General features: G+C 70.3%; 52 protein-coding genes (2 of these 52 running past the window's edge). 30 read left to right on the top strand and 22 right to left on the bottom strand.

All coding sequences use genetic code 11. The features are described 5' to 3' along the window. From lepB to FHT38_RS17805, 13 genes are all read left to right on the top strand, one after another. Positions 1 to 433, top strand: the 3' portion of a protein-coding gene (lepB, locus tag FHT38_RS17865; protein ID WP_183492752.1) for a signal peptidase I. Its footprint begins 548 nt before the window's first position; the window shows 433 of its 981 coding nt (coding positions 549-981); its start codon lies off the left edge, out of view; it ends in the stop codon at positions 431 to 433. A gap of 59 nt (positions 434 to 492) precedes the next feature. After that, complete coding sequence (locus tag FHT38_RS17860) at positions 493 to 849, top strand: DUF4845 domain-containing protein (protein ID WP_183492751.1); 357 nt, start codon at positions 493 to 495, stop codon at positions 847 to 849. A 26-nt stretch (positions 850 to 875) separates the two neighbouring features. Further along, the gene (gene rnc, locus FHT38_RS17855) at positions 876 to 1583 is read left to right on the top strand and encodes a ribonuclease III (RefSeq protein ID WP_091726622.1); all 708 of its coding nucleotides are present in this window, start codon (positions 876 to 878) and stop codon (positions 1581 to 1583) included. A gap of 196 nt (positions 1584 to 1779) precedes the next feature. Then, positions 1780 to 2784, top strand: coding sequence for a GTPase Era (gene era, locus FHT38_RS17850; protein ID WP_404935391.1), 1005 nt, complete (start codon positions 1780 to 1782; stop codon positions 2782 to 2784). 32 nt (positions 2785 to 2816) lie between these two features. Then, positions 2817 to 3593 (top strand): DNA repair protein RecO, encoded by a 777-nt coding sequence (gene recO / locus FHT38_RS17845; protein ID WP_091726612.1) that lies wholly within the window; start codon positions 2817 to 2819, stop codon positions 3591 to 3593. Then, complete coding sequence (locus FHT38_RS17840; protein WP_183482296.1) at positions 3590 to 4372, top strand: pyridoxine 5'-phosphate synthase; 783 nt, start codon at positions 3590 to 3592, stop codon at positions 4370 to 4372. Before recO ends, FHT38_RS17840 begins: the two co-directional genes overlap by 4 nt. A gap of 70 nt (positions 4373 to 4442) precedes the next feature. After that, positions 4443 to 4838, top strand: coding sequence for a holo-ACP synthase (gene acpS, locus FHT38_RS17835; RefSeq protein WP_091726604.1), 396 nt, complete (start codon positions 4443 to 4445; stop codon positions 4836 to 4838). Positions 4839 to 4941: 103 nt separating this feature from the next. After that, a complete protein-coding gene (gene nagZ / locus FHT38_RS17830; protein ID WP_091726601.1) occupies positions 4942 to 6027 on the top strand; it encodes a beta-N-acetylhexosaminidase in 1086 nt (361 codons plus the stop codon). Positions 6028 to 6118: 91 nt separating this feature from the next. Beyond that, positions 6119 to 7528: an SWIM zinc finger domain-containing protein gene (locus FHT38_RS17825; protein WP_183492749.1), complete on the top strand. Its 1410-nt coding sequence runs from the start codon at positions 6119 to 6121 to the stop codon at positions 7526 to 7528. Next, on the top strand, positions 7525 to 9093 hold the full coding sequence (locus FHT38_RS17820) for a DUF5691 domain-containing protein (protein WP_183492748.1): 1569 nt from the start codon (positions 7525 to 7527) through the stop codon (positions 9091 to 9093). The genes FHT38_RS17825 and FHT38_RS17820 overlap by 4 nt, the downstream gene beginning before the upstream one ends. Beyond that, a complete protein-coding gene (locus FHT38_RS17815) occupies positions 9093 to 10196 on the top strand; it encodes an AAA family ATPase (protein ID WP_183492747.1) in 1104 nt (367 codons plus the stop codon). The genes FHT38_RS17820 and FHT38_RS17815 overlap by 1 nt, the downstream gene beginning before the upstream one ends. A 20-nt stretch (positions 10197 to 10216) precedes the next feature. Next, complete coding sequence (locus tag FHT38_RS17810; RefSeq protein ID WP_183492746.1) at positions 10217 to 12583, top strand: DUF5682 family protein; 2367 nt, start codon at positions 10217 to 10219, stop codon at positions 12581 to 12583. Further along, complete coding sequence (locus tag FHT38_RS17805; RefSeq protein WP_183492745.1) at positions 12580 to 13764, top strand: VWA domain-containing protein; 1185 nt, start codon at positions 12580 to 12582, stop codon at positions 13762 to 13764. Before FHT38_RS17810 ends, FHT38_RS17805 begins: the two co-directional genes overlap by 4 nt. A gap of 60 nt (positions 13765 to 13824) precedes the next feature. Here FHT38_RS17805 and FHT38_RS17800 read toward each other — a convergent pair whose 3' ends face one another. The 3 genes from FHT38_RS17800 to FHT38_RS17790 are packed head-to-tail and all read right to left on the bottom strand — an operon-like array spanning position 13825 to position 15567. Beyond that, on the bottom strand, positions 13825 to 14460 hold the full coding sequence (locus FHT38_RS17800; RefSeq protein ID WP_147241042.1) for a DJ-1/PfpI family protein: 636 nt from the start codon (positions 14458 to 14460) through the stop codon (positions 13825 to 13827). Between the two features lie 49 nt (positions 14461 to 14509). Beyond that, a complete protein-coding gene (locus tag FHT38_RS17795) occupies positions 14510 to 14950 on the bottom strand; it encodes a GNAT family N-acetyltransferase (RefSeq protein ID WP_183492744.1) in 441 nt (146 codons plus the stop codon). After that, positions 14947 to 15567: a GNAT family N-acetyltransferase gene (locus tag FHT38_RS17790; protein ID WP_183492743.1), complete on the bottom strand. Its 621-nt coding sequence runs from the start codon at positions 15565 to 15567 to the stop codon at positions 14947 to 14949. The genes FHT38_RS17795 and FHT38_RS17790 overlap by 4 nt, the downstream gene beginning before the upstream one ends. On the opposite strand from FHT38_RS17790, the gene FHT38_RS17785 reads away from it, so the two are divergent. Further along, a complete protein-coding gene (locus tag FHT38_RS17785; RefSeq protein WP_183492742.1) occupies positions 15566 to 16108 on the top strand; it encodes a demethoxyubiquinone hydroxylase family protein in 543 nt (180 codons plus the stop codon). The genes FHT38_RS17790 and FHT38_RS17785 overlap by 2 nt on opposite strands. Before the next feature lie 145 nt (positions 16109 to 16253). Here FHT38_RS17785 and FHT38_RS17780 read toward each other — a convergent pair whose 3' ends face one another. Together FHT38_RS17780 and FHT38_RS17775 are read right to left on the bottom strand one after the other, a co-directional pair. After that, positions 16254 to 17057: a TlpA disulfide reductase family protein gene (locus FHT38_RS17780; protein ID WP_183492741.1), complete on the bottom strand. Its 804-nt coding sequence runs from the start codon at positions 17055 to 17057 to the stop codon at positions 16254 to 16256. A gap of 35 nt (positions 17058 to 17092) precedes the next feature. Then, positions 17093 to 17506 carry a VOC family protein gene (locus FHT38_RS17775; RefSeq protein WP_183492740.1) on the bottom strand — a complete coding sequence of 138 codons (414 nt, stop codon included), beginning with the start codon at positions 17504 to 17506 and terminating at the stop codon, positions 17093 to 17095. Positions 17507 to 17602: 96 nt separating this feature from the next. On the opposite strand from FHT38_RS17775, the gene FHT38_RS17770 reads away from it, so the two are divergent. The 4 genes from FHT38_RS17770 (at position 17603) to FHT38_RS17755 (ending at position 19715) form a co-directional block, all read left to right on the top strand. Further along, positions 17603 to 18250, top strand: coding sequence for a LysE family translocator (locus tag FHT38_RS17770; RefSeq protein WP_183492739.1), 648 nt, complete (start codon positions 17603 to 17605; stop codon positions 18248 to 18250). 13 nt (positions 18251 to 18263) lie between these two features. Continuing rightward, positions 18264 to 18668, top strand: coding sequence for a VOC family protein (locus FHT38_RS17765; protein ID WP_183492738.1), 405 nt, complete (start codon positions 18264 to 18266; stop codon positions 18666 to 18668). Between the two features lie 49 nt (positions 18669 to 18717). Beyond that, the gene (locus tag FHT38_RS17760; protein ID WP_183492737.1) at positions 18718 to 19293 is read left to right on the top strand and encodes a putative glycolipid-binding domain-containing protein; all 576 of its coding nucleotides are present in this window, start codon (positions 18718 to 18720) and stop codon (positions 19291 to 19293) included. Between the two features lie 83 nt (positions 19294 to 19376). Continuing rightward, positions 19377 to 19715, top strand: coding sequence for a nuclear transport factor 2 family protein (locus FHT38_RS17755; protein ID WP_183492736.1), 339 nt, complete (start codon positions 19377 to 19379; stop codon positions 19713 to 19715). Positions 19716 to 19761: 46 nt separating this feature from the next. Here FHT38_RS17755 and FHT38_RS17750 read toward each other — a convergent pair whose 3' ends face one another. Beyond that, a complete protein-coding gene (locus FHT38_RS17750; RefSeq protein ID WP_183492735.1) occupies positions 19762 to 21003 on the bottom strand; it encodes an MFS transporter in 1242 nt (413 codons plus the stop codon). 148 nt (positions 21004 to 21151) lie between these two features. On the opposite strand from FHT38_RS17750, the gene FHT38_RS17745 reads away from it, so the two are divergent. Together FHT38_RS17745 and FHT38_RS17740 are read left to right on the top strand one after the other, a co-directional pair. Next, positions 21152 to 22114, top strand: coding sequence for a LysR family transcriptional regulator (locus tag FHT38_RS17745; protein WP_091726541.1), 963 nt, complete (start codon positions 21152 to 21154; stop codon positions 22112 to 22114). A gap of 127 nt (positions 22115 to 22241) precedes the next feature. Beyond that, entirely contained in the window at positions 22242 to 22448 is a 207-nt protein-coding gene (locus tag FHT38_RS17740) for a hypothetical protein (RefSeq protein ID WP_091726538.1), read from the top strand. A gap of 75 nt (positions 22449 to 22523) precedes the next feature. Here the strand turns inward: FHT38_RS17740 and FHT38_RS17735 are convergent, their stop codons facing one another. The 3 genes from FHT38_RS17735 to FHT38_RS17725 form a co-directional block, all read right to left on the bottom strand. Beyond that, the gene (locus FHT38_RS17735; protein ID WP_183492734.1) at positions 22524 to 23549 is read right to left on the bottom strand and encodes a hypothetical protein; all 1026 of its coding nucleotides are present in this window, start codon (positions 23547 to 23549) and stop codon (positions 22524 to 22526) included. 28 nt (positions 23550 to 23577) lie between these two features. Beyond that, positions 23578 to 25101 carry an oligopeptide:H+ symporter gene (locus FHT38_RS17730; RefSeq protein WP_183493585.1) on the bottom strand — a complete coding sequence of 508 codons (1524 nt, stop codon included), beginning with the start codon at positions 25099 to 25101 and terminating at the stop codon, positions 23578 to 23580. A 287-nt stretch (positions 25102 to 25388) separates the two neighbouring features. Next, positions 25389 to 28487, bottom strand: a complete 3099-nt coding sequence (locus tag FHT38_RS17725) for an Rne/Rng family ribonuclease (protein WP_183492733.1) — start codon at positions 28485 to 28487, stop codon at positions 25389 to 25391. A gap of 770 nt (positions 28488 to 29257) precedes the next feature. Between FHT38_RS17725 and FHT38_RS17720 the strand changes: the two genes are divergently transcribed. From FHT38_RS17720 to FHT38_RS17700, 5 genes are all read left to right on the top strand, one after another. Next, a complete protein-coding gene (locus FHT38_RS17720; RefSeq protein ID WP_183493584.1) occupies positions 29258 to 30226 on the top strand; it encodes an RluA family pseudouridine synthase in 969 nt (322 codons plus the stop codon). 33 nt (positions 30227 to 30259) lie between these two features. Beyond that, on the top strand, positions 30260 to 30916 hold the full coding sequence (locus FHT38_RS17715; protein WP_091726530.1) for an HAD family hydrolase: 657 nt from the start codon (positions 30260 to 30262) through the stop codon (positions 30914 to 30916). A 50-nt stretch (positions 30917 to 30966) separates the two neighbouring features. Then, positions 30967 to 31353: a Rieske 2Fe-2S domain-containing protein gene (locus FHT38_RS17710; protein WP_091726528.1), complete on the top strand. Its 387-nt coding sequence runs from the start codon at positions 30967 to 30969 to the stop codon at positions 31351 to 31353. 66 nt (positions 31354 to 31419) lie between these two features. Further along, positions 31420 to 32433, top strand: a complete 1014-nt coding sequence (locus tag FHT38_RS17705) for a S49 family peptidase (protein ID WP_183493583.1) — start codon at positions 31420 to 31422, stop codon at positions 32431 to 32433. Positions 32434 to 32580: 147 nt separating this feature from the next. Continuing rightward, positions 32581 to 33504, top strand: coding sequence for a ChaN family lipoprotein (locus FHT38_RS17700; RefSeq protein WP_183492732.1), 924 nt, complete (start codon positions 32581 to 32583; stop codon positions 33502 to 33504). A gap of 30 nt (positions 33505 to 33534) precedes the next feature. On the opposite strand, the gene FHT38_RS17695 is transcribed toward FHT38_RS17700, so the two are convergent. The 5 genes from FHT38_RS17695 to FHT38_RS17675 form a co-directional block, all read right to left on the bottom strand. Beyond that, the gene (locus tag FHT38_RS17695; RefSeq protein ID WP_183492731.1) at positions 33535 to 34353 is read right to left on the bottom strand and encodes a DeoR/GlpR family DNA-binding transcription regulator; all 819 of its coding nucleotides are present in this window, start codon (positions 34351 to 34353) and stop codon (positions 33535 to 33537) included. Positions 34354 to 34449: 96 nt separating this feature from the next. Then, positions 34450 to 35451 (bottom strand): BadF/BadG/BcrA/BcrD ATPase family protein, encoded by a 1002-nt coding sequence (locus tag FHT38_RS17690; protein WP_183492730.1) that lies wholly within the window; start codon positions 35449 to 35451, stop codon positions 34450 to 34452. 15 nt (positions 35452 to 35466) lie between these two features. Beyond that, the gene (locus tag FHT38_RS17685; RefSeq protein WP_183492729.1) at positions 35467 to 36636 is read right to left on the bottom strand and encodes an SIS domain-containing protein; all 1170 of its coding nucleotides are present in this window, start codon (positions 36634 to 36636) and stop codon (positions 35467 to 35469) included. Positions 36637 to 36673: 37 nt separating this feature from the next. Next, positions 36674 to 38014: a D-tagatose-bisphosphate aldolase, class II, non-catalytic subunit gene (locus FHT38_RS17680; protein WP_183482999.1), complete on the bottom strand. Its 1341-nt coding sequence runs from the start codon at positions 38012 to 38014 to the stop codon at positions 36674 to 36676. Between the two features lie 86 nt (positions 38015 to 38100). Next, entirely contained in the window at positions 38101 to 38982 is an 882-nt protein-coding gene (locus FHT38_RS17675) for a DMT family transporter (RefSeq protein WP_091726514.1), read from the bottom strand. Positions 38983 to 39271: 289 nt separating this feature from the next. Here FHT38_RS17675 and FHT38_RS17670 point away from each other — a divergent pair, with 289 nt between their 5' ends. From FHT38_RS17670 to FHT38_RS17655, 4 genes are all read left to right on the top strand, one after another. Then, a complete protein-coding gene (locus FHT38_RS17670; RefSeq protein ID WP_221213852.1) occupies positions 39272 to 42136 on the top strand; it encodes a TonB-dependent receptor in 2865 nt (954 codons plus the stop codon). Between the two features lie 76 nt (positions 42137 to 42212). Then, positions 42213 to 43028 carry an endo alpha-1,4 polygalactosaminidase gene (locus FHT38_RS17665; protein WP_255488844.1) on the top strand — a complete coding sequence of 272 codons (816 nt, stop codon included), beginning with the start codon at positions 42213 to 42215 and terminating at the stop codon, positions 43026 to 43028. A gap of 24 nt (positions 43029 to 43052) precedes the next feature. Beyond that, the gene (locus FHT38_RS17660; protein WP_183492728.1) at positions 43053 to 44207 is read left to right on the top strand and encodes an amidohydrolase family protein; all 1155 of its coding nucleotides are present in this window, start codon (positions 43053 to 43055) and stop codon (positions 44205 to 44207) included. Continuing rightward, positions 44204 to 47038, top strand: a complete 2835-nt coding sequence (locus FHT38_RS17655; RefSeq protein WP_183492727.1) for an alpha-galactosidase — start codon at positions 44204 to 44206, stop codon at positions 47036 to 47038. Before FHT38_RS17660 ends, FHT38_RS17655 begins: the two co-directional genes overlap by 4 nt. A 34-nt stretch (positions 47039 to 47072) precedes the next feature. Here the strand turns inward: FHT38_RS17655 and FHT38_RS17650 are convergent, their stop codons facing one another. The 3 genes from FHT38_RS17650 to FHT38_RS17640 all read right to left on the bottom strand — a co-directional run bounded on the left by FHT38_RS17650 (position 47073) and on the right by FHT38_RS17640 (position 49770). Next, positions 47073 to 47792 (bottom strand): SH3 domain-containing protein, encoded by a 720-nt coding sequence (locus tag FHT38_RS17650; protein ID WP_183492726.1) that lies wholly within the window; start codon positions 47790 to 47792, stop codon positions 47073 to 47075. Next, entirely contained in the window at positions 47782 to 48729 is a 948-nt protein-coding gene (locus FHT38_RS17645) for a hypothetical protein (RefSeq protein WP_183492725.1), read from the bottom strand. The genes FHT38_RS17650 and FHT38_RS17645 overlap by 11 nt, the downstream gene beginning before the upstream one ends. A 174-nt stretch (positions 48730 to 48903) precedes the next feature. Beyond that, the gene (locus FHT38_RS17640; protein WP_091726501.1) at positions 48904 to 49770 is read right to left on the bottom strand and encodes a CsgG/HfaB family protein; all 867 of its coding nucleotides are present in this window, start codon (positions 49768 to 49770) and stop codon (positions 48904 to 48906) included. Between the two features lie 195 nt (positions 49771 to 49965). On the opposite strand from FHT38_RS17640, the gene FHT38_RS17635 reads away from it, so the two are divergent. Next, positions 49966 to 51228: an MFS transporter gene (locus FHT38_RS17635; RefSeq protein WP_183492724.1), complete on the top strand. Its 1263-nt coding sequence runs from the start codon at positions 49966 to 49968 to the stop codon at positions 51226 to 51228. 11 nt (positions 51229 to 51239) lie between these two features. On the opposite strand, the gene FHT38_RS17630 is transcribed toward FHT38_RS17635, so the two are convergent. The 5 genes from FHT38_RS17630 to FHT38_RS17610 all read right to left on the bottom strand — a co-directional run. Continuing rightward, positions 51240 to 52091, bottom strand: coding sequence for a class I SAM-dependent methyltransferase (locus FHT38_RS17630; RefSeq protein WP_183492723.1), 852 nt, complete (start codon positions 52089 to 52091; stop codon positions 51240 to 51242). A 102-nt stretch (positions 52092 to 52193) separates the two neighbouring features. Then, entirely contained in the window at positions 52194 to 52739 is a 546-nt protein-coding gene (locus FHT38_RS17625; protein ID WP_183492722.1) for a DUF2867 domain-containing protein, read from the bottom strand. Between the two features lie 41 nt (positions 52740 to 52780). After that, positions 52781 to 53932, bottom strand: a complete 1152-nt coding sequence (locus FHT38_RS17620; protein ID WP_183492721.1) for a carbohydrate-binding protein — start codon at positions 53930 to 53932, stop codon at positions 52781 to 52783. Between the two features lie 254 nt (positions 53933 to 54186). Next, positions 54187 to 55305, bottom strand: coding sequence for an ABC transporter substrate-binding protein (locus tag FHT38_RS17615; protein ID WP_091726485.1), 1119 nt, complete (start codon positions 55303 to 55305; stop codon positions 54187 to 54189). A gap of 125 nt (positions 55306 to 55430) precedes the next feature. After that, positions 55431 to 56209, bottom strand: the 3' portion of a protein-coding gene (locus FHT38_RS17610) for a bifunctional diguanylate cyclase/phosphodiesterase (protein ID WP_183492720.1). It continues 1072 nt past the right edge of the window; only the last 779 of its 1851 coding nucleotides appear in the window; the start codon falls outside the window, past its right edge; its stop codon occupies positions 55431 to 55433.

The following is a 56209-nucleotide window of genomic DNA, read 5'->3' as shown; positions in this document are numbered from 1 at the left end:
CTACATCAAGCGCGCCGTCGGCCTGCCCGGCGACGAGATCGCCTACCTCAACCAGAAGCTGTACCTCAACGGCAAGCTGGTGGAGACCGTCTCGCAGGGCGAGTACTTCGACGAGGATCCGGGCTCGATGCGTTTCCGTCCGCGCTTCACCGAGAAGCTGGGCGCGGTCGAGCACCAGATCCTGGTCGCCCCGGAGTCGCAGGGCGTCATCCGCAAGCAGTGGGACTTCCCGTACAGCGAGAACTGCACCTACACGGCCGAGGGCGTGACCTGCAAGGTGCCGGCCGGTCATTACTTCATGATGGGCGACAACCGCGACAACTCCCAGGATTCCCGCTTCTGGGGATTCGTGCCGGATGAGAACATCGTCGGCCGCGCCTTCGTGGTGTGGATGAATTTCGGCAACCTGAAGCGCATCGGCAGCATCCACTGAGGCGGCGCCGGCGACGATCGACTACTCTGTTCCAACGACTATTTGCGGAGCGACGCGTGATGAGGGCACGGAAGATTCAACGGGGCATCAGCCTGCTGGGACTGCTGTTCTGGGCGGTGATCATTGGCGGCGGATCGGTGATCCTGCTGCGGGTGGTGCCGACCGTGATGGAGTACTACACGATCCAGCGTGCGATCGACAAGATCGCCAAGGACGGCCCCTCCACGGTGGCGGCGGCGCGTGACTCGTTCGAGCGCACCAAGCAGATCGAATACTCGATCGTCAGCATCGAGCCCAAGGACCTGACCATCACCAAGGTCGACGACAAGGTGAAGATCAGCTTCGCGTACGACAAGGAAGTGCCCCTGTTCGGCCCGGCCTTCCTGCTGATCAAGTACAAAGGCGAGTCGCACTGACCCGCCCCCACGGCACATCCCCGCCCATGACTCCGCAAGCGCTCGACGCCCTCCAGCAACGCCTTGGCTACCGCTTCACGCAAGCGGGACTGCTGCAGCGCGCGTTGACGCACCGCAGCTTCGGCCAGCAGCACAACGAGCGCCTGGAATTCCTCGGCGACGCGGTGCTGAACCTGGCGGTGTCGGCGCTCTTGTACGAGCGTTTCGCCGGGTCGGATGAAGGCGACTTGACCCGCATCCGCGCGCACCTGGTGCGCGAGGACAGCCTGCATCGCCTGGCGCTGCAGCTGCAGATGCCGGAGGCGCTGCGGATGAGCGAGGGCGAGGCCCGCGGCGGTGGCGGCCAGCGGCCGTCCATCCTGGCCGACGCGCTGGAAGCGGTCATCGGCGCCGCCTTCCAGGACGGCGGCTACGAGGCCGCCCGCGAGATCGTCCGCCGCCTGCTGGGCGAGACGATCGCCGCCAGCGGCATCGACCAATGGGCCAAGGACGCGAAAACCGCGCTGCAGGAATGGCTGCAGGCCCGCAAGCTGGCGGTGCCGGCCTACCGCATCGTCGAGACGCGGGGCCAGGCGCATGCGCAGACCTTCACCGTCGAGTGCGAAGTGGCCGCGCTGACGCTGTCGCGCCGCGGCGAGGGCCGCTCGCGCCGGATCGCCGAGCAGGAGGCGGCCCGGCAGGTGCTCGATGAACTGCTGGCCGGCGACCGGCCCGGCACCGGCCTGCGCGACTGACGCGGAGCCCGCGATGAACGCACCGAGACCCCCGAGGACGCCGCCGACGGCGTCCTCGTCCGATTCCCTTTCTGTTTCCGAATCCGTTTCCGATTCGCCGCCCGAATCGACGCCCGAATCGCCGTCCGCCTCCCCGGCCGGCGCCCCCCTTCCCAAGGACCCCGCTCTGAACGCCCCGCACGCCCCCGACACCCCGCTGGACCCCAACGCCGCCGCCGCTCCCGAAGGCGGCGATGACCGGGACGAGGACCTCGATGAGGACCTCGACGACGACGGGTTGCCCGAGGTGCAGGGCGGCATCGGCGCGCCGCCGTACGAAGGCGACCAGCGCTGCGGCCTGATCGCGATCGTCGGCCGGCCCAACGTCGGCAAGTCCACGCTGCTGAACGCGCTGGTCGGGCAGAAGGTCTCGATCACCTCGAAGAAGGCGCAGACCACGCGCCATCGCATCACCGGCGTGCGCACGGTCGACGAGGCGCAGTTCGTCTTCGTCGACACCCCCGGCTTCCAGACCAAGCACAGCACCGCGCTGAACCGCAACCTGAACCGCACGGTGCAGGGCGTGCTGGCGGACGTGGACCTGGTGCTGTTCGTCGTCGAGGCGGGACGCTTTGGCCTGGACGATGCCAAGGTGCTGTCGCTGCTGCCGCAGGACAAGCCGGTGGTGCTGATCGCCAACAAGCTGGACGCGGTCCATCGCCGCGCCGAGCTGATGCCCTGGCTCAAGAGCATGCAGGAGCGCCGCAACTTCAGCGAGTTCGTGCCGCTGTCGGCGAAGAAGGACTCGGACGTCCAGCGCCTGTTCCAGATCCTGAAGCCCTACCTCCCGAACCAGGAATGGTTCTACGAGGAGGACGCGCTGACCGACCGCAGCGAGAAGTTCCTGGCCGCCGAGATGATCCGCGAGAAGCTCTTCCGCCTGACCGGCGACGAGCTGCCCTACGAGGCGACGGTGATCATCGACCGCTGGGAGGAAGAGGGCAACCTGCGCCGCATTGCCGCGACCATCGTGGTCGAGCGCGACGCCCAGAAGGGCATGGTCATCGGCCAGGGCGGCGAGCGCCTCAAGCGCATCGGCTCCGAGGCCCGTCAGGAGCTCGAGACGCTGATGGACGCGCGCGTGTTCCTGGAGCTGTGGGTGAAGGTCCGCTCCGGCTGGGCCGACAGCGAAGAGCACCTCAGAAGCTACGGCTACGAGTGAGCGCGCCGCGCGCTCGCTGACGATCAGCGCCCATGGCCACCCGCGCGCCGAAGCCGCCCGCCACGCAGGCGGCTTTTGTCCTGCACCACTACGACTGGAGCGAGACCAGCCTGGTGCTGGACCTGTTCAGCCGCGAGCACGGCCGGCTGGCGGTGGTGGCCAAGGGGGCCAAGCGGCCGTATTCGCAGCTGCGATCGGTGCTGCTGCCGTTCCTGCGTCTGCAGGTGACGCTGTCCAAGCCCTCGAAGATGAACGAGGACGGCGCGGCCGAGGTGCAGTCGCTGCGCGGCGCGGAATGGGTCGGCGGACAGACGCTGCCCAGCGGTGCGGCGCTGTTCAGCGGCTACTACGTCAACGAGCTGCTGCTGAAATTCCTGCCGCGGCAGGATCCGCAGCCTGGCCTGTTCGACGCCTACGCGGCGCTGCTGCCCCGCCTGGCCTCGGTGGACGATGCGCAGGCGGCGCTGCGCGCCTTCGAGCTGACGCTGCTGGCCACCTGCGGCCTGCTGCCCGACCTGAGCGTGCTGGCCACGACGCAGGCGCCGCTCGATCCGGAGCGGCCCTACATGCTGGCGCCGGAGTCCGGCGTGATCGTGCCCACGCACGACGCGCCGCAGCTCACCGGCATGGCCTTCATCCAGATCCAGGCGGCGCTGCTGCATGGCAGCCAGGCGGCGCTGCAGCAGGCCTGCGAACTCGCCGGGCCGACCCTGAAGCCGCTGCTGCGCGGCCTGCTTCACTATCATCTGGGCCATCGTCCTCTGCGGACGCGGCAGGTGCTGCTCGACGTCCAGAAGCTGCTCACATGAATCCGCTGATCGCTCCCGAATCCGGTCGCCATGACGCGCGCTGCGCGCTCTCGGTCAACGTCAACAAGGTCGCGCTGCTGCGCAACACGCGGCACCTGGGCATCCCCAGCGTGACGCGCGCGGCGCAGCGGTGCCTGGAGGCCGGCGCGCAGGGCATCACGGTGCATCCGCGGCCCGACGAGCGCCACATCCGCGCGCACGACGTGCGCGAGCTCGCCGCGCTGATGAAGGCCTGGCCGCAGGCCGAATACAACATCGAGGGCAACCCGACGCAGAACCTGATGGACTTCATCCGCGAAGTCCGTCCGCACCAGGCGACCTTCGTTCCCGACAGCGAGGACCAGTTCACCTCCGACCACGGCTGGAACCTGCCGGCCGATGCCGAGCGGCTGCGTCCCATGATCGCCGAATGCCGATCGCTCGGCGTGCGGGTGAGCCTGTTCATGGACCCGCTGCCCGAAGCGATGGCCCACGTGGCGGCGCTGGGCGCGGAGCGCATCGAGCTCTACACCGAGACCTGGGCGAGCGCCTTTGGCACGCCACGCGAGGCCGAGGTCGTGGCCGGTTTCGCCGCCGCGGCGCGCGCGGCGCTGGCGCAGGGCCTGGGCATCAACGCGGGCCACGACCTGAACCGCGACAACCTGACGCGCTTCCTGCGCGAGGTGCCGGGCGTGGCCGAGGTCTCGATCGGCCACGCGCTGATCGCGGATGCGCTCGAGCTCGGTTATGCCGAGACGGTGCGGGACTACCAGCGCTGCATCCAGCGCGCCTACGTCTGATTGCATTTGCGCACGCAAGCACCACGCAGCGGGCACGAGACGCGCACCGGGCGCGCATGAAAGGGTCGCGATGATCTACGGCATCGGCACGGACGTCTGCGACATCCGGCGCATCCGCAGCACTTTCGAACGGCGCGGGGAGCGCTTCGCCGGGAAGGTGCTGGGCCCGCACGAGATCGAGGTGTTCCGCGAGCGGTATGCCAAGGTCCCGGCGCGGGGCATCGCCTACCTGGCGACGCGGTTCTCGGCGAAGGAGGCGTTCTCGAAGGCGATCGGGCTGGGCATGCGCATGCCGATGACCTGGCGCGCCTGCGAGATCGTCAAGGCGCGCAGCGGCAAGCCGGAGATCCGGCTGCACGACGGCTTGGCCGAGTGGTTCGAGGCCAAGGGTCTGAGAGCCCACGTCAGCGTCAGTGACGAGACGGACTACGCCACCGCGTTCGTCGTCGTCGAGACGCGGGACTGAGCCCCGGGCGCCGGCGACGCTGCCCTCGCTGCCCTCATTGCAGCAGCGACGATCAGAAACCATGCGGGCGCAATGACGCCTGTTCAACGAGAGAGACAGATCAATGACCGATTCCCTGCATTCGCCGGTGATCCTCGACATCGCGGGCACGACGCTGACCGCCGACGACCGTCGCCGGCTGGCGCATCCGCTGACCGGCGGGATGATCCTGTTCGCGCGCCACTTCGAGAGCCGCGCCCAGCTGACGGCGTTGTGTGCCGAGGCCAAGTCGCTGCGGCCGGACCTGCTGATCGCGGTCGACCAGGAAGGCGGCCGCGTGCAGCGCTTCCGCACCGATGGCTTCACGGCCTTGCCGGCGATGCGCACGCTCGGCGAGCTGTGGATGGACGACGCGATGCGCGCCGTGCAGGCCGCGACGGCCACCGGCCTGGTGCTGGCGCTGGAGCTGCGGGCCTGCGGCGTCGACATGAGCTTCACGCCGGTGCTCGATCTGGACCACCAGGACGCCTCGCGGCAGTCGGTGAGTCCGGTGATCGGCTCGCGCAGCTTCCACGGCGATCCGCGGGTGGTGAGCCTGCTGGCGCAGAGCCTGATGCAGGGCCTGGCGCTGGCCGGCATGGGCAGCTGCGGCAAGCACTTCCCGGGACACGGCGCGGTGAGCGTCGATTCGCATGTGGGCGTGCCGGTGGACACGCGCTCGCTGAAGGCCATCCTGGCGGAGGACGTGCGGCCCTTCGAGTGGCTGAGCCTGAGCCTGTCGGCGGTGATGCCGGCGCACGTGATCTACCGCAAGGTGGACAGCCGGCCGGCGGGCTTCAGCCGCCGCTGGCTGCAGGACATCCTGCGCGACCGGCTGGGCTTCGCCGGCGCGGTGTTCAGCGACGACCTGGGCATGGCGGCGGCGCGCGTCATCGAAGGCCGGCCGGTCGGGTACACCGAGGCCGCGCTGGCGGCGCTGGACGCGGGCTGCGACCTGGTGCTGCTGTGCAACCAGAGCCTGGAGCAGGGCGGCCGCGCGATCGATGAGCTGCTGGACGGCCTGACCGTGGCGCAGTCGACCGGGGCCTGGATGCCGGCGATCGACAGCGAGGCGCGCCGCGCGGCGCTGGTGCCGCAGTCCGCGCCGCTGACCTGGGATGAGCTGATGCTCGCGCCGAGGTATCTGGAGGCGCTGGCGCGGCTGCCGTGAGGCAGTGCGGCCTTGGGGCCTTGGGGCCGCGACGGCCAGCTAGACTCCGCCCCAACTGACCGGACAACGATCAATCAGGGAGCGGGCCAGCATGACGCTGACCATGGAGGGAGTGCTGGCGCTGGCGCCGGACGAGGCATCGGCGAAGGCCGCGCGTGGGCTCACTTCGCCGGCCAAGTGGCCCTTGCTCGGCGCCGATGACGCCGCCGTCTGGGGCGAGTGCCAGGGCAGCGGCTCCAAGCCGTACCAGACGCAGGTGGACCTGAGCGGTCCCGCCTTCCGCTGCTCCTGCCCCAGCCGCAAGTTCCCCTGCAAGCATGGCCTCGCGCTGTTGATGCTGCGCGCGCAGGACGCGTCGAAGTTCAGCGGCGGCGAGCCGCCTGCCTGGGTCGCCGAATGGCTGGCCTCGCGCGGCGAGCGGGCGCAGAAGAAGGAAGAGCGCGACCAGAAGGCCGCCGACCGCGCCGTCGAGCGCGCGGTCCAGCTCGCCGACGGCGTCGATCCCACGCAGGCCGCCTCGGCGCTTGCCGATCCGGAGGGCGCGACGAAGCGCGAAGCGCAGCGCTGGCGTCGCATTGAAGAGGCCGCCGGCGAATTGCAACGCTGGCTCGGCGATCAGATGGGACGCGGCCTCGGCGCGCTCGACGACGCCGCGATCCGCGGCTGGCGCACGATGGCCGCCCGCATGGTCGACGCGCAGGCGCCCGGGCTCGGGCAGCGGCTCACCGCGGCCGCCGATGGCTGGCGCACCGGCGCGGACTGGCCCGAGCGCATGCTCGCGCGCCTGGGCCTGCTGCAGCTGGCTTGCGAGGCGATCGGCCGGCGCGAGGCGCTGCCCGCCGCCGTCCAGGCGGATCTGCGCACCGTCTGCGGCTGGCCGCTCGACCAGGCGGAGGTGCTCGCCACGGGCGAGCGCCTGAGCGATCGCTGGACCGTCATCGGCGTCATCGTCGAGGAACGCGATGCGCGCCTCAACGAACGCCGCGTCTGGCTGCACGGCGCGCGCTCCGGCCGCCGCGCCTGGCTGCTCGATCACACGCATGGCGGACGCGGCTTCGAGGGGCTGTGGCTGCCGGGTTCCGGCAAGGACCTCACGCTGGTCTTCTATCCCGGCGGCGCGCCGCTGCGCGCGCTGGTCGCCGACGAGGCGCCATCGACGGAGCCGGCCTCCACCGAAGCCGCCGCGGGCGTGACCCCGCAGGCCTGGAGCGCCGAATGGGAGCGGGTCGCGCAGCGCATCGCCGCGCATCCGTTCGCGTCGCTGCATCCCGTGGTGCTCGCCAACGCGACGCCCGTCGCCTCCGACGCAGGGCCGCATCTGGTCGCCGAGGGCCGCGCCGTGCCGCTGCGCCTGGGCGATGAGGACTGGTGGTCGCTGATGGCGGTCTCCGGCGCGCATCCGCTCGACGTCATGGGTGAATGGGACGGCGCGCGCCTGAGTCCCTTGACCGCATGGGCCGCCGGATCGGCGCGGCCCCTCTGGACGCGGAGCGCCGCATGAGCGCCTGGACGCCGCTGCTGCCGATCGCGATGGTCGGCACCGAACGCCAGCCCGGACCGCTGCCCGAATGGTCCGGCGAAATCGGCCAGCTCGCGGCGCAGGCCGCGCTGGCTGCGGACGGTCCGTCGAACCAGGTGCTGCGCGCGATGGCCGTCATCGCGGCCTGCGAGGCCGCCGGCCTGCAGGACCGCGCCTGGACCGCCGCGCCGCCGGAACCGGCCGCGGCGGACCGCCGGCCGGTGGTTCCCGACGGGCAGGGCGGACACCTGCGATCGTTGCTGCGCTGGGCGCTGAGCGAGGCGCCGACCCGGCTCCAACAGCAGCTCTTCGCGGACCTGGCCGCCGCCGGGCTGCGCCTGCCCGAGACGCTCCTGCCGCAGGCGCTCGAACTCGGCCGGCGCTCGGTGGCGCTGCGGGCGCCGCTGCTGCCGGTGCTCGGCGAACGCGGCCTGTGGCTCGCCCGCCAGCGCGAGGAGTGGCGCTATGCGGCCGGTGTCGGCGGCGAGGCGCTCGACGACTCGCAGTGGACCGAGGGCACGCTCGAGCAGCGCCGCGCCTTCCTTGTCCGCGAGCGCGCGGCCGATGCCGCCGCCGGCCGCGCCCGGCTTGAAGCCGCCTTGGCCGAACTGCCAGTGAAGGAGCGCGCCGATCTCGCATCGCAGCTGGCCACCGGCCTGTCCCTCGACGACGAAGCGCTGCTCGACCGCCTGCGCGCCGATCGCAGCCGCGAGGTGCGCGACGTCGCGCTCGGCCTGCTGCTGCGCCTGCCCGGCGCGGCGCATCCGCGTCGCGCCATCGATCGCCTCGCGCCGCTGCTGCGCAGCGAGCGTGTGCTGCTGCGCCAGCACTGGGTCATCGACGCGCCGGTCGCCGCCGGCAGCGATTGGGCCGTCGATCAACTTATCGCCGAGCGCCCCCAGTCGGAGAAGCTCGGCGAGCGCGGCTGGTGGCTGTTCCAGTTGGTGCGTCAGGTGCCGCTGGCCTGGTGGACCGAGACCACCGGCATGACGCCCGCCGAGCTGCTCGGCTGGGCGCGCAAGACCGACTGGGCCGAGGCGCTGCAGCGCGGCTGGTTCGACGTGCTCGGCGCCACGCGTGAGATCGACTGGTGCGAGGCCTTCCTCGACCACGCGTTTGGCGACCTCGGCGCGGGCATCGAGTCGCACCGCGCGGCGCAGGTGCTGGGCTGGCTGCCGCAGGCCCGCCGCGAGCGCTACTGGCTGCGCCACCTGCAGCAGGGCACGCTGCCCTTGTCCGCGCTGATCGCGGCGGCAAGCGGTGGCGAGACGCTCGGCCCTCAGCTATCGCAGGCGCTGACCGAGCAGCTGCTCACGCGCGCCCGCGCCGGCACGCTCAAGGACGACTACACCGTGCGCGCGATGCTGGCCGACTTCGGCGCCGTCTTGCATTCCGACTGCCTGTCCGCCTACGGCTCGATCGCCGACCAGCGCGCGGCCGGCGAGACCGCCGCCTATGCGGACATGCTGCAGGCCGTCGTGCAGACGGCCGCGCTGCGCCGCGCCCTGATCGCTCTTCAACCGGATCCGACCCCGAGGACCCCATGATGACCACGCCCGACACTTCGACCGCCTCGCAGGTCCTGCGCCGCCACGCGGAGCACCAGTACGCCGAGGAACTGGCCGAGCTCAAGCGCCAGGACACGCGCCCGCGTCCAGAGAACTGGGCGATGTCGCCCTGGGCGGTGCTGCGTTACCTGATGGGCGGCACGCTGGAGAACGGCTTCGAAGTCAGCGCCAAGTACATCGGCGACGAGCGCCTGATGGAGATCGCCGTCGCGACGCTCGCCACCGATCGCGCGCTGCTGCTCTACGGCGTGCCGGGCACGGCGAAGTCCTGGGTCTCGGAGCACCTGTCGGCGGCGGTCAGCGGCGACTCGACGCTGCTGATCCAGGGCACCGCCGGCACCGGCGAGGAACAGCTGCGCTACGGCTGGAACTACGCGCAGCTGCTGGCCAATGGCCCGAGCGAGGCGGCGCTGGTGCCGAGTCCGCTGATGAAGGCGATGCGGGCCGGCAAGATCGCGCGCATCGAGGAGCTGACGCGCATCCCGGCCGACGTGCAGGACAGCCTGATCACGGTGCTGTCGGAGAAGACGCTGCCGATTCCGGAGCTCGGCGGCGAGGTGCAGGCCACGCGCGGCTTCAGCGTGATCGCCACGGCCAACAACCGCGACAAGGGCGTGAACGAGCTGTCGGCCGCGCTCAAGCGGCGCTTCAACACGGTCGTGCTGCCGGTGCCGGCGAGCGAGGACGCGGAGGTGTCCATCGTCGTCAAGCGCGTCGCGGAGCTGGGCGCCGCGCTGCAGCTGCCGGCCGAGCCGCCGGCGCTGAAGGAAGTGAGGCGCATCGTGCAGATCTTCCGCGAGCTGCGCAACGGCCGCACCGAGGACGGTAAGACGCAGCTGAAGTCGCCCAGCGGCACGCTGTCGACGGCGGAGGCGATCTCGGTGATCAACAGCGGCATGGCGCTGGCCGGCCACTTCGGCGACGGCGTGATGCGTCCGCGCGATGTGGCCTCGGGCCTGCTCGGCGCGATCGTCAAGGACCCGGTGCAGGACCAGGTCGTGTGGACCGAGTATCTCGAGACCGTCGTCAAGGAACGCGCCGACTGGAAGGACCTGTATCGCGCCTGCCGCGAGCAGTCCTGAACGCGGAACCGCGAGAGGCCATGAGCGATCCGGTCCATTACTTCGGTGTCCGGCACCACGGGCCCGGCTGCGCGCGCAGCCTGCTGGCCGCGTTCGAGGCCTTGAAGCCGGACTGCGTGCTGATCGAGGGGCCGCCCGAGGCGGACGGTCTCGTCGCGGCGGTGCTCGAGGCCGACATGACGCCGCCGGTGGCGCTGCTCACGCATGGCGTCGAGGACGCGAGCCGCGCGGTGTACCACCCGTTCGCGAGCTTCTCGCCCGAATGGCAGGCCCTGCGCTGGGCGGCCGGGGCCGGCGTGCCGGCGCGGTTCATCGACCTGCCGGTGGGCGTGTCGCTGGCGCTCGAGCAGGCGGGTCAGCTGAACTCGGAAGACGACAAGCCGGACGGGGACGAGCCGGATGACAAGCCGGACAACGAGCAAGCGGGGGCGCAGCAGGCGGGGGATCAGCAGGCGCAACCCGTCTCCGCCGAGGCGCCCGATCCCGCGCCGTCACGCCGTGGCGATCCGCTGGACTGGTTCGCGCGTGCGGCGGGTTACGCCGATGGCGAGGCGTGGTGGAACCACATGGTCGAGGAGCGCGGCGACGGCGAGGATCTCTTCGCCGCGATCGGCGAGGCGATGACCACGCTGCGCGCCGAATCCGGCGATGACGAGACGCTCGATCCGAAGACGCCGCGCGCACGCCGCGAGGTGCTGCGCGAGGCGCACATGCGGCAGTGCATCCGCGCCGCGCGCAAGGAGGGCTTCGAGCGCATCGCGGTGGTCTGCGGCGCCTGGCACCTCGGCGGCCTGCAGGCGGACATCACGATGAAGGCGGACCAGACGCTGCTCAAGGGCCTGCCCAAGCTGAAGGTCAGCAGCACCTGGGTGCCGTGGACCTATCGCCACCTGGCGCGCGAGAGCGGCTACGGCGCCGGCATCCATTCGCCGGGCTGGTACGAGCACCTGTGGCTGAGCGGCCTCGATGGCGAGCGGCGGCCGCGCGCGATCGGCTGGCTGGCGCGCGTCGCGCGGCTGATGCGCGAGCGCGACCTGGACTGCTCTTCCGCCCACCTGATCGAGGCCAGCCGCCTGGCCGACACGCTGGCCGCGCTGCGTCAGCGGCCGGCGCCGGGCCTGGACGAGTTGCACGAGGCCACGCGCACCGTGATGACGCTGGGCGACGAGGCCGTGCTCGGTTTCATCCGCGACGAGCTGGTCATCGGCGACCGGCTCGGCCAGGTGCCGGCCGGGGTGCCGACGGTGCCGCTGCAGCGGGATCTCGAGCAGATGCAGAAGTCGCTGCGGATGAAGCCGGAGGCGACGCAGAAGACGCTGGACCTGGACCTGCGCCAGCCCAACGACCTGGCGCGCAGCCATCTGCTGCACCGGCTGCGGCTGATCGATCTGCCGTGGGGCGAGATCGCGCGCACGGGCAAGTCCTCGCGCGGCACCTTCCACGAGCTGTGGTCGCTGCAGTGGCAGCCTGAATTCGCGCTGCGCCTGATCGAGGCCAGCCGCTGGGGCCAGTCGGTCGCGCAGGCGGCGACGGCGGCGGTGGCCGAGCGCTGCGGCGGCGAACGCACGCTGGGCGCGCTGGCCGAGCTCGTGGACCGCGTGCTGCTGGCCGATCTGCCGCAGGCGGTGATCGTGGCGTCGCGCGCGCTGCAGGATCACGCCGCGGTGACCGGGGATGCCGATCAGCTGCTGGCGGCCCTGCCGCCGCTCGCCAATGTCTTCCGCTACGGCAACGTGCGGCAGACCGACGCGGCGATGGTGGGTCATGTCTTCGATGGCCTGGTCACGCGGGCGGCGATCAGCCTGCCGCTGGCGGGCGATTCGCTCGACGACACGGCGGCCGCGCAGTGCCGCGATCGCGTGCTGGGCGCGCAATCGGCGATCCGCCTGCGCGATCCGGGGCGGCAGACCGAGCCCTCCGCGCAATGGCGAGCCGCGATCGCGCAACTCGCGGCACGTGAGGGCGCGCATGCCTTGCTGCGGGGGCTGTGCACGCGGCTGCTGCTGGACGACGGCCTGATCACGGCGGAGGACGCCGGCACGGCGATCTCGCTGCATCTGTCGCGCGCGGCCGAGCCCGGCAAGGCGGCGGCGTGGCTGGATGGCTTCCTCAACCGCAACGCGGTGGTACTGCTGCATCACGATGGCGTGTGGCCTTTGGTCGATGCGTGGCTGAGCGGCCTCGACGAGGAGCACTTCATCCGCGTGCTGCCGCTGGTGCGGCGGACCTTCGCGCATTTCGACGCGGCCGAGCGTCGCGATCTGGGTCAGCGCGCGGCGCGCAAGGGCGGCGGCACGGCGATGGTCCCGACGCGGGCGGAATGGGACGAGGCGCGCGCGGCATTGCCTCTGCCGCTGCTGCGCGCGATGTTGGGAGTGGACGCATGAGCGGCTCGGACGAGAGGAACGACGCGGATCGCCTGCGCCGCTGGCGGCTGGTGCTCGGCGGCGAGGCGCAGGACAGCTGCGGCGCGCTGAACGGCGACGCGGCGGAGATGGACCAGGCGCTGAGCGCGCTCTACGACGACCACGGCGGGCTGGGCGATGACCGGCGCGGGGGCCGGGGCAACTCCGCGCCGCGCGTGGCGCGCTGGCTGGGCGACATCCGCAAGTACTTCCCGAGCACGGTGGTGCAGGTGATGCAGAAGGACGCGCTGGAGCGTCTGAACCTGCGCGACATGCTGCTGCAGCCGGAGATGCTGCAGGGCGTGCAGCCGGACGTGCACCTGGTGGCCAACCTGATGGCGCTGTCGCGGGTGATTCCGGCGGGCACGAAGGAGACGGCGCGCCGCGTGGTGCGCCACGTCGTCGACGAACTGATGAAGCGGCTCGAGGAGCCGATGCGCGCGGCGGTCACGGGCGCCTTGGACCGCAGCCAGCGCAACCGCCGGCCGCGGCTGGCGGAGATCGACTGGCACCGCACCATCCGCGCCAACCTGCGGCACTGGCAGCCGGCGCATCGCACGGTGATCCCGGAGACGCTGCATGGCTTCGGCCGCAAGGCGCGGCGGCCGCAGCGCGAGGTGGTGCTGTGCATCGACCAGAGCGGGTCGATGGCGAACTCGGTGGTGTACTCGAGCATCTTCGGCGCGGTGCTGGCCTCGCTGCCGGCGGTGAGCACGAAGCTGGTGGTCTTCGCCACGGCGGTCGTCGACATGACCGAGCAGCTGGACGATCCGGTGGATCTGCTGTTCGGCGTCCAGCTCGGCGGCGGCACGGACATCAACGGCGCGGTGGCCTATTGCCAGTCGCTGATCCGCGAGCCGCGCAACACGATCTTCGTGCTGATTTCCGATCTCTACGAAGGCGGCGTGGAGCCGCAGCTGCTGCGCCGCGCGGCGTCGCTGGTCGAGAGCGGCGTGCAGTGCGTGGCGCTGCTGGCGCTCAGCGACGAGGGCGCGCCGGCCTACGACCGCGCGCTCGCGGCGAAGCTGGCGGCGCTGGGCGTGCCGTCGTTCGCGTGCACGCCGGACGCGTTCCCGGGCCTGATGGCCGCGGCGATCCGCCGGGACGACATCGGCGCCTGGGCGGCCGGGCAGGGGATCGTGACGGCGGCGAAGGGCGGCTGAAACGCGGTTGACGGGCGGTGAGGGCGGTGAGGGCGAGCGGCCTGCGCCGCTCAGCGCCGATCAGCGTCCTTCGCCCTGTGCCATCTTCGCGAACCAGGCCGACTGGCCGGTCTTGTTGAGCTGGTACCAGGCCTCGAGCGTCTGGTGCTCGTAGACGTCGAGCGTCTCGAAGATGGCGCGCGCGAAGTCCAGCGCCGACATGCCGCCTGCGGTGATCAGCCCGCGGTCGATGACGACGGGTTCGTCGACGTAGCGGTCGCTGCCGGCGTATTCCGGCACGCCCTTCAGATAGGCAAGCGCGTTGCTGGTGTGCTGGCGGTCGTCGAGCACGCCGAGCCGCGCCAGGCCCGCCGTGGCGCCGCAGATCGCGGCCACGCGCTTGCCGGCATCGAGGAACTCCTTGGCCTTCTTCGCTGCTTCCAGGTGCTCGCCCTTGTCCCAGCCGGCGCCGCCGGGAAGGATCAGCAGCTCGCTGTCGTCGGGGAACAGCGTCGAGAGCCGGATGTCCGGCATCACCGACAGCCCGCCCATCGATCGCGCCAGGTTGGCGCCCGCGGCGGCGACGGTCTTCACCTGCCAGGTGCCTGGCGATTTCTGGAATTCCGGCGTGTTGATGCCGGCGACCGCATAAGCGGCCTCCCAGTCGGCGAAGCCCTCGAAGAGGTAGAGATGGACGGTGCGGGACGGAGCGTTCATGCCGCAGAGGCGGCAAGGTGCGTGCCCGCGGCCCGGCGCCCAGGGGAGATCAGGCGCCGAGTTTCTTCACCATGAAGCACTTGGAGCCCGCCGCGCCGTGGCCGGGGATCTCCAGCTGCATCGTGTAGCCGAGGCGCTCGTAGAAAGGGCGCGCCTGGAAGCTGAAGGTGCTCAGGTAGAAGGTGTCGCAGCCGCGCTCGATGGCGCGCTGCTCGAAGGCGCGGACGACGGCGCTGCCGACGCCCGCGTGTCGATGCGCGGCGTCGACCCAGAGCCGCTGGAGTTCGCAGCACCGCCCGAGCGTGCGCCCGACCGCGCCGGCGATCATTCGTCCGCCGCCGTCGTAGGCGGCGCTCGAGATCGGCTGCTGTCCGTCGAAGGCACCGCGATCGCCGAAGGCATCGTTGTACTGGTCCAGGCCGGCGTCGACGAGCGCCTCCAGTCCAGGCTTTGGGACGTCGAACGTGGCGATGGTGAAGGGCGTGGTCATGCGCGGTCCTCGAGGGTGAGCGGCTTGGCGAGACGGACCATGAGGGTCTGCGTCAACTCGTTGGGCGCGCGCTCGACTTGCGTGAAGCCGTTGCGCGCGTAGAGCGCGATCAGCGGCGCGTTCGTCGACGAGGTCCAGGTGCAGCATTGGGGCAGGCCATGTCCGCGGAACCACGACTCGGCGCGCGCGAGCAGCTGCTGCGCGACGCCGAGCCGCCGTGCCTGCGGCACGACGTAGGTCGTGGAGACGAGGCCGAAGGGCGTGTCATCCGCGCTCGTTTCAATCCGATAGATCGTGTGCCCGACGATCGCGCCGGTTGCATCCTCGGCGATCACCACTTCAGCCGCGCGCCCGTCCAGATGCCACCGCACGCGATCGCGCAGCCAGTCCATCGAGTACATGCCGCCGCCGGCTTGCTCGCCTTCGACCTCGACGAGCGTCGCCCGCATGCGCTGCGCGATCAGGTCGATGGCGGCGGTGTCGTCGAGCGTGATGGTGCGGAGTTGCATGGGGACATACGAGATGAAGGGTCGGAGGATGTTACGTGCCGACGCGACGAGGGCCGCCGGGAAAGCGCGGAGACACCCATCGAGTCGCGCGCCGATACTTACGGCCATGGACCTCACAGCCTCCTTGCGCAGCGGCGAGTCGCTGGGCGACCGCCTTCTGAAGGTGAACCATGCTGGCGAGCATGGCGCCGTCCACATCTATGCGGGCCAGATCCTGGCCGCGCGATGGACCGCAGCGTCGATGCTGCCCGCCTTGCGTGAATTCAAGGCGCATGAAGAGCGGCATCGCGGGATCTTCTGGACAGAGCTGCAGCGGCGTGGCCGCCCTCGCTGTCGGAGCTACTGGCTCTGCGCGGCGGGCGGTCTGTTGCTAGGGGCCGTCACGGGCCTTCTCGGACGCAAGGCCATCGCTGCGACGACGGTGGCGGTCGAGCGCGTCGTGCTTTTTCATCTCGACGAGCAGGTCCGAGTGCTGCAAGGCCACGATGACGCTGCTGTGGCCGCAATCTCCAAGATCGTCGCGGACGAGCGGGAGCATTTGAGCGCCTTCGCCGAAGACGCCGACCGGCCTAGCGCATGGACACCGCTCCTGACGGTCATCGTGTCCGCATCCACGCGGACCGTGATCTGGCTCGGCTTGCGGCTGTGAGTTTGAAGGCCTCGATGGACCGCTTCCCATTGCTGTCGGCGCCGATCGCGTTGCTGTCGCGAATGGGGTTTGAGCCGCTCCAATCGAACTCGCTGAGACCGTCGACATCGAAACGACCGATCGTCTCTACCAGCGACCGCACGGCTCAACGCAGCCGCGTCAGCATCGCCTGAAGCGCGGGCTCCGACAACTCGCCGGTGCGCTTGGCCACCAGGCGGCCGGACGCATCGAAGAGCAGCGTCGTCGGATAACCCGCCTGCTGGAAGGTCGCGCTCGCCTGGCGCCGTTCATCGATGGCGATGTTGCCCATCGTGAAGCGTTGAGACCTCAGCCACTTCGCGACATGGTGCGCGTCCTCGCCCTGGTTGATGAACACGAAGCGCACGTCGGGGCGGTCGCGCTGCGCCTGCGCGAGCATCGGCATCTCACGCACGCAGGGCCCGCACCAGGTCGCCCACAGGTTGACGAGGACGGGCTTGCCATCGCGCGTGGCGAGGTCCAGGCGCTCGCCGTTCAACTGCGTGAACTGGAGCGCCGGCAGCGGCGCGGAAGCGGGCTGCAGCGCGAGCTGGATCTGCCCCGCGACGATCAGCGCCGTCCCGATCGCCAGCGGCACCGTCGCCGGCACGCGCAAGCCCGGCGCGTTCCTCAACCGGAAGGTCGCGTACATCCACATCGCGATGATCCCGATCTCGGGCGACCAGCCGCCATCACGGAGGTTGAGGACGCTGAGCGGATGCTCGACGTAGAGCTCCTTGTATTGATAGAGGAAGCCCAGCCGCGCGAACAGCAATGCGACAAGCAGGCATCGCCAGAGCAGCGGCCCGGCATCCAGCTGCCGCCGGCGGGCAAGCACCGTGGCCACGGCGCTCGACACCGCGACCGCGATGCACAGATGGACGAAGGTCCACGGCAGGACCAGGGGGCCGATCGCGACGGCATCGCTCATCGCGTCCCTCCGGGACATTGCGGGCCGCTCATCGATCAGGTGGCGAAGATGCCGTCCGTCGACGCGAAGCCCTTGATCTCGATCGGATTGCCCGAGGGGTCGAGGAAGAACATCGTCGCCTGCTCGCCCGGCTGGCCGGCGAAGCGGATGCTGGGCTTGAGCACGAACTCGATGCCGCGCGCCTCCAACCGGTCCGCGAGCGCGCGCCACTCGGGCATGCGCAGGATCACGCCCAGATGCGGCATCGGGACCAGGTGATCGCCGACCTTGCCGGTGTTGCCGGTCTTGAACGGCTCGCCCAGGTGCAGCGAGATCTGATGGCCGAAGAAGTCGAAATCGACCCAGGTGTCGGTGCTGCGGCCTTCCTCGCAGCCGAGCACGTCGCCATAGAAGGCGCGGGCATCGTCGAGGTCGCGCACGTGATAGGCCAGGTGGAACAGCGATCGCATGGGGCACTCCCGCTCGAGGGTCAATCGATCGGGCGATCCTAGCTGCGAGAACGCCGCCGTTAACATCGCCGCTGTCTCGTGCGCTGGGAGTTCGTCGTGGATGTGACCGCTTGGTTGGGCTTTGTCAGCGTGGCGCTGTTCGTCACCTTCACGCCGGGACCGGCCGTGCTGATGGCGATCTCGAACTCGCTCAGCGTCGGGCCGCGGCGCGCGATGGTCGGCTCGCTGGGCAATGCAATCGGGCTGCTGGCGGTGTCGGCCGCGACGACGGCCGGGCTGGGCGTGCTGCTCAGCACCTCGGCTCAGGCCTTCCTGGTCGTCAAGCTGCTGGGCGCCTGCTACCTGATCTGGCTCGGCATCAAGCAATGGCGCCAGGGCGAGCGCATGGCCTCGATCGCGGATGGCGACGCGGCTGCCGCCGAGACGGCAGGGCTGTCGCGCCGGGCGCTGTTCCTGCGCGGCATCCTGGTCGCGCTCACGAATCCCAAGGCGATCCTGTTCTTCACCGCGCTGTTTCCGCAGTTCATGAATCACCCCGAGACGGCGATGCGCGACTTCGTCGTGCTGACGGTAACCTTCTCGCTGTGCGCCGTGCTGGCGCATGGCTTCTACGTCGTGCTGGCCCGCGCGCTGCGCCGCGGCCTGGCCTCGCCTCGCCGCGTGAGGATCATGAACCGCAGCTTCGGCGCGTGCTTCGTGGCGCTGGGCGTGAGCCTCCTCGGCTGGCGCGGGCGGACGCAGTAAGCGCGGCACCGCCATGTTCTCGCACGTGTTCATCGGCGTCGGCGATTTCGACCGGGCGCTCGCGTTCTACACGCCGCTGATGGCGGCGCTCGAGCTGCCGCAGCGCTTCTGCGATCCCACGAGGCCTTGGGCCGGCTGGCAGTCGGTTCCGGGGCCGCGGCCGCTCTTCCTCATCGGGCCTCCTTTCGACGGCATGGCGCACGCCGCGGGCAACGGGCAGATGACCGCCTTCATGGCCGACTCGCGCGTGATGGTCGATGCGGCCCACGCGGCGGCGCTTGCGCACGGCGGCTGCTGCGAAGGTGCGCCAGGCCTGCGCCCCGAATATCACGAGCACTACTACGGCGCCTACTTCCGGGATCCCGACGGGAACAAGCTGTGCGTGGCCTGCCATTCGCCACCGCCCTCGCAGGATTGACCCGAGCGGCTCTCGCACGTCGATTGCCCAGCCAGGGACAGGAGCCGACATGTCGCCCATCCCCCGCACCGTTTGCTGGATCCCGAGCTGGAGCGCTTCGCATCCGGACGTCGGCATCGAACATCTGCGCCTCTCGGAGGGGCAGGCCGACGGGCTGGTCGTTGCGATCGACGACGAGCGCGGACCGTTCCGCCTCCATTACCGCTTGAGCTGGGACGCGCAGTGGTGCCTGCGTGATGCGGCGCTGTCGCTGATCGTCGGGGAGGGTGTCGCCGCACGCACGATGGGCCTCGCCACCGATGGGCAGGGGCACTGGACCGACGACCGCGGCGCGGCGCTCCCCGCGCTGGAGGGCTGCCTCGACATCGACATCTGGCCCACGCCGTTCACCAACAGCTTCCCGATCCGGCGCGTGTCCCTGGCGGTCGGCGAGCGGCGCGAGTTCCGCATGGCGTGGGTCGATGGCACCGCGTTGACCGTGCGACCCCAGGCTCAGGCCTATACGCGGCTCGATGAGCGGCGCTATCGCTTCGAGTCGCTGGATGGGTCCGGCTTCACCGCGGACCTGGAGGTCGACGAGCACGGCCTGGTGGTGGACTACCCGGGACTGTTCCGTCGCGTGTGAGCCAGCCGCTTCGCGCCACAATGCGCCGCGATCCGGGCCGGCCCTGGCGCCGGCTTTCCTTGCGTTCCGTCCGACAGCACCCCATGAGCCTGCAAGCCACCTTCATCGACTACCTGCGCCGCTACGAAGCGAAGGACCTGGACGGCATCGCCGCGATGCTCGCGCCGGAGGCAACGCTGCGCGACTGGAACCTGTCGGTGAAGGGCCGCGACGCCGCGGTCGCCGAGACGCGCAAGAACTTCGAAGCCGCGGCGTCGATCCGCATCGACGTGCAGCGCGTGCTCGCCGGCGACCGCTCCGTCGCCGGCGAGCTGCGCATCGTCGTCGACGGGCACATCGAGCTGTTCGTGGTCGACGTGCTGGAGTTTGACGACGAAGGCCGCATCAGCGCGATCCGGGCGTATCTCGGGCGCGGGGACTGAGCGCCGGACGCGGTGCGCCGATGTGCCGCGCCGCAGGCCTTCGTCCTCACTCGTCAGCCGTGAGCCGCACGACCAGCGCCGCGGCGCTCGCGACCGTCGCCAGACCGGTCACGCCCAGCCAGCCCCAGTGCGCCAGCAGCAGGCTGCCGAGCGCGGCGCCGGTCGCCATGCCGATGAACATGCCGGTGAACAGCAGCGCGTTCAGGCGGCTGCGCGCGGCCGGGTCCAGGCTGTAGACGATGGTCTGGTGCGCGACCAGCGCCGCCTGCACGCCGAAGTCGAAGACGACCGCCAACACCACCAGCACGGCGATCGCCGCACCACGGTCCAGCCAGGCGGTGACCGACATCGCCGCGAACGACAGCACCACCAGCAGGGCGCCTAGCCGCGTCACCACGCCGGGACCGCGCCGGTCGGCGATACGGCCGGCCAGCGGCGCGGCCAGCGCGCCCGCCGCGCCGGCCAGTCCGAAAGCGCCCGAGACCGCGCTGCCCAGCCCGAAGCGCGCATGCAGCATCACCGCCAGCGTCGACCAGAACGCGCTGAAGGCGACGGCCAGCAAGCCCTGCGCGATCGCGGCGCGGCGCAGCGTCGGCCAGGCGCGCCACAGGCCGCCCAGCGAGCGCAGCAGGCCGCCATACGTCGTGCGCATCGCCGGCGGCGAGGACGGCAGCCAGCGCCAGCTCGCCAGGCCCGCGACGGTCAGGGCCAGCGCCGCCAGGCCATAGACCCAGCGCCAGCCCAGCAGGTCCGCGATGACGCCGCTCATCACGCGCGACAGCAGGATGCCCAGCAGCAGCCCGGTCATCACCTGGCCGACGATGCGCCCCCGGTGCTCGGCTGGGCTCAGCGCGGCGGCCATCGGCACGACGTCCTGCGCCAGCGTCGCCGTCAGTCCGAGCAGCGCGCTGGCGACCAGGAAGGGCGCGAAGCCCGGTGCGAAGCCGCTCATCAGCAGGGTCGCGATCAGCAGCACGAACTTGGTGAGGATCACGCGGCGGCGGTCGAAGCGGTCGCCCAGCGGAGTCAACAGCAGGATGCCGGCGGCGTAGCCGAGCTGGGTGAGCATCGGCACCGCGCCGATGCCACCGGTGGAGGCGTGCAGATCCTCGGCCAGCGGGGCCAGGATCGGCTGGCTGTAGTAGAGCGACGCGGCGCCCAGGCCGGCCGATGCGGCCAGCAGGACGATCAGCGGCGCGGAGGGCGTTGCGCCGGCATCCGGCGGCGAGGCGGTCGAGGTCGATGTCACGGTGGGTGTCGAGGGCGAAGTCAGCGGCAGGGCGGACATGGCAACTCCGGAAGGGTAACGAGGAAGTGGGAATCGGTGGGCGGCGGCGCGCCGGCACCGGGATGCCTCGCATTCTTCGGATGGGCGCCCGCCCGCGGAACCGGCCCCGCACGCACAGCGGCCATACGCCCGGCGTATAAAGCGCCTCATGAAAGACCTTGTCCGGGACGGCGGCCAGGACCGCCTCGCGCTGCTGCAGACCTTCCTCCGTGTCGCGGAGGCGGGCAGTTTCTCCGCGGCGGCGCTGCAGCTCGCGACCACCCAGCCGACCGTCAGCCGCCGGGTGCAGATGCTGGAATCGCTGCTCGGCGCGCGGCTGGTGGAACGCTCGACGCGTGGCCTGCGCCTGACCGAGGAGGGCGAGCGCTGCGCCGCGCAGGCGCAGGAACTGATCGATGGCTGGCAGACGCTGGCCGAGGAGCTCGATGGCGGCGAGGAGCTCTCCGGCACGCTGCGGCTGCGGGTGCCGCATGCCTTTGGGCAGAGCCAGCTGATCGAGCCGCTGGCCGCCTTCCTGAAGCGCCATCCGCGGGTGTCGGTCGAATGGATGCTGCAGGACCAACTGCCGGATTTCAGCCGGGAGAACGTCGACTGCTCCCTGCTCGTCGGCGAGATCAGTCAGCCCAATCTGATTGCCACGCAGCTTGCGGAAGTCCCGCGGGTGCTGGTGGCCGCGCCGTCGCTCGCGAAGAAGCTGCCCAAGGGCCTGGACCGGAAGACACCGGAGGAGATCGCGGCGCTGCTCGGCGCGCAGCCCTGGCTGGCGCTGCTGGCCTTCTACCGGGACGGCATCGACCTGCGCGCGGCGACGGGCGACGCGAGCCTGCACATCGGCTTCCGGCCCCGGCTGGGCACGGACAGCCTGTTCGCCTTGATCGAGTCCGCGCGGCGCGGCCTGGGCCTGGCGCTGGTCTCGCAATGGGCGGTCATCGACGACCTCGCGCAAGGCCGTCTGGTGCGACTGCTGCCGGACTGGTGCGCGACGCCGCTGCCGATCTCGCTCGTGTATCCGTCGCGCCGCCTGCAGCCGGCCCGGCTGCGCGCGTTCCAGCAAGTGATGCGCGAGGTCATCCCGACCTTGCCCGGCATGCGCGAGCTGCGCCGGCGGTGAGGCGCCAGCGTCCCTCCAGGCGCGCGCGTTCAACGACGCATGGATGGGCCAGTGAAACCGGATCCACTTCCGCCTAGATTGCCTCGCTCGTGGGATCCCTTCCGTTCCCCTTGCCAGGAGCCATGCAATGAACGTTGAGACGACGAGGACCTTGATCAACGCCGGCGTGAGCGCGCAAGAAGCGCTCGCGATTTCTCAGGCGATCCATTTGGAGGTTGCGAACGCGAAAGCCGACATGTCGGTGAAGCTCTTCGAGAGCGAGCGATGGCTTTGCTTGGCGCTGATGGCGACCTTCCTGTTGTCGCTGTTCTGGGCTGCCGCTCTCGATCGCTGACGCGCTCAAGAAAAAGGACCGCCCTCGGGCGGTCCTGGTCACGGCGCCGCCGGGTCCCCGGCGCGCATCAGGCGCTCAGCCTTTGCTGGCGGGCTTGGCCGGCGTGGCCTTCTCGGCCTTTTTCTTCACAGCCGGCAAGGCCTTGCCGGTGCTGGCCATGTTCATCTGCGTGTCCATGCGCAGCAGCTTGCCCTGCGGTCCCGCCATGTCCATGCCCATCGTCATCGACATCGTGCTGCGCAGCATCAGACGGTCGGCCAGGCGCACGTCCATCTTGCCGCTGCCGGTCGCGGTCATCGAGCCCTTCACCTCGGCCGGCGCGGACGCGGCCGGCGCCGGGGCGGTCGCCTCCGTCGCGCTGGAGGCGGCGGCAGAGGTGGCGGCCGCCGACGCCGGCGCGGACACCGGCAGCGCGACGTCCATGGCCATCGTCACCGCGACGTCGAACGACGCCACGCCCTGGCGCACGCCGGTCAGGGTGTAGCGGCCCACCACCTTGCCCAGCTGCTTGGATGCGCCCATCGGCAGGTTCATCTCGACCGGCACCTCGACCGATTCGCCGACCTTCAGCGTCACGCCATTGAACTTGCGCATCCAGTCGAAGCTCTGGTTGAAGAGCTGCTCCTGCAGCTCCTTGCTCAGCGCCTGCGACGCGGCCGTGGCAGGCAGCTGCATGTCGATCTGCTCGAACTGGTCGTCCTTCAGCCGCGCGTTGAAGCGGAAGGTCATCGGCGGCGGCAGCGGCTGAAGCTGACCGGACGCATTGCGCATCTCGGTCTTGAGCGTCGCCATCTCCGCATCCAGGGTGTAGCCGCCATCGGCCGCCTTGGCCGAGGTCGACAGCGTCTGGCGCATCGCCATGGTCATCGTCAACGGCATGGCGGCCTTCAACTGCTCGGCCTCGGCGCGCGCCTGCTCGGGCGCGTCCGCCGGCAGCCGCATGGACATGTTCATGCGGGTGTCCATGGTCAGGTCGACCTGTTGCCGCGTCGACGGCAGCGGCACCAGGTTGAGCTTGACGCTGGTCTGCGCCAGCGCCGCCGGCGTCGCGATCGCGGCATGGAGGGCCAGCGCGGTGGCCAGCGAGAGGAGTCGATTCATCGTTGACGCTTCCTTGAGGAGTGGAGCTTCAGCCCCGGTAGTTGTCCTGCATGCGGTAGCCACGCGCGTAGAGCGCGAACAGCAGTGCCGCCAGCAGCGCGAAGCCGGCGAAGAAGAACATCTGGAAGGCCGTCACGCTGGTGCCGGTCGACTGGATGTAGGCCGTCACCGCCGCACCCTTGACACTCGAATTCGCCAGCAGCACCCACAAGTTGCCGATGGTCACCGACAGGTTCCAGAAGCTGGTGATCACGCCCTTCATCGCCAGCGGCGCCTGGCTGTAGGCGAACTCCAGGCCGGTCGCCGACACCAGCACCTCGCCCAGCGTCAGCAGCGCGTAGGGCAGTACCTGCCAGGTGATGTCGACCGCGTGGCCGCCGTCGATCCACAGCTGCAGGCCGCCCACCACGATCCAGGCCAGGCCGGCGAACGCGATGCCCGCGCCCATGCGGCGCAGCGCCGTCACTTTCAGGCCCAGGCGGGCCAGCAGTGGGTACAGCACCAGGTTGTTGAACGGGATCAGGATCATGACCAGGGCCGGATTGAGCGCCTGCATCATCGAGGACTTGAACCACTCCGGCTTGGCCATCTGGTCGGCCTGCAGCACCCAGGTCGAGGCCTTCTGGTCGAACAGGGACCAGAAGGGCGTGACCAGCGCGAACAGTACCAGCAGGCGCAGCACCTGGCGCACGCCTTCGACGGCCTCGGCCGGATGCACCGCCCGGGCGCGTTCCAGCTGCATCCAGGCGCCGATGCCGCCGAAGCCCATGACCAGCACCAGTGCCGAGCAGAAGGCGATCACGAAGCCCAGGTTGGGCGTCAGGGCCAGCGCCCCGATCGCCAGCACCACGCCCAGGCCGGCCACGATCAGGCCGCCGCGGCCCTGGCCCGGTGCCTGCGCCAGCAGCGCCGTGCGCACCACCTTCAGGAAGCCGTGGGGATCGCGGTGCGACTGGCCCGCCGGCACATGGGTGTACTTGCGGCGGCCGCTCCAGAAGATCAGGGTGGCCAGGAACATCAGCGCGCCCGGGATGCCGAACGCGACGCTGGCGCCGAACTTGTCCAGGAAGATCGGCATCAGCAGCGAGGCGAAGAAGGAGCCGAAGTTGATGATCCAGTAGAAGGCGTCGAAGACCTTCTGCGCCAGCGTGCGGTTGCTCTTGTCGAACTGGTCGCCGATGAAGGAGCTGACCAGCGGCTTGATGCCGCCCGAGCCCAGCGCGATCAGGAACAGGCCGAAATAGAAGCCACGCAGGTTGTCCTCGAAGATCGCCAGGCAGGCGTGGCCGGCGCAGTACACCAGGCTCAGCCAGAAGATGGTGTTGTACTTGCCGAAGAAGCGGTCGGACAGCCAGCCGCCCAGCAGCGGGAAGAAATAGACGCCGATCACGAAGGTGTGGAACACCTCCTTGGCCTCGCCCTTGCGCAGCGGTTCAGGAATGGCCAGCAGCAGGCTGGTCATCAGGAATACCGTCAGGATGTTGCGCATCCCGTAGAAGCTGAAACGCTCGCAGCCCTCGTTGGCGATGATGAAGGGGATCTGCGGCGGCATCTTGGGCGCGGTCTGCGCGGCGCTGCCGGCGGTGCCGCCCGGGGCAGCGATGGTGGAGGTGTTCAAGGGAAGTCTCCGTCGTGTCGTCGGGCGCTTGTGACGCCCCAAAAGGAAAGCCGCCGGGGGTAACTCGGCGGCTATTGCGAAATCAACTCGTGCCTCGATGACACCCTCTCCCCGCGGGCGGGGAGAGGGAGGGGTGAGGGGTCTCCATCAGGCGCACCTGCGGAGGCCGGCCCTCACCCCATCCCTCTCCCGCAAGCGGGAGAGGGAGTTCATGCGGGCGATCAGGCCTCGAAGGGCAGCTTGAACTGGCTGAGGTCCTTGCGGGTCTCGACCAGCACCAGCGGGCCGTCGTCGACCACCACGACCGGTGCCGGCTCGCGGCCCAGCGGTGCCGGGGCAGGCTCGGCGGCGATCGCGGCCTGGGCGGCGGCGATCTTGTCGGCATCGCTGTTGACCCAGACCAGGCCGGCACCATCGGCGACGGCGCTGAGCTCGGTCATCGGCAGCTCGAAGCGCGGCACGACCGGGGCGGCGGCGGCCGGAGCCGGCGAGGCAGCCACCGGTGCGGGCGCGGCGGCTTGCACCGGCGCCTGCTTCGGCGATTCGCCCAGTTCCAGCTGCTTCGGCGCGGCACCCGCGTCCAGGACGATGCCGTCCAGCGCGGCCACGGCCGGCGAAGCGACCTCGCCTTCAGCGATCAGGCCGTTCGCACCCTCGCCGCCTTCGGCGGGAGCGCCTTCGCCTTCGCGGCGGTCGCGACGATAGCGGTCGCGACCCCGGCCACGGCGGCGGCCTTCACCGCGGCCTTCGCCTTCGGCGCCTTCAACGGCTTCGGCGGGGGTTTCGCCCTCGACCACCGGCGCGGCGGCGGACTCGGCGCCCTCGGCGAACGAGGCCTCGCCCGCTTCCGGCGCCTGGCCTTCGACCAGCGTGCCTTCGACCTGCTCCGCGCCCTCGATGCCTTCGGCGCCACGCTCACCGCGGTTGCCGCGACGGCGACGGCGACGGCCTTGACGCTCTTCGCCGGCCTCGCCCAGCGGCGTTTCCAGCGGCGTCTCCAGCGGCTGGGTGTCGGCGAAAGCGATCGGCGACTCGGTGTTGGCGGCCTCGGTGCCGGCCAGCGGCGCGAGTTGCTCCTGCGTCACCTCGGCGGCGCGCTCCTCGCGGCGGCGGCGGCCTTCGCCACGCTCGCCACGATCACCGCGCTCGCCCCGTTCCGGACGATCGCCACGCTCCGCGCGTTCCTGGCGCGGTGCGCCTTCGACGGCCTGCTCCGGCTTGTCGGCGCGCTCGTTGCGACGGCTGCGGTCACCGCCGCGCTCACCGCGCTCACCGCGTTCAGCACGATCGCCACGCTCGGCGCGATCGCCACGCTCCGGACGCTCTCCGCGGCCTTCCTGCTGCGGCTTGCCTTCGCCGCGCGGCTTGCCGTCACGGGCCTTCTGCTCGTTGCGGTCACCACGGTCACCGCGTTCGGCACGTTCACCGCGCTCGCCACGATCGCCGCGTTCACCACGGCGGTTGCGGTCGCCGCGCTCGCCACGGGCGTTGCGGTCACGATCGCCGCGCTCGCCGCGTTCCTTCTTGGCCGGCTCGGTGGCCTTCGCTTCCGCAGCGGGCGCCGGGGCCGGCGCGGGCGCGCCGCCGAACAGGTTCTTGATCCAGCCGAAGAAACCACCGCCCGCCGCGACCGGCGCCGCGGGAGCCGCCGGTGCGGGCGCCGCGACCACCGGTTCCGCCGCCTTGGGCGCGGGTGCCGGCGCGGGCATCGGTGCCGGCTGCTCCGGCATCAGGCCCTTGATCACCGGCTCCTGCTTGTTCTTCTTCTCGGCGCCGCGGCGGGTGATGCCCACCTCTTCCTGCGGCTCCTCGATCATCGTGTAGCTCGCCTGCAGGTTCTCCAGGCGCGGATCGTCGTGGCGCAGGCGCTCGAGCTTGTAGTTCGGCGTCTCCAGATGCTTGTTGGGCACCAGCAGCACGGTCACGCGCTGCTTGAGCTCGATCTTGGTGATCTCGGTGCGCTTCTCGTTGAGCAGGAAGCTGGTCACTTCCACCGGGACCTGCACGTGCACGGCCGCGGTGTTGTCCTTCATGGACTCTTCCTGGACCATGCGCAGGATCTGCAGCGCCGACGATTCGGTGTCGCGGATGTGGCCGGTGCCGTTGCAGCGCGGGCAGGTGATGTGGCTGCCTTCGCTCAGCGCCGGACGCAGGCGCTGGCGGCTCAGCTCCAGCAGGCCGAACTTGCTGATCGAGCTGAACTGCACGCGGGCGCGGTCCTGGCGCAGCGCGTCGCGCAGGCGCTGTTCGACCTCGCGGCGGTTCTTGGACTCCTCCATGTCGATGAAGTCCACGACGATCAGGCCGCCCAGGTCCCGCAGACGCATCTGGCGCGCGATCTCGTCGGCGGCTTCCAGGTTGGTGCGGGTGGCGGTTTCCTCGATGTCGCCGCCGCGGGTGGCGCGCGCCGAGTTCACGTCCACCGAGACCAGCGCCTCGGTGTGGTCGATCACGATGGCGCCGCCCGACGGCAGGTTCACCGTGCGGCTGAAGGCCGTCTCGATCTGGTGCTCGATCTGGAAGCGGCTGAACAGCGGCGCGTCGTCACGGTAGCGCTTGACCTTGTGCGCCGTCTCCGGCATCACGTGGGTCATGAACTGATGGGCCTGCTCGAAGATGTCGTCGGTGTCGATCAGGATCTCGCCGATGTCGGCGGTGAAGTAGTCGCGGATCGCGCGGATCACCAGCGACGACTCCTGATAGATCAGGAACGCGCCCTTGCCGCCCTGGGCCGCCTCGTCGATGGCGGTCCACAGCTTGAGCATGTAGTTCAGGTCCCACTGCAGCTCGGCGGCGGAACGGCCGATGCCCGCGGTGCGCGCGATCAGCGACATCCCCTTGGGGTACTCGAGCTGGTCCAGCGCTTCCTTGAGTTCCTCGCGGTCCTCGCCCTCGATGCGGCGCGAGACGCCGCCACCGCGCGGGTTGTTGGGCATCAGCACCAGGTAGCGACCGGCCAGCGACACGAAGGTCGTCAGCGCCGCGCCCTTGTTGCCGCGCTCTTCCTTCTCGACCTGGACCAGCAGTTCCTGGCCTTCCTTGATCACGTCCTGGATCTTGGCCGAGCGCACGTCGGCGCCGTCCCGGAAGTACTGGCGCGAGATTTCCTTGAAGGGCAGGAAGCCGTGGCGGTCCTCGCCGTAGTCCACGAAGCAGGCTTCCAGCGACGGCTCGACGCGCGTCACCACCGCCTTGTAGATGTTGCCCTTGCGCTGCTCGCGGCCTTCGATCTCGGTCTCGAAGTCCAGCAGCTTCTGGCCATCGACGATGGCCAGGCGACGCTCTTCCTGCTGCGTCGCGTTGATCAGCATGCGTTTCATCAGTTCTCCTCCACGCCAGGGCCAAGCCGCTGGCGCGCATCTTCAAGTGAACCGCTGCCGGCTATTCACCGGCGGGCGATTCGACCGATGCACGAGAAACGCGAAAGAACCAATGAAAGGATCGCCCTGGACTGCAATTGAACGGCGCGTTGACCGTTCAGCGCTGCAGCGTTGGCGCGTGCACCGCGGGCCCCGGGTCGTCTGTTCCGGTCCGCCTGCGCGCCGCTTCAGGCGCGACCCGACCACGGCCGGAGCCCGGCGTGTGGACGAAGCCAACACGCGCTCGCAGGCGGCGGGGGGTGGGAAAGACCGAGGAAAACATCCGGAAACGGGGCCTGGGTGCTGACGTCAGCGCCGGGACTTGCGCCCCCTCGCTGACGTCGTGAAACCTTGTTGTGCTGCCCGCGCCGCCTGCCGACATCCGAGGATGCGGTCGACCGCGTGAGCAATGGTTCTGACGACGTTGCTCTGCCATCCGGCCCTCGTGACTGCCCGCTCGCTTTGGGAAGCGGACTCGACGCGATGACCTGATGTTGCATCACCAAAAGTAATGAGCAGCCTACTCACAATGGCCGCTCAATGCCACGTTCTCGTCGGACTCGAACGCTCACGTCCGAGTAAAATGAGAAAAATCAAATACTTACAACGCAAACGTGGCAAGCAGCATTATAGGGGCTAAAGCCCGCAAGGCCGCCCCAGGGACTGCCCGCAGTGCCACGAGGGGGGCGAGCCCCGTCAAACCGACCGTGTCGGCTTCGGCCCCGGCGCAGGTGCGGCTGCTGACGGTGGACGACGGCTCCGCCGGTCAGCGGCTGGACAACTTCCTGATCCGCGAGCTCAAGGGCGCGCCCAAGACGCTGGTCTACCGGATCATCCGGTCCGGCGAGGTGCGCATCAACAAGGGCCGCTGCTCGGCCGATTCGCGCCTGGAAGTGGGCGACGTCGTCCGCGTGCCGCCGGTGCGGCTGGCGGAGAAACCCACCGAGCCCGCCATCCCCGCCCGCGAATTCCCCATCGTCTTCGAGGACGAGCACCTGATCGTCGTCGACAAGCCCGCCGGCGTCGCGGTGCATGGCGGCTCGGGCGTCAGCTTCGGCGTGATCGAGCAGCTGCGTCGCGCGCGGCCGCAGGCGAAGTTCCTGGAGCTGGTGCACCGGCTCGACAAGGAGACCTCCGGCCTGCTGATGATCGCCAAGAAGCGCAGCGCGCTGACGCACCTTCAGGACCAGCTGCGCGATCGCGAAACCGGCAAGACCTACGCGGCGCTGGTGGGCGGCGCGTGGGCGAAGTCAAAGAAGGTGGTGGACGTCCCGCTGCTCAAGTTCGTCGGCAGCGACGGCGAGCGCTGGGTGCGGGCGGTCCCCAACGCGGGCGATCCGCAGGCGGACCAGGCCAAGCGCTCGATCAGCCTGGTGAAGGTGATGGAGGCCCTCCCGGGTCGGACGCCGGACGACGCCGGCTACAGCCTGCTGGACGTGACCATCAAGACCGGGCGCACGCACCAGATCCGGGTGCACCTGGCCCACGAGGGCCATCCGATCGTCGGCGATCCGAAATACGGCGACTTCGAGGCCAACCGCGCGCTCGCGCGGGGCGCGCTGCGCTTCGACCGGATGTTCCTGCACGCGCGCCAGCTGCGCGTCACGCATCCCGCCACCGGCGAGACCTTGACCTTGAACGCGCCGCTGCCGCCCGAGTGCGAGACACTCCTGGCCGCGCTGCGCCGCCCGGCGCCCTGACGACCCGCCCCTGACGACCCGCCCCTTGACGCCATGCCTCAACGCTTCGACCTGATCGTCTTCGACTGGGACGGCACCCTGTTCGATTCCACCGCGCTGATCGTGCGCTGCATGCAGGCGGCCGCCGCCGACCTGGGCCTGGAGCCGCCCTCGCGCGAGCGCGCCGCCTACGTCATCGGCATGGGCCTGATCGAGGCGCTGGAATATGCGCTGCCGGGGCTGGACCGGACGCGTTATCCGGAGCTCGGTCAGCGTTATCGCCATCACTACTTCGCGTCCGCCCACGAGGTGACGCTGTTCGACGGCGTGCCCGGGCTGCTGCGGGACCTCAAGGCGCGCCACCACTGGCTGGCGGTGGCGACCGGCAAGAGCCGCCGGGGCCTGGACGAGGCGCTGGCCGCGGTCGAGATGACGACGCTGTTCGACGGCACCCGCACCGCCGACGAGACCGCCGGCAAACCCAACCCGCAGATGCTGCTGGAGCTGATGCGCGAGTTCGGCGCCGATCCCGAGCGCACGCTGATGATCGGCGACACGACCCACGACCTGCAGCTGGCGCGCAACGCGGGCTGCCCGGCGATCGCGGTGACCTACGGCGCCCATGCGCACGAGTCGCTGCGGGACTTCGAGCCGCTGCTGGTCGCGCACGACGTGCCGACGCTGCGCGACTGGCTGCTGGCCCATGCCTGAGGGCCCATGCCTGAGGGCACATGCCTGATTCCCCCGACCGTTCCCTCCCCATGCCCCCCGAGCAAGACCCGTCCCCCGTGCCGCTGTGCGCCTCCGCCGAGCTGGAGGAGCGCGGCCGCGCGCACACCTTCGACGTGCTGCACTTCCGCCAGCCGGCATCGGCCTTCACGCTGCGCTTCGACGGCGAGGTGGTCGGCTACCTCAACCGCTGTGCCCACGTCCCCACCGAGATGGACTGGCAGGAAGGCGAGTTCCTGGACAGCCGGAAGGAATACATCATCTGCAGCATCCATGGCGCCGTGTACCACCCGCGAGACGGGCGCTGCGTCACCGGCATGTGCGGCCGCATCGGCCTGACCAAGCTCGACGTGCGCGAGCGCGACGGCCAGGTCTTCTGGTATCCCTCCCGCGACACGCGGCCAGCCTTCGAGGATTGAATGAGCCAAGACAACGACTCCGACCTGCCGCGTCCCATCCCCGACGCGACGCCGCGGCCCGAGGACATGCTGAAGCCGGCGCCCACCCCGGCATCCGCTCCTGCCCCCGCGACCGCATCGGCCGCGCCGGCCCCGGCGACGCCCGCGACCGGCCTGCCCGGGCGTTATGAACACGTGATCGAGCAGTTCGCCCATGACTACCTGCGCGACCGCCGCAGCGACCGGCGCTGGAAGACCTTCTTCCGCCTGATCTGGGTGACGCTGTTCCTGCTGCTGGTCTGGTCCATGTTCTCGACCCGGCACCACGGCGGCGCGACCACCGGCCCGCACACCGCGCTGGTGGAGGTGCGCGGCGAGATCGCGCCGGACACCGAGGCCAGCGCCGAGCTGATCAACGCCGCGCTGAAGGCCGCGTTCGAGGACCAGGGCTCGGAGGCGGTGGTGCTGCGCATCAACTCGCCCGGCGGCAGTCCGGTGCAGGCGGGCATCGTCAACGACGAGCTCAAGCGCCTCAAGGCGCTGCACAACAAGAAGGTCTACGCGGTGGTCGAGGAGATCTGCGCCTCGGGTGCGTACTACATCGCGGCGGGCGCCGATGAGATCTATGTCGACAAGGCCTCGGTGGTGGGCTCGATCGGCGTGCTGATGGACGGCTTCGGCTTCACCGAGGTGATGAAGAAGGTCGGCGTCGAGCGCCGGTTGATGACCGCGGGCGAGAACAAGGGGATGCTGGATCCGTTCTCGCCGGTCACGCCCAAGCAGCAGGCCTATGCGCAGGCGATGCTCGACCAGATCCACCAGCAGTTCATCGCCGTCGTGCGCGAGGGCCGCGGCGCGCGCCTGAAGGAAACGCCGGAGATGTTCTCGGGCCTGTTCTGGAACGGCGAGCAGGCGATCAAGCTGGGCCTGGCCGACGGCACCGGCAACCTGGATTACGTCGCCCGCGAGGTGGTGAAGGCCGAGGAGGTCGTCGACTACACGCCGCGCGACAACGTCGCCGAACGCATCGCCAAGCGCTTCGGCGCCGCGATGGGCGAGGGCGCGGTGAAGGCGATGCGGTCGGTGATGACGATCCGTTGAAGGGCCGGCGCACCGACGCACCCATGCGCTGAACGCGGGAGCCGGTCCGGCCTCCGCGCGGCGGCGACAATCCGCCGCTGACCCTCCGCCCGACCCAGCCATCGCTCGGCAGGCCTGTTCCCGTTTCCCTGTCTTCCAGGATCGACCATGAACATCGCCTTCCGTAGCGCCGCGCTGGCGCTGGCCCCGCTGCTGCTCGCAGCCTGCGCGTCTTCGACGACAGCCACGGCCACGGCACGCTCGGCGGCCTCCGCCTCCGCCTCCGCCTCGGTGGACTCGGTGGACTCGCGCTCGGCGCCGACCGTCTCGGCGCCGGCCGCCCGGTCCGAACCGCCGTTCGTCCTGCTCGGCGAGCTCCACGACAACCCCGACCACCACCGCGCCCGCGCCGAGCAGCTGCGCCGCCTGATCGCGCAGGAGCCGCGCACGGTCGTCGTCTTCGAGCAGTTCTCACGCAGCGAGGATGCGGCGGTCGCGCGCGCGCGCCAGGTGGCGCCCGGCGACGTGAATGCCGTCATCGACGCCGCGAAGCTCGACCGCAAGAGTTGGCGCTGGCCGCTGCACCAGCCGCTGTTCGAGGCCGTCTTGCAGTCCGGCGCCGAAGTCCGCGGCGGCAACATCGATCGCGACCAGGTCCGCCGCATCGTCCGCGAAGGCGATGCGGCCTGGCCCGCCGACCTGCTCGCGCTGCGCGAGCGCACCGCGTGGAGCGGCGCACAGCAGGACGCGCTGCGCCAGGACATCCAGGACGGCCACTGCGGCGCGATGCCCGAGGCGATGCTGCCCGGCATGGTGCAGGCCCAGCGGGCCCGCGATGCGGCGATGGCGCGGGCGATGCTCGACGCCCGGGAGGCGGGCGCGAAGCGGGTGGTGCTGATCGCCGGCAACGGCCATGTGCGGCGCGACCTCGCGGTGCCCGTCTACCTGCAGGCGGCCGGCGTGCCGTCGACGGACATCGATGCCGTCGCCTACCTCGAGCCCGGCAGCGCCGCGCCCGCTGGCGGCTACGACCGCGTCGAGCGCGCGCCCGCGCCGTCGCGCGAGGATCCCTGCGCGCAGTTCAAGCGCTGATCGGGCCCGCGGGCCGCGCGGCCGAGCCGTTCAAGCCAGCACGACCTCGACGCCGCGGCGCCGCAGCTCGCCGACGATGGCCTCGTCGGCGTCCTTGTCGGTGATCAGCAGGTCGAGCTGCTCGACGGGCGCGATCACCGACAGGTTGCGCTTCATCAGCTTGGACGCATCCGCGACCGCGACCACCTGGCGCGCGATCTTCATCATCTGCGCGTTCAGCTGCGCCTCCAGCAGGTGCGGCGTCATGACGCCGATCTCCGGATCGAGGCTGTCCACGCCGAGGAAGAGGCGATCCGCGTAGAGGCTCTGCAGCGCGGTCACCGCCTGCGGGCCCGACAGCGAATAGGAGTTCGGCCGCAGCAGCCCGCCCGGCATGATCACGTTCACGCCGGGCACCGTCGCCAGCAGCATCGCGATGTTCAGCGCATTGGTGATCACGTTCAGCGACTGCAGCCGCAGGCCGCGGATCTGCTTGGCGATCTCCTCGGTGGTCGAGCCCGAGTCCAGCATCACCGTCTCGCCGTCGCGGATCAGCTTCGCCGCCTCGATGGCGATGCGCACCTTCTGCTCGTGATGCAGCTTCTGCTTGACGCTGATGGGCACCTCCTCGGTGTCGCGATGCGCCAGCGCGCCGCCGTGCGTCCGCAGCAGCGCGCCGCCGGCGGCAAGCGCGTTGAGGTCGCTGCGGATGGTGACCACCGAGATGCCGAAACGCTCGGCCAGTTCCTCCACCGTGACCCGCCCCTGCGCCTGCACCTGGTCGCGGATCAGCTGGCGCCGCTCGTCGATCAGCAGCGAGGCGTCGCGCTTGTCGGCGGACGTGGAACTCGGGGCGCGGGTGGTGGACATGAGGATCCGGAAGACGTGAACTTTCGAATGATATCGAGGTCGCTGCGTTCGGAAGTCGGCGAGAAGGCGCCGAAGCGGCGGCCGGATGGCGCTCGCTCAGCGCGCCAGCGCGGCAACGGCGTGCGTGTCCGGCTCCAGCCGCGCCCCGGCCAACCGCGCCGCATACATCGCCGCGCCCAGCTCCGGTCCGAACTTCGGTGCCACGAGCGCCGCATTCGGCAGCGACTTGGCCATTGCCGCGCGCAACGCGCCGGTGACCGCATCGCCGGCCTCGAAGACCCCGCCGGTGTACGACACCTCGACCGCTGCATCAGCCGGGAGATCCAGCTGCCGCGCCACGCCGGCCGCGAGCAGTGCCAGCTCCTCCCCCGCGCGTGCCAGCAGGGTCGCGGCCTGTGCATCGCCCTCGGCCGCCGCGGCCGAGACCAGCCGCGCCAGCTGCGCGAGCCGGCTGCGCGCCGCGGCGCCGTTGACCGCCGCGCAGACATCGAGGTCGTGCGCCAGTCCGAAATGCCGCCGCACCAGCGCGAGCAAGGGCCCCGGCTCCGCGCGCCCGTCTGCCATGCGCGAGAACAGCGCCAGGCCCTCGCGCGCCAGCCAGTAGGCCGAGCCCTCGTCGCCGAAGACCTCGCCCCAGCCGCCGCTGCGCGCGCCGCGGCCCCGCCACTCGCCATAGGCGATGGAGCCGGTGCCCGCGACCAGGCTGATGCCGTCGCGCCCGCCGAGCGAGCCCGCCCAGCTGCACACCATGTCGTTGCCGACCCGCGCGAGCGGCAGGTCCGCGAGCAGCGCGTCGAAGGCCGGCAGCAGCGCGCTGTCCTCGCCATGCGCCGGCAGCCCGGCGAAGGCCGAGCGCACCGATGCGTGGCTCAGTCCCGCCTGCCGCAGCGTCTGGGCGATGCCCTCGTGCAGCAGCGCGTGCAGCGCGTCGAAACCGATCTCCAGGTAGTAGCTGGTCGTCGACACATGCCGCGCCAGCAGACGGCCGTCGCCGGCCAGCAGCAGGAAGCTGGTCTTCGTGCCGCCGCCGTCGATGCCGAGGTAGACCGCGTCGCGGTCAGCCGCGCGCTGGTGGTCGTCGGCGATCGTCGATGTCATCGCGCTCATCGGGAGTCAGCCCTGCGGATGCGGGTGGATGGTGACGCCGCTGACCACGCGGGTCACGGTGCCGGACGCGCTCGGATTGTCCGGCGTGATGCCCAGCTTGAGCGAGGCCAGCAGCGCCAGGCACTGCCCGAAGACCAGCGCCACCGGCGCCAGCGCCAGGTCGGGCACGTTGGCCGGCAGGTCCAGCAGCACGTCGTCCTCGGACAGCGCGTCGGTGCCGTTGAGCGCCGCGGTGCTCAGCGCGACGACGCGGCCGCGGCCCTGGCGGCGCAGCTCGCGCAGCAGGTCCTGGTCGTAGCGGCAGGTGTAGCTGTCGTTGGACATCAGGATCAGCACCAGCGTGCGCTCGTTCAGCACCGTCTTGGGCCCATGCCGGAAGCCCAGCGGCGAATCCGCCAGCGCCACCAGCTGGCCGTCGGTCAGCTCCAGGATCTTCAGCGCCGCCTCGTGGGCCAGGCCCTTGAGGCCGTTGCTGCCCAGCACGACGACGCGCTCGAAGGGCTGCTCGCTGAGCGCCACCAGGCGATCCGCCTCGCTGGCCAGCAGCCGCGTGGCCGCGTCGCCCAGCGCCTGCGGCGTGGGCAGCGGCAGCCCGAAGGCCCAGGCGGCGGCGAGCAGCATGCCGGTGAAGCTGGACGTCATCGCGAAGGCGCGGTCGTGGGTCTCGTCCGGCAGCAGCAGCACCTGGGCGCGCGGGTGCGCGCCGAGCCGCCGCGCCAGCGTGCCCTCGGCCGCGCAGGTGACGGCCAGGTGGTGGCAGTCCTGGACCGCGGCATCGGCCAGGTCGACCGCGGCCAGGCTCTCGGGGCTGTTGCCCGAGCGCGCGAACGACACCAGCAGCGTCGGCACGCCGGGCTGCAGGCATTGGGCGGGGCTCGAGACGATGTCGGTGGTGGCGATCGCCTCGACGCGGATGCCGGGCCGCGCGCCCAGCTGCTGCAGCAGCGCCGGGGCCAGGCATTGCCCGATGAAGGCCGAGCTGCCGGCGCCGGTGAGCACGATGCGCAGGTCGGGCCGCGCCAGCAGCGGCTGCAGGAAGGCGTCGAGCGCCTCGCGCCGGGACGCCACCAGCGCATGCACGGCGCGCCACACCTCGGGTTGCTGGGCGATCTCTCGGGCGGTGTGGGCCGCGCCGCGGCGATCGAGGTCGGCGGGGGCGAAGTGGAGCAGGCTCATCGTGGCAGGTCGGGTTCTGGAGGAGGGCGCCCGTCGCTCAGGCGGCGCAGGCGGCGAGGTAGGGACGCAGCGACTGCGCCGCGCCATCGCGCAGCAGCTCCGCCGGACGGTTGCGCAGGCGGCCGTCGCGGATCGCGTCGTACTGGCGTGGCAGGAACTGGCTCAGCAGCGTCAGCGGCGGCGGGGAGTGCTCCAGCCGGTCCAGCAGCGCCGCGCAGGCGGCCTGGACCTTGGGATGCGCCCAGTAGTAGCGGATGCGGTCGCTCAGGCTGTAGGCCAGGTCCACCTGCAGGCGCGCGGGGTCCTGGTAGTACGGGCGCCAGTGCTCGGGCTCGGCGCGCATCACGCCGAGCACCGTGCCGATGAGGCCGTCCTCATTGGCGTCGCGACCGCCGCGGCCCAGCCACTCGTGCTCCACGGCGGCCAGCGCCCACAGCGTCTCGCGCAGCGCGAAGGTGGCGCCGGGCCCGACCTTGAGGATCGCGAAGTGGTCGCGCGCCAGTTGCGCCAGCCGCTGCGGCGTCTGGTAGTCGGTCGAGTGCGCCTCGAAGACCAGGCCCGGCTGCGATTCGATGAAGGCGCTCAGCGCGCGGGCCTTCTCCGGCCGGTAGTCGATGACCTTGTGGTGGTCGAACTCGACCCCCGGCTGCACCACCATCGCGATCACCCGCGCCCAGGCCGCGTCCAGGCCGGCCGCGGTGAAGGCCTCGCGGTGCAGCGCCAGCGTCGCGCCGGCCGCCTCGGGCGAGGTCACCGCCAGTTCGTCCAGGTCCTCGTGCGCGCCGCCCGGCACCGGCACCTCGGTGCCGATGACGTAGACCGGCGGCTCGCCGCGGTCGGGCGCCTCGCGCCAGGCCTGCTCGGCCGCCAGGCACAGCCGCACCGCGCGGGCCGCGATCTCGGGCTCGGGCAGCGGCACCGGGTCGTCGGCGCAGGACATCGAGCAGTCCAGGTGGATCTTGCGGAAGCCCGCCGCGACGTACTGCGCCACCATCACCTCGGCCTTGGCCATCGCCTGCGCCGCGGGCAAGCGGCGCCAGGCATTGGGCCCGAGGTGGTCGCCGCCCAGCACGAGCAGCTCCGGCGCCAGGCCCTCGATGCGGGCCAGCGATTCGACGAAGCGGCGGAAGTCGATCGGCGTCATGCCGGTGTAGCCGCCGTCCTGGTTGACCTGGTTGGAGGTCGCCTCGATCAGCGCCGGCCGGCCCAGCGCGGCGCACTCGCGCAGCGTCGCCGCCAGCACGACCGGATGCGCCGAGCACATCGACGGGATGCCGACGGCGGGGCCGTCGGTGGCGGCGGAGATCGCGGCGGGGAGGGTGGCGGAGATCGCGCTGGCGGACGCCGACTGCCGGTGGCGCCGCACGAGATCGAGCATGAGCTTCAAGGGAGGTCCTTCCTGTCCCGGGGGCAATGCGTGGGGACGTGGTGTGGCTGGGGCGTGGCGGGGCCGGGACCCGGTGGTCAGGCCTTGGCCTCGCCTTCGGGTTGGAGCGCCAGCAGCAGCGCGGCGAGCAGCGCCAGCGCCACGCCGGCGAGCTTGGTGCCGCCGGGCGCGCTGCCGCTCATCGCCATCGAGGCCAGCGCCGTCAGCAGCGGCGCGCCGGCGTTGACCAGCGGCGAGACCACCAGCGCCTGGCCGTGGCGGAAGGCGTAGACCAGCGTCAGCGCGCCGATCGCGTTCAGCACCTGGATGGCGGCCGCCAGGCCGGGGCCGTCCCAGCCCCAGGGGATGGGACGCGAGAAGTCGGTCATCCACAGCGCGGCCGGGATGCACAGCAGCGCGCTGACGGTCATGTAGAAGAAGACGCTCTCGGCGCTGGCGGCGTTGTTGGCGGTCTTCAGGAAATAGGCCTGCAGGCCCCAGGCCGCCATCACCACCAGCGCCAGCGCGAACCAGGCGCCCAGCGGCTGGCCCTGCTGGCCGGGCTGGAAGTCGAACAGCGGCAGCGCGCACAGCGCCAGCACGATGCCGGCCACGCCGAGCTTGCCGGTGCGCTCGCGCAGCAGCCCGAAGGACAGCGCGATCGTCACCGCCGGCGACAGCGACACGATCGGGAAGATCAGGTAGGCCGGGCCGCTTTCCACCGCGCGGAACAGCAGCATCTGGCCGCCAGCGCCGAGCAAGCCCACCGTGAGACCCTGCACCACCGCGCGCCGGTCGCGCTGCAGCCGCCAGCCGGCGCGCGCCAGCACGATCAGCGCCGGCGGGACCATGGTCAGCGCCCACACGACGTAGACCAGCGTGTCCGGAAAGCCGCGCGCCGAGGACAGCCCGGTCAGCGCGCCCCAGGCGCCCCAGAACAGGGTGGTGATCAGCGCGTAGGTCAGCCAGGGTCGTTGCATGAATCGCTTTCGTCTCGTTCGAAGGATTGGGCTTTCGAACGAAAGAATAGTGCAGCGAAATTGAAAACACAACGGAAGAAAGGCCGGCGCGGCCTGAAAGGCGCGATTTCGAGGGAAAACCCGTGGATATAGAGGTCGCAGCGGGGCGGCGTGGTGCGACTATGCTGGCTAAATTCTTTCGTCAGAGTGATAAGCGAAAGAAAAAACGTCGGTAAAAACGATATGCGAAATCATTCGAAAGACTGCGTAGACTTGCCGCAAGCCGCCAGCCAACACAAGGAACCCTGAGATGCGAGCTCCCCAGACCTCCCTCCTGATCGCCCGATTCGCGCCGCGGCCCGTTGCCGCCGCCGCGGCGATCGCCGCGCTGGCCGCCATGGGCGCGGCCCAGGCGCAGGTGCAGCCACCGGCGCCGGCGGCGTCGGAAGCCAAGGCCGACGCCAAGGCCAGGGACGCCGACCAGACGCTCGAGCGCGTCGAGGTCACCGGCACCCGCGCCAGCCTGCAGCGCTCGCTCAACCTCAAGCGCAGTGCCTCGGGCGTGCAGGACAGCATCAGCGCGACCGAGCTGGGCCGCTTCCCGGACGACAACGTGGCCGACTCGCTGAGCCATATCACCGGCGTGTCGATCTCGCGCACCGCCGGCGGCGAGGGGCAGAAGGTCAGCGTGCGCGGCCTGGGGCCGGAATACACGCTGACGACCTTCAACAACCGCATCCTGGCCACCGACGGCGAGGGCCGCGATTTCGCCTTCGACGTGCTGCCGTCGGACATCATCAGCGGCGCCGACGTGGTGAAGTCGGCGCAGGCCTCGGTGATGGAAGGCGCGATCGGCGGCCTGGTCAACCTCCGCTCCGCCAGCCCCTTCGACCAGCCCGGCCAGCACGCCCTGCTGCGCGTCGAGGGCGACCGCAACCTGATGTCCAGGCTCAACGGCGGCAAGCTCTCGGCCACCTACAGCAACACCTTCGGCAAGGAGCTGGGCGTGCTGGTCGGCCTGGTCTACGCCGACCGCAAGGTCCGCACCGACACCGCCGGCAACGACGGCGGCTGGACCCGCAACCCGATCGCCGACCCGGCCGCCAACTGGACCGGCAATGCCTGGGGCGGCAACATCGATCCGAACGGCAACGGCGTGCTCGACCCCGACGAGGAAGGCCTGATCGGCCCCGGCCAGTTCCGCGTCGGCACCATCCAGGAGCAGAAGAAGCGCACCGCGCTGTCGGGCAAGGTCGAGTGGCGGCCCAGCGAGCAGTTGAAGGTCACCGTCGACGGCATCAGGACGCGGCTGGACTCGCCGCAGGTCGGCTACCAGCAGTCCTTCTACACGCTGTTCGCGCCGGGTCGCTGGTCCAACATGCAGATCCGCAATGGCGTCGTCACCGGCTTCACGATGGACAACCCGGACCCGGAGCAGCGGCTCAATCCGGAGCTGCTGAACCTGACCACCCATCGCGTCGTCGACAGCGCCCTGTACGGCGTCAACGCCGAGTGGAAGGCGACCGAGACGCTGAAGTTCAGCGGCGATCTGTACCAGTCGACCTCCAAGCGCCATTCGGGCGGGCAGGACACCTACACGGTGCTGCGCATGAACCAGCCCAATGTGACGACGGTGCAGCTGACCGGCTCGCAGGTGCCCAGCATCAGCACGACCTTCGCCGACGGCCGCGACCTGATCAACGGCCTGGCCGGCGGCCAGTTCGGCGCCAGCGACTTCAACACCCACTACCTGGGCCTGAGCGGCGACAACATCGACGACAAGATCCGCGGCCTGACGCTGAACGGCGCGTGGTCGGTGGACCGCTTCAACGTCGACCAGATCCAGTTCGGCGTGCAGAGCACCCGGCGCGACAAGCACCGCGACCTGGTCGACAACGCGATCAACGGCGGCGAGAACTACTACTCCGGCGCCAACGCGATCAACGTCGGCCAGCTCGGCGGCAACGTGCTGGACCAGCACCTGAGCCCGCCCAACTTCATGAACGGCGTCAGCGGCAGCTTCCCGCGCAGCTTCCTGGGCTTCGACGTGCCCAACTACCTCGCGGCGCTGCAGGCCTACAACGGCAAGCCGCGCCCCGACGGCGGCAGCTACGACTTCAGCCTGGCCGCGCCGGTGTGGAACCCGCTGCAGAGCTACCGCGTGCGCGAGAAGACCACTTCCTTCTTCATCGAGGCCGACCTTTCCGGCGAGCGCTGGAACGCGGACATCGGCGTGCGCCTGGTCAAGACCAAGACCTCGGCCAGGGCCTGGGACGCCAAGATCGAGAGCCTGACCGAGAACAGCCCCTTCAACTACACCGCGGTCTATGCCGCGCCGACGCAGATCGGGCAGGACGCCTCGTACACCTTCGGCCTGCCGTCGGCCAACTTCGTCTGGCACTTCACCGACCAGCTGCAGCTGCGCCTGGGCGCGGCCAAGACGATGGCGCGGCCCTCGGTCGAGCAGCTCGCGCCCACCAGCACCACGGCCAGCGTGGCCTGGGGCGACTTCACCCAGGTCTTCGGCGGCAACGCCGACCTCAAGCCCTACAGCGCCAAGCAGTACGACGCCTCGCTGGAGTGGTACTACGCCCGCAACTCGGCGCTGACCTTCGCGGTGTTCCAGAAGGACATCAAGAACCAGATCACCACCAGCTGGCAGACCGGCGTGGACATCGGCGTGCCGGGCCATCTCTTCAATGTGATGAAGCCGATCAACGGCGACAAGGCCAAGGTGCGCGGCATGGAGATCGGCTTCCAGCACCTGTGGGACAACGGCCTGGGCGTGCGGGCGCAGTACACGCGCAACCGCTCGGACAGCTGGGTCGGCGGCGAGAAGCGGCCGCTGGAGGGCATCGCGCCGGCGACCTCCTCGCTGAGCCTGCTGTACGAGAAGGGCCCGTGGAGCCTGAGCGCGACGGCCGACCACACCGACGACTTCGTCTCGGCGATCAACGTGATCGGTCCCGGCTTCAACGAGCGCGCCAAGGCGATCACCTGGGTGACCGCGCAGGCGTCCTACGAGTTCAACAAGTGGCTGAAGCTCTCGATCGAGGGCCGCAACCTGAGCGACGCCAAGCAGGAGTACACGCTGGGCAACGGCTCGATCACGCTGCCGCAGGGCTACAACCGCTGGGGCCGGGCGTTCACGATCGGCGCGAGCATCAAGTTCTGACGCCGGCTTCCCGGAGAGGACGTTGGGGGTTCCACAACACCCGGGCCGGCACACGGCCCGACCCACAGGAGAACTCATGAAACGATCGCTGATCCGTTCGATGGCCACCGGCCTCGTCGTCGCCGCCGCCGCGCTCGCCACCACCACTGGTGCCCAGGCGCAGTCGTGGTGGAAGCCCGGCGTCGCGACGACCTGGCAGTGGCAGCTGAGCGGCACGCTCAACACCGGCTACAACGTGGCCGTGTACGACATCGACCTGTTCGACACCTCCGCGCAGACGATCGCGCAGCTGAAGGCGCAGGGCCGCAAGGTGCTGTGCTACTTCTCGGCGGGCAGCTCGGAGAACTGGCGCGCCGACTTCAACCGCTTCAACGCCGCCGACATGGGCAACGCGCTGGACGGCTGGGAAGGCGAGAAGTGGCTGGACACGCGCTCGGCCAACGTGCGTGCGGTGATGCTGAGCCGGCTGGACCTGGCCGTGTCCAAGGGCTGCGACGGCGTCGAGCCGGACAACGTGGACGGCTACACCAACGGCACCGGCTTCCCGCTGACGGCGGCCACGCAGCTCGACTACAACAAGTACCTCGCCAACGCGGCACATGGCCGCGGCCTGGCGATCGCGCTGAAGAACGATGTCGACCAGCTGACGCAGCTCGAGCCCTACTTCGACATGGCGGTCAACGAGCAGTGCAACCAGTACGACGAGTGCGGCGGCTACACGGTCTTCACCAGCAAGAACAAGCCCGTGTTCAACGCCGAGTACGCGTCCAAGTACCGCAAGAACACGAACGGCGCGCGCGACAAGCTCTGCACCAAGATGCGGGCCGCGAAGATCCGCACGCTGGTGCTGCCGCTGGACCTCAACGACGCCTATCGCTACAGCTGCGATTGATCGTCTGAACCTGCATTTCCCACGATGACCGACACGACGAGAACTCCCTCCCGCGCCGCGCCGCCGGCCTGGCTGGCCGCCAGCCTGATGGCGGCGGCGATGGGCGCCTCGATGGGCGCCATCCCTGGTGCCCGGGCGGCGGCCGCTGCGGGCGAGGACCGCTACACGATGGCGGACTTCGCCAAGGTGCCCAAGATCGACGCGCACGTCCACCTGCACAACGCCGATCCGGCGTTCGTCGATGCCGCGCGGCGGCTCGGCTTCCAGGTGCTGACGATCAACGTCGACTACCCCGACTTCCCGCCGCTGGACGAGCAGCAGCGGGTGGCGGTCGCGCTGCGCCAGGCGCGGCCGGCGGCGGTGGCCTGGGCGGTGAGCTTCTCGTCGGACACGTCCGACCGGCCGGGCTGGCTCGATGCGACGAAGCAGCGCATCGATGCCGGCCTGCGCGCCGGCGCGGTCGGCGTGAAGGTGTGGAAGAACATCGGCATGAGCCTGCGCGATCCGAAGGGCCAGCTGGTGATGATCGACGACGCCCGCTTCCAGCCGCTGTTCAGCTGGTTCGAGGCGCGCGGCATCCCCATGCTCGGCCACCAGGGCGAGCCTCACAACTGCTGGTTGCCGCTGGACCAGATGACGGTCCTCAACGATCGCGACTACTTCGCGCATCACCCGCAGTACCACATGGCGCTGCATCCGGAGATGCCCAGCTGGGAGGACCAGATGGCCGCGCGCGACCGCATGGTGGCGGCGCATCCGAAGCTGAAGTTCGTCGGCATGCACATGGCCTCGCTGGAGCGCAACGTCGACGAGCTGGCGGCCTTCCTGGACCACTTCCCGCTGGCGAAGGTGGACCTGGCCGCGCGCATCGGCCAGCTGCAGTACCAGAGCCAGCGCGACCGGGAGAAGGTGCGCCGTTTCATGGTCCAGTACCAGGACCGCCTGATGTACGGCACCGACGTCTCGCAGCCGCCGCAACAATCGGGCGCCGAGCTGCTGAAGGAAGTCGAGCCGGTGTGGCGCATGCACTGGCGCTACTTCAACACGGAGGAGACGTTCAAGGTGTCGGATCTCGAGCAACCGGTGCAGGGCCTGGGCCTGCCCAAGGCCGTCGTGGACAAGCTGTACCACCTCAATGCGGCGCGCAGCTTCCCGACCGCGTGGAAGGCCGCCCGATGACCGGCCGCCGCGCCTTCCTCCAATGGCTGGGCGCCGCGCCCGTGGCCACCGTCGCACCGCGTGTGGCGTTCGCCGCGACGGCGGGCGCCGCCGCGTCGGCCCGCGCCGCGGACCTCGGACGCGGACACGTGCGTCTGCAGGATGAGCGGCTGTCGCTGCACTTCGACGACCGGATGCGCAGCCGTCTCGTGCGCCTGGGCGGCCCGCGGCCGCTGGCGCTCACCGGCTTCGATGCGGGCGAGTCGATCGTGATCGTCGATGGCCAAAGTGTTGCCGGAGATCCAGCTGCGCTGGGCGGACCGGCGCCGGTGGCTGGTGTCACGCCGGCGGGCGATGCGGGCGCCGCTGCCGTGAAGACGAGGACGCTCGACCGCTTCGCGCTCGCGAGCGCCGTTCCGAGCAGCGGCGCGACGCCGTTCGGCGCGGGCCAGCGGCTCGTGCTGACCGGTCGCGCCGAGGGAGCGCCGGTGGAGAAGACAGTCACCGTGACGCTGCTGGACGAGCACCCCGGCGTCGCGCTGATGGCGGTCGCTTTCGTCAACCGCTCGGACAGGCCGCTGACGGTGCAGGGCTGGACGGTGGCCGCGCACCGGCTGCTGGCCGCGCCCCGGCATGCGGGCGGGTGGTGGACCTACTCGGGTGCGACGCACACCGACCGGCGCGACTGGATGCAGCCGGTCAAGCGTGGCTTCCAGCAGCGCAACTTCCTCGGCATGGATTCGTCCGACTACGGCGGCGGCACGCCGCTGGTGGACGTGTGGCGGCGCGACCTGGGCGTGGCGATCGGCCATCTGGATACCCTGCCGCGCCTGGTCTCGCTGCCGGTGAAGGCGGTGGGCGAGCAGGTGGACATCGCGATGCGCGGCGATGAGCCGCGCACGCTGGCACCGGGCGAGACGCTCGCGCTGCCGCTGGCCTTCATCGCCGTGCATGAGGGTGACTGCTTCGTCCCGCTGGACCGCTACCGGCGGCTGATGAACGCGCAGGGGCTGGCCGCGCCTGAGCCGCCGCGCAGCGCGCATGAGTCGGTCTGGTGCGCGTGGGGGTACGAGCGCGACTTCTCGCTCGACCGCGTGCGCGCGACGCTGCCCAAGGCGCAGGAGCTCGGCCTGAAGTGGGCGGTGCTGGACGACGGCTGGCAGCGTCAGACCGGCGACTGGTTCGACATCGACCTCAAGAAATTCCCGCGCGGCGAGGAGGACATGAAGGCGCTGGTGGCCGACATCCACGCGCGCGGCATGAAGGCGCGGCTGTGGATCGCGCCGCTGGCGGTGGCGCCGGGCAGCGACGAGCTGCATGAACACGCGGACCTGCTGCTGCTCGACCAGAACGGCGCGCCGCAGATGATCACGTGGTGGAACTGCCTCTACCTGTGCCCGGGCGCGAAGGAGACACGCGAGCGCACGGCGGCGATGTTCCGCAAGATCATCCAGGACTGGGGCTTCGACGGGGTGAAGGTCGACGGCCAGCATCTCAACGGCGTGGCGCCGTGCTTCAACCCGAAGCACCGGCATGCGAAGCCGGAGGAGTCCGTCGAGCAGATGGCCGATTTCTACCGCGCGATGTTCGAGGCCGCGCATGCGGTGAATCCGGAAGCGGTGGTCGAGGTCTGCCCCTGCGGCACGAGCTACGCCTTCCACAACATGCCGTGGATCGACCAGGCGCCGGCGTCGGACCCGCTGTCGAGCTGGCAGGTGCGGCACAAGGGCAAGGCGCTGAAGGCGCAGATGGGACGCTGGTCGGCCTACGCGGGCGACCACGTCGAGCTGTCGACCGGTGGCATGGACTTCGCGTCGGCCGTCGGCGTGGGCGCGGTGGTGTCGACCAAGTTCACCTGGCCGGAGGATCCCAAGCCCAAGGACTCCTTCCTCCTAACGCCGGAGCGCGAATCGCATTGGCGCAAGTGGATCGCGGCGCATAACGCGAAGGGCCTGTCGGACGGCGTGTATCGCGGCGAGCTCTACGACATCGCCTTCGACAAGCCGGAGACCCATGTGGTCGAGAAGAACGGGGTGATGCATTACGCGTTCTATGCGCCGAGCTTCGACGGCACGGTGACGCTGCGCGGCTTGGGCCCGGGTACGTGGCGCGTGCGCGATTACGTGAATGGCGTCGACCTCGGCCGCGTCGACGCCGCGAGGCCGACGCTGAAGCTGGCGTTTCGCGAGCACCTGCTGATCGAGGCGGTGCTGGAGACGGCGGTCGAGCGCCCGCTGGTACGCGCGGCGCGCCTGCCGTCGCGGCTGATCGGGCGGGACGGCTTCGCGCTGGCCTCGGCCTGGGAGGACGCGCCGGCGATGTTCTTCGCCCACGACTGGCGCGGCCGGCCGTTGACCGGGACGCAGTCGACGCGGGTGCAGCTGCGGCATGCGGACGGCGCGCTGCACCTGCGCTTCAGCAGCCGCTACAACGCGCTGACCACCTTCGAGCGCGAGCTGTCCTCGACGGAGATCTGGCCGCTGTGGCAGCGCGACGTGGTGGAGGTCTTCCTGCAGGCGCCGCAGGACGCCGGGTCGGACCGCTACCGCGAGGTGGAGGTGTCACCCAATGGGCTGGTGATGGACCTGGAGGTGCGCGGCGCCGGGCGCCGGCGCCTGGTCGGCGAGAGCCGGGCGCGCACGGCGGTCGATACGGTCCATCGCCTGTGGACGGCGGAACTGGTGGTGCCGATGCCGCGCGGTCCGCAGCCGCTCGACGGGTGGCGCATCAACCTGTTCCGCATCGAGGGGAACAAGGAGACGCGGCAGTTCAGCGCGTGGAATCCGACGGGCAGCGAAAAGCCCAACTTCCACGTGTCGGCGGCGTTTGGTCAGTTGCGGCTCGAGGCCTAGCGGGACGGCGCCCCCGACTCATTGGGGGGCAGCCTCAGGGCGCGGGGTCCCCGCCCGCCAGACCGTCGCAGCTGGTTTCCTGGGTCCCGCAGAGGCGGTCGACCCAGGCCCGGAAGCGGCCCGGCGGCAAGCCGGCGCGCGCCGCGGCATCGATCTTCAGCGAGCTTCGATCCTTGGCGGCGAAGCGTTGGTCCGCGAACTCCACCTGGGCCCACTTGCCATTGCAGTCGGCGAGTCGTCCGGCCTCGATGACGACGTCGTTGTCGAAGGTCTCGTTGTCGCCGATGCGCAGGACGACGGGCGCCTTCGGGCTCGGCCGCGCGCGGCCGACGTCGGCCTGTGACTTCACGGTCAGCTTGCTGCCGCTGACCCAGCCTTCGCCCGAGAACATCGGACGCGCGGGGCGGTCGGTCAAGGCCTCGTTGTCGCGGGCGTTGCGAATCAGGAACCAGCCGCTGCGCGCGCCGACGACGTCGACCTCGACCCGCACGCCGTAGTTCATCGAGGGTTCGACAAAGGTGGGCGGCAGCTTGCCGAGGACCTTGGCGGTGGCATTCGGCGCGCTGCGGACGTTGAGTCCGGCGGGATCGGTCTCGGCAACGAAGGCGCCGAAGCTGCAGGTGCTGGCAGGCGGCTCGGCGGTCGTCGTCGCGGGCAGGGCTGGGTCGCCCGTGCCCGCGCAGCTCGCCAGCGTGGCGAAGCCGGCGGTCGCGAGCAGCAGCGCGGCGTTGCGCAGGCGGTGATCAGTAGCCATCGACGAGGACATAGTGGAACGACGACATCTGGCCCATCGACGCCAGGAAGCGCGGATAGACATCGTTGGGAATGGTCTGGCAGCCGGCGGACCAGGTGTTGCCCGACGCCTGCGTGCCGCCGCGGTGGATGTACATCGTCGTGCCGACGGTGGTCGGATCGATGCGGATGGGGTCGAGGGCGTTGAAGCGCCCGTCGCCATCGGTGTCGCGCTCGGCGGTCTGCGTGCGCGTGGCCTGGAAGGCGCGGGCTTTCAGATGGCCCTTCGGCTTCTCGCCGAAGAAGTAGGTCCCAGCGCGCAACCGGCCGACTTCCTTGATGCCGTCGCCGTTCATGTCGAAGCCTTCGGCGTGTTTGTAGATCACGTCGTTGTATCGCGCGTCCACACGGCCGGTGCCCTTGGGCGCGGCGCGTTGCGAGTACTGGGCGCCGGGTTCCGTGCAGGCGGGGAAGACCCGCGCGGTGCGCAGGCCGTCGCCGCCATTGAGCACGACGATGTGGTCGTCGTAGACGCCGCGGCCGCGGTTGGCGAGGGTGGAGGTCTCGCGACGCAGGCCGAGAAGGATCACGCGTCCCTGCTTCAGCGCGTTGATCGCGCCCGGGGCGCCGCGTTGCAGGACGATGCCAGCGCAGTAGGCATAAGTCTGTCGGGTGGTGAGCAGGGGGAGTTGGGGGACGTAGGGGGCGCGCAGGCGGTCGCTCTCCCAGTCAGCCAGCAACGCGCTGCCGGAGGACGAGCCACCGAGGGCGGCCTTGGCCTGCCAGTTGAGCTGCGAGGCGGCCAGGCGGGCGCCGGTGGCGCGCTGCACCGGAGAGAGCGAGACGGTATCGGCACGCCATCGGCTGAGCGCTTCGTCGGGGGCGGCCGCGGCGCGCTCGGCGAATGCGCGCGCGACGGATTCGATGTCCGGATCGAAGGGGTTGAGGCTCGTGGTCATGGATTTCCCGTTGGCTCGCGGAGACGGTATGGGCGAAGAGGTCATTCTGGGCACGAGAGCCCGTGGCGGAATGGCCGAAGGTCATCTGGCGCGGGAAAACCGGCGGCAAGGGCCGCCGCCCGGCTCCCGGCAGCCAGCGTGCGGCTCGCCGCAGCGGCCCTCGCGGGCGTCGACTCAAGCGCCCGCCGCCACCTTCTTGCCGGACTCCCCCGCCTTCTTCATCGGCACCGGATCGGGCAGCTCCTTGGCCTGCAGCATGCGGGCCTGGACGACGAGCTGGTTGTGCGCGTCCAGGAAGGCGGCGGCGATGACCTTGCCCTCGTTGCTGTTGGCCCAGCCCGCGCCGGCCGCCCCGCCGAGCTTGCCCAGCACCAGGCCGCCCATGCCCAGGTCGGTGACGCGGACCGAGCCGGTCGCGGCCGCGACCTGCTCGGTGGTCTCGTTGTCGGTGAGCAGCAGCGCCACCTGCGCTTCCTTGAGCTTGATGTGCTCGGCCGCGCCGACGAACTTGTTGAGCACCGGGATCATCCCGAGGATGCCGCCCACCTGCCGGCCCGCATCCTGCTCGCTGAAGGTCAGGCTGGGGATCAGCGTGTACTGCGCCTCGTAGCCCTTGCCCTTGTGGACCGTGCTGCCCTGCTGGCGCAGGATGCCGCTGTCCTTGAGCTCCTGCTCCCGGATCGTGGCCTTCAGCCCGGAGTTGCGGTCGACGACGCGGAAGCAGCCGCTCTGCTGCGCCAGCAGCCGCACCAGCGGCAGCGGCGAATTCGGCAGCCCGTTGGGCGCGCTGATGGTGTAGCCGTTGGGGTTCTCCATCAGCGACAGCGTCGCCACCGGCGCCTCGCACTTCATCAGTTCGCGGTTGGCCTTGTTCGCGCCCGCCGGACCGGCCGAGCCGGTGATCTCCGAGCTGCCATCCCCCAGCGTCGCGCCCTGCTTGCCGCAGGCGGCGAGCAGGACCAGCGCCACGCCGGCGGCGACAAGGCCGCCCACCCGGGGCAGGGAAGGGCCGAAGGAAACGAGGGAGCGCGCGATTGCCATGCCGATCTCCTGAATGCAAGGGCTGCGATTGCCAGAAACGGGCGGGACCATAGCGCACTTGATGGGGGCTGCGGCCCCCACCGATGGGTGGTCGCGTCGCTGAATGTCGTGTTCTGACGGCGTCTTTACGGCTGGTTACCGCGCCGCGGCGAGAATCCGCCCCTTCGGTCCGAGCGACCGCCCAAGAACCCGACCATGAACGACAAGTCCCCGAGCCGCGCCATCGCGTGGCTGGTGTGCGCCCTGGTGGCCGCGTCGCTGTACGGCAACTACTACGTCTACGACTCGATCGGCCCCGTCGCCGACGCGCTGCAAAGCCAGCGCGGCTTCAGCGACCAGCAGATCGGCCTGCTCAACGCGATCTACAGCCTGCCCAACGTCGTGCTGATCCTCGTCGGCGGCGTGCTGGTGGACCGCTTCGGCGCCGCGCGCATGACCCTGTGGACCGCCGCCGTCTGCCTGCTCGGCGCGCTGCTCACCGCGCTGAGCCCCGGCTTCGCCGGCATGGCCGCCGGCCGGCTGCTGTTCGGCATCGGCGCCGAAACCTTCGGCATCGCCACGCTGGCGGCGCTCGCGCAGTATTTCGTCGGCGGCAAGGTGGCGTTCTCGATGGGGCTGGCGCTGTCGATCGGCCGGCTCGGCTCCTTCTCGTCCGACATGTCGCCGACCTGGTTCCCCCACGCCTACGCCCAGGGCTGGCAGCCGCCGCTGCTGATCGCGGCGGCGATGGCGGCCGCCTCCTTCGGCGGCGTGCTGCTGTACTGGTGGCTCGACCGGCGCGTCGCCGCCGCCGACAAGGGCGCCGCGCAGCAGCAGGCCCAACCCTTCGCCTGGCGCGACCTGCTGCACTTCGGCAAGGCCTACTGGTTCCTGCTGGCGCTGTGCGTGCTCTGGTACTCGGTGATCCTGGCCTTCCGCAGCACCTTCGCGATCAAGTACTTCCAGCATGCGCATGGCCTGGATCTCGCGGCCGCCGGCGCGATGAACAGCTACGTGTTCCTCGCCGCCGTCTTCGCGACGCCGGCCTTCGGCTGGCTGTGCGACCGGGTCGGCCGCTACGCGCCCTTCCTGGCCTTCGGCGCGGTGCTGCTGCCGGTCGCGATGGCGCTGATGGCGCTGACCACGACCAGCCTGTGGGTCTCGACCGCGCTGATCGGCGTCAGCTTCTCGCTGGTGCCGGCGGTGATGTGGCCGCTGGCCAGCCGGCTGGTGTCGCCGTCGCGCTTCGGCACGGCGATCGGGCTGATGTGGGTGGCGCAGAACGCCGGCATCGCCGGGGCCAACCTGGTGGCCGGCTGGCTCAACGACCGCGCCGGCGCCAGCGCGCAGAATCCCGCGGGTTATGAATCGATGATGCTGTTCTTCGGCCTGGCCAGCGTCGGCGGCGCGGTCTTCGCGCTGGTCCTGTGGCTCACCGCCGGCCGTCGCTCGCAGGAACGGGTGGCGCCGGCCGGGTGAGCCGGCGCTGATCAAGGTTCGAGCACGTACAGCGACGCCATGGTCGCCAGTTGCTCCGGCGTCATCGCCGCGTAATGCGGCTGCAGCGGCAGCGACTTCGCGAGCTGGCGCGTCGGCTCGTGGACCATGTGTTCCTCCAGCGTCACCCGATAACCGGCCTCGGCGAAGAGCGCCGGGTACTCGTGGTGGCGCAGGCGGTTCTCGCCCTCGCGCGTCAGGCGGTTGACCCACGCATGCTTGCGCTCGGGCCACGTGAGGAAGTTGATCTTGGTGATCGACTTGTCCGAGTGCTCCAGATGGTCGGAGTGGTCCACCAGATGCACCATCCGGCCGCGGGCGGAGAGCTTGGGCCGCAGCGCCTGGAAGAGCTGGACCAGGTCGCCCGGCGGGATGTGCTCGAGCACCGTGCGCGAGGTCACGAGGTCGATCGAGCCGTCGGCGAGCTCGTTCACGTCGAACGGGGCGAGGTAGGTCAGCGGCAGGTCGGCGCGCGTCCGGATGGCGCGCAGCCGCGCCTCGTCGGGACAGGCCTGGCGCAGGAATGCCAGCGTCGCGGCGAAGCTGACCTCGTCCAGATGGACGTTGAGGTCGGACATGTAGACCCGCTGGGCGCCCTGCAGGCATTGCAGGACGGGGATGGTGGGGAACCAGCCGGTGCCGATCTCCAGCACGGTGGCGCCTTCGATCGCGCCGCCGGAGCGCTCCAGGGCCCGACGCATCTGCGTCCAGGCCTCGATGGTGCTGCGCAGGTTGTCCTCGTCGGGCTGGTAGCCGAACAGCTGGCGCTTCGCGCGTCGAAGGCCCTGCCCGAACGGCAATCGCGCCAGGACCGCTTGCCGACCTACCTTGAATCGCCAGTCCATCTGCTGCCCCTGTGCCGGTTGTGCCGGTTGCGCCGATGGAGGCAGATTCTGGCCTGTCCGCTCGCGCGACTGACGGGGAGAGACCCCAGGGTCGGGTGGGGCTCAGTCGCCCCCGGCCCGCGTGCCGTCCCTCGCTCCGAACCGCCGCGCCGCCGCCGCCAGGTGCGAGCGCACCACCAGCACATGCCCCGGCAGGATCAGCGCGAGGTAACACCGTCCGAGCCGGTTGTGGCAATGCACGACCGTGGTGACGACGGCCTCCCGGCGCGTCGATCCGTCGACCCGGCGGATCAGGATCGACAGCTTGAAGTCCAGATGCCGGTCCTGCTCGCCGAAGATCGCCTCACGAGGCGAGGCCTCGAGCACCCGGAAGATGTCGACGTGGGCGACGCCGATCTCGTCGAGGTGTCGGCGCATCGCCGCCGAGGTCTTCAGGCCGAAGGGCCGGACCGCGGCGTCGCGGATCGCCAGCAGCGCGCGGAACCAGGACGGCGGGTCGGCCAGCGCCGCGCGGGCGAGCGCCATCGCGTCGTCGGGCGCGTCCTCCGACAGCGTGATGGCGAAGGCGTCGGCCAGGTTCGCGTCGCCATGGGTCGGCGCGAGCCGGCTGTCGAGCGGTGGGGGCACGCGGCGGACGGGGGAGGACATCCGCCGCATTCCATCACGACTTCACCTCGCGACTTCAGCGATCACGATTTCGTGATCTTCACGTAGCGCAGATTCCACCCTGGCCCATTGGCCTTCACCGCGATCTGCTGCTGCCCGGCGGGCAAGGTCACGCGGTGCGAGACCGTCGTCCAGTTCTGCCAGCCGCCGGTCGAGGGCACGCCCACCGCGCCGTACACCGGCGCGCCGCCGGCCATCTCCAGCTGCAGACTGCCGCCGCCGTTCAGGCTGGCGACGCGGTACTCGACGGTGTAGGTGCCGCCCTGCGGCAGGTTGAGGTTCCACACCGCCCAGTCGCCGGCTTCGATCCAGCCCAGGTTCTGGCCGCCCTCGCTCGAGGCCTCCAGCTGCATGCCCGACTGCAGCGCGAAGTCCGAGGCCTGCAGCGTCGTCGTGAAGGCCGGCGTGCCGCCGTCCTTGCGGTAGACGCGCACGTAGTCGACGTACATCCGCGCGGGCAGCCGGCTCTCGTCGATGTTCCATTGCGGCCAGTTGCCGCCGACCGCCAGGTTCAGCAGCAGGAAGAAGTCGCGATGGAATTCCTCGGTGCTGTTGACGCTGTTGGTGATGTCGACGACGTGGTACTCGCGCCCATCGACGAACCAGCGGATGAAGCGCTCGTCCCACTCCACCGCGTACACGTGATAGTCCGCGACGTTGGTGGCGGTGTGCCCGCCGTAGGACGCATGGCCGCCGTCCGGCCCCTGCCAGTGGATGGTGCCGTGGATGTCGGGATCGGCGTTGACGTGTTCCATGATGTCGATCTCGCCGGAGGCCGGCCAGCCCACCGAGGTGATGTTGCTGCCCAGCATCCAGAAGGCCGGCCACATGCCCGAGCTCGACGGCGCCTTGACGCGCGCTTCGACGCGCCCGTACTTGAAGGTGGCCAGGCCCTGCGTCGTCATGCGCGCGGAGGTGTAGCGCATGCCGCCGAAGTCCTCGCGCCGGGCGGTGATGACGAGCTGGCCGTTCTCGACGCTCGCGTTCTCGCGGCGGTAGTACTGGAGCTCGTTGTTGCCCCAGCCGCCCGAGCCGGTGCCGGTCTCGAAGCGCCAGTGGGGGCCGATGCCGTTCGTGAACTCGTCCTGCCAGACGAGTTGCCAGTTCTGGGCCTGCGCCGCCAGGCCCGTCAAAGCAAGCGCGGCCGCGGCCAGCGATCGAATCCAGCGTGTCATGGGGATCTCCTCGGAACCAGTGGAGGAGACGCGCGCGAGGTCACGGCGTCTCCGGGTCCCGGTCCGGCGGACCGGGCGTCGACGCCCGAATGCAGCGGTAAGCCTGAAGGGCCGCTGGCGCGTGATGGCGCGCCGTGGCCTCTGGGTCCCAACTATCTGAAAGCGCTTTCAGAATGTCTCGCGGGAAAACCCGCAGGCGCTGCGCGCGTTGGTGACAAGCGGTTGCCGCGACAACCCGCCCGCGGCCTGGACGATCAGCGCCGGACCTTGCCGTCCTCGGTCAGGATGGTCATGTCCACGTAGCGCGAGCCGGCGTGGCGCTGGCTGGAGAAGTTGATGTAGAAGCCGCCGAGGTTGAGCTCGTTCTGGGCTTCCAGGCCGCTGATGACGCTGTCGGGCGTCGGGTTGTTGCCGGCGCGGCGCAGGCCTTCCACCATGGTCTTGGCGGCGATGAAGCCTTCCATGCCGGTGTAGCCCAGTTCCTTGTTGGCGGCCTTGCAGCGCTGGATGTATTCGCCGGCCACCGGCGTGAGGCCGGAGAACGGGAAGGGCACCACCTGCGACACCACCACCCCGCGCGCATCCTTGCCCAGCTCGGCCGCCAGCGCCTGCGCGCCGACGAAGGAGAGGTTGTAGAAGTTGCCCAGGAAACCGGCCTTGCGCGAGGCGCGGATGAAGGCGGCGCAGGACTTGTAGGCGGCAATCTGGACCACGCACTCCGGCTGGCCGGCCATGATCGAGCCCAGCGCGCCGCTGACGTCCACCGAGTTGCGTTCCACCGTGCCCTGCGACACCGGCGCCAGGTTGTGCTGCTTGAGCGCCGCCGTGACGCCGGCCAGGCCCGACTGGCCGTAGCTGTCGTTCTGCAGGAACACCGCGACGCGCTTGATGCCCACCGCCATCAGCTGCTTGACGATCTCGGCCGCCTCGTCGTTGTAGGACGCACGGATGTGGAAGAGGTGACGGTTGAAGGGCGTGCGCAGCGCCTCGGCGCCGGTGAAGGGCGCCACCAGCGGCACCTTGGCGGCCGTCAGCAGCGGCACCGCGGCCAGCGTGGTGGGCGTGCCGACGTAGCCGAACAGCGCGGTGACGCCGTCCTCGATCAGACGCCGGGTGTTGGCCGCGCAGCGCTCGGGCTCGTAGCCGTCGTCCAGGCTGCGCAACTCGATGCGCCGGCCGTTCACCCCGCCCCGCTGGTTGACCTGGTCGAACACCAGCATCGCGCCTTCCTTGAACTGCTCGCCCAGCTCGCGGGCCGGGCCGCTGAAGGGCGCCGACTGGCCCAGCAGGATGCGGGTGCTGTCAGCGAAGGCCGGCAGGCTGCCGGCGCCTGCGAGCGCGGCGAAGTTCTGGAGCAGGTGACGGCGGTTCATGGGCGTGGCACTTCCTGGCACTTCTGAAAAGGGCAGGATCTTCCGTGATGCCGCCGACAGAAGATGTGCGTACTTGTCACAACTCCGGATTTTCCAGATTGACCGTGGACAAATTCACGACGGTTTCAATCCGCGGCGGGTTCCGCGGGCGACACCGGCCGCACCAGGCCCCCGGCGAGCAAGGCCTCGACCTGCGCCGGCGGGACCGGCTTGCAGAAACCGAAGCCCTGCATCAGGTCGCAGCCCATGGCGATCAGCGCCGCCTCGTCGGCGTCGAGCTCGACCCCTTCCGCGACCACCGACATGCGCATCGCATGGGCCACCCGCACCATCGACTCCACCAGCATGCGCGAGTCGTCGTTGGCCGCCAGCCCGTGCACGAAGAGCCGGTCGATCTTGATCTTGCGGCAGCGCAGCCGGCGCAGGTAGGCCAGCGAGCTGTAGCCGGTGCCGAAGTCGTCGATCGCCAGGCCGTAGCCCAGTCCCTGCAGGGTGAAGACGAAGGAATCGGGCTTGTCGATGTCCTCGAAGCTCAGGCTCTCGGTGAGCTCGAACTCCACCTCGCCCGGGCCGAGCTGCAGCGCCTTGAGCTGCTGCAGGAAGCGCTCGCGGTGCTGCGGCTTGCGGCACTGCTCCCAGGACAGGTTGATGGCCACCGGCGGGCAGCCCAGGCCCTTGGCCTTCCAGCCGTCGAGGTCGCGGCGCAGCTGGCCGAGCATCGCCAGGCCCAGCTCCACGATCAGGCCGGAGGATTCAGCCACCGGGATGAAGTCCGCCGGCGAGACCCAGCCGCGCTCCGGATGGCGCCAGCGCGCCAGCGCCTCGAAGCCGCGGATGCGGCGCGTGGCGTCGTACTGCGGCTGGTAGGCGAGCTGGAACTCGCCCTGCATCAGGCCCTCGCGCA

It is taken from the genome of Mitsuaria sp. BK041 (assembly GCF_014193085.1).
Classification (GTDB): Bacteria; Pseudomonadota; Gammaproteobacteria; order Burkholderiales; family Burkholderiaceae_C; genus Roseateles.
The sequence above is the reverse complement of the archived record's forward strand: the minus strand, read 5'-3'. Positions and strand labels throughout refer to the sequence as shown.

Bases quoted from the DNA above. Each gene is read 5' to 3' on its own strand.
- FHT38_RS17640 (WP_091726501.1), bottom strand. From the start codon at position 49,770: ATGGCAATCGCGCGCTCCCTCGTTTCCTTCGGCCCTTCCCTGCCCCGG.
- FHT38_RS17810 (WP_183492746.1), top strand. From the start codon at position 10,217: ATGAGCGATCCGGTCCATTACTTCGGTGTCCGGCACCACGGGCCCGGC.
- FHT38_RS17860 (WP_183492751.1), top strand. From the start codon at position 493: ATGAGGGCACGGAAGATTCAACGGGGCATCAGCCTGCTGGGACTGCTG.
- FHT38_RS17765 (WP_183492738.1), top strand. From the start codon at position 18,264: ATGTTCTCGCACGTGTTCATCGGCGTCGGCGATTTCGACCGGGCGCTC.
- FHT38_RS17800 (WP_147241042.1), bottom strand. From the start codon at position 14,460: ATGAACGCTCCGTCCCGCACCGTCCATCTCTACCTCTTCGAGGGCTTC.
- FHT38_RS17745 (WP_091726541.1), top strand. From the start codon at position 21,152: ATGAAAGACCTTGTCCGGGACGGCGGCCAGGACCGCCTCGCGCTGCTG.
- recO (WP_091726612.1), top strand. From the start codon at position 2,817: ATGGCCACCCGCGCGCCGAAGCCGCCCGCCACGCAGGCGGCTTTTGTC.
- nagZ (WP_091726601.1), top strand. From the start codon at position 4,942: ATGACCGATTCCCTGCATTCGCCGGTGATCCTCGACATCGCGGGCACG.
- FHT38_RS17700 (WP_183492732.1), top strand. From the start codon at position 32,581: ATGAACATCGCCTTCCGTAGCGCCGCGCTGGCGCTGGCCCCGCTGCTG.
- acpS (WP_091726604.1), top strand. From the start codon at position 4,443: ATGATCTACGGCATCGGCACGGACGTCTGCGACATCCGGCGCATCCGC.
- FHT38_RS17735 (WP_183492734.1), bottom strand. From the start codon at position 23,549: ATGAATCGACTCCTCTCGCTGGCCACCGCGCTGGCCCTCCATGCCGCG.
- FHT38_RS17825 (WP_183492749.1), top strand. From the start codon at position 6,119: ATGACGCTGACCATGGAGGGAGTGCTGGCGCTGGCGCCGGACGAGGCA.
- FHT38_RS17820 (WP_183492748.1), top strand. From the start codon at position 7,525: ATGAGCGCCTGGACGCCGCTGCTGCCGATCGCGATGGTCGGCACCGAA.
- FHT38_RS17780 (WP_183492741.1), bottom strand. From the start codon at position 17,057: ATGAGCGATGCCGTCGCGATCGGCCCCCTGGTCCTGCCGTGGACCTTC.
- FHT38_RS17655 (WP_183492727.1), top strand. From the start codon at position 44,204: ATGACCGGCCGCCGCGCCTTCCTCCAATGGCTGGGCGCCGCGCCCGTG.
- FHT38_RS17660 (WP_183492728.1), top strand. From the start codon at position 43,053: ATGACCGACACGACGAGAACTCCCTCCCGCGCCGCGCCGCCGGCCTGG.
- FHT38_RS17805 (WP_183492745.1), top strand. From the start codon at position 12,580: ATGAGCGGCTCGGACGAGAGGAACGACGCGGATCGCCTGCGCCGCTGG.
- FHT38_RS17775 (WP_183492740.1), bottom strand. From the start codon at position 17,506: ATGCGATCGCTGTTCCACCTGGCCTATCACGTGCGCGACCTCGACGAT.
- FHT38_RS17625 (WP_183492722.1), bottom strand. From the start codon at position 52,739: ATGTCCTCCCCCGTCCGCCGCGTGCCCCCACCGCTCGACAGCCGGCTC.
- FHT38_RS17665 (WP_255488844.1), top strand. From the start codon at position 42,213: ATGAAACGATCGCTGATCCGTTCGATGGCCACCGGCCTCGTCGTCGCC.
- FHT38_RS17675 (WP_091726514.1), bottom strand. From the start codon at position 38,982: ATGCAACGACCCTGGCTGACCTACGCGCTGATCACCACCCTGTTCTGG.
- FHT38_RS17750 (WP_183492735.1), bottom strand. From the start codon at position 21,003: ATGTCCGCCCTGCCGCTGACTTCGCCCTCGACACCCACCGTGACATCG.
- FHT38_RS17725 (WP_183492733.1), bottom strand. From the start codon at position 28,487: ATGAAACGCATGCTGATCAACGCGACGCAGCAGGAAGAGCGTCGCCTG.
- FHT38_RS17670 (WP_221213852.1), top strand. From the start codon at position 39,272: ATGCGAGCTCCCCAGACCTCCCTCCTGATCGCCCGATTCGCGCCGCGG.
- FHT38_RS17650 (WP_183492726.1), bottom strand. From the start codon at position 47,792: ATGGCTACTGATCACCGCCTGCGCAACGCCGCGCTGCTGCTCGCGACC.
- FHT38_RS17705 (WP_183493583.1), top strand. From the start codon at position 31,420: ATGCTGAAGCCGGCGCCCACCCCGGCATCCGCTCCTGCCCCCGCGACC.
- FHT38_RS17620 (WP_183492721.1), bottom strand. From the start codon at position 53,932: ATGACACGCTGGATTCGATCGCTGGCCGCGGCCGCGCTTGCTTTGACG.
- FHT38_RS17790 (WP_183492743.1), bottom strand. From the start codon at position 15,567: ATGGCCGTAAGTATCGGCGCGCGACTCGATGGGTGTCTCCGCGCTTTC.
- FHT38_RS17615 (WP_091726485.1), bottom strand. From the start codon at position 55,305: ATGAACCGCCGTCACCTGCTCCAGAACTTCGCCGCGCTCGCAGGCGCC.
- FHT38_RS17760 (WP_183492737.1), top strand. From the start codon at position 18,718: ATGTCGCCCATCCCCCGCACCGTTTGCTGGATCCCGAGCTGGAGCGCT.
- FHT38_RS17645 (WP_183492725.1), bottom strand. From the start codon at position 48,729: ATGACCACGAGCCTCAACCCCTTCGATCCGGACATCGAATCCGTCGCG.
- FHT38_RS17630 (WP_183492723.1), bottom strand. From the start codon at position 52,091: ATGGACTGGCGATTCAAGGTAGGTCGGCAAGCGGTCCTGGCGCGATTG.
- FHT38_RS17785 (WP_183492742.1), top strand. From the start codon at position 15,566: ATGGACCTCACAGCCTCCTTGCGCAGCGGCGAGTCGCTGGGCGACCGC.
- FHT38_RS17715 (WP_091726530.1), top strand. From the start codon at position 30,260: ATGCCTCAACGCTTCGACCTGATCGTCTTCGACTGGGACGGCACCCTG.
- FHT38_RS17840 (WP_183482296.1), top strand. From the start codon at position 3,590: ATGAATCCGCTGATCGCTCCCGAATCCGGTCGCCATGACGCGCGCTGC.
- FHT38_RS17635 (WP_183492724.1), top strand. From the start codon at position 49,966: ATGAACGACAAGTCCCCGAGCCGCGCCATCGCGTGGCTGGTGTGCGCC.
- rnc (WP_091726622.1), top strand. From the start codon at position 876: ATGACTCCGCAAGCGCTCGACGCCCTCCAGCAACGCCTTGGCTACCGC.
- FHT38_RS17710 (WP_091726528.1), top strand. From the start codon at position 30,967: ATGCCCCCCGAGCAAGACCCGTCCCCCGTGCCGCTGTGCGCCTCCGCC.
- FHT38_RS17795 (WP_183492744.1), bottom strand. From the start codon at position 14,950: ATGACCACGCCCTTCACCATCGCCACGTTCGACGTCCCAAAGCCTGGA.
- FHT38_RS17690 (WP_183492730.1), bottom strand. From the start codon at position 35,451: ATGACATCGACGATCGCCGACGACCACCAGCGCGCGGCTGACCGCGAC.
- FHT38_RS17680 (WP_183482999.1), bottom strand. From the start codon at position 38,014: ATGCTCGATCTCGTGCGGCGCCACCGGCAGTCGGCGTCCGCCAGCGCG.
- FHT38_RS17815 (WP_183492747.1), top strand. From the start codon at position 9,093: ATGACCACGCCCGACACTTCGACCGCCTCGCAGGTCCTGCGCCGCCAC.
- FHT38_RS17730 (WP_183493585.1), bottom strand. From the start codon at position 25,101: ATGCCGCCGCAGATCCCCTTCATCATCGCCAACGAGGGCTGCGAGCGT.
- FHT38_RS17755 (WP_183492736.1), top strand. From the start codon at position 19,377: ATGAGCCTGCAAGCCACCTTCATCGACTACCTGCGCCGCTACGAAGCG.
- FHT38_RS17695 (WP_183492731.1), bottom strand. From the start codon at position 34,353: ATGTCCACCACCCGCGCCCCGAGTTCCACGTCCGCCGACAAGCGCGAC.
- FHT38_RS17740 (WP_091726538.1), top strand. From the start codon at position 22,242: ATGAACGTTGAGACGACGAGGACCTTGATCAACGCCGGCGTGAGCGCG.
- FHT38_RS17685 (WP_183492729.1), bottom strand. From the start codon at position 36,636: ATGAGCCTGCTCCACTTCGCCCCCGCCGACCTCGATCGCCGCGGCGCG.